General features: G+C 71.4%; 39 protein-coding genes. 24 read left to right on the top strand and 15 right to left on the bottom strand.

The features are described from left to right. Window positions 1-210: 210 nt before the first annotated feature. The 4 genes from hemG to ACWEGE_RS44960 form a co-directional block, all read right to left on the bottom strand. Window positions 211-1,641 (bottom strand): protoporphyrinogen oxidase, encoded by a 1,431-nt coding sequence (gene hemG, locus ACWEGE_RS44975; protein ID WP_449666645.1) that lies wholly within the window; start codon window positions 1,639-1,641, stop codon window positions 211-213. Further along, window positions 1,638-1,763, bottom strand: coding sequence for a hypothetical protein (locus ACWEGE_RS44970; protein WP_449666644.1), 126 nt, complete (start codon window positions 1,761-1,763; stop codon window positions 1,638-1,640). The genes hemG and ACWEGE_RS44970 overlap by 4 nt, the downstream gene beginning before the upstream one ends. A 15-nt stretch (window positions 1,764-1,778) precedes the next feature. Then, window positions 1,779-4,460, bottom strand: a complete 2,682-nt coding sequence (gene ppdK, locus ACWEGE_RS44965) for a pyruvate, phosphate dikinase (protein WP_449666643.1) — start codon at window positions 4,458-4,460, stop codon at window positions 1,779-1,781. A gap of 211 nt (window positions 4,461-4,671) precedes the next feature. Beyond that, window positions 4,672-5,064, bottom strand: coding sequence for an HPF/RaiA family ribosome-associated protein (locus tag ACWEGE_RS44960; protein ID WP_449666642.1), 393 nt, complete (start codon window positions 5,062-5,064; stop codon window positions 4,672-4,674). A gap of 204 nt (window positions 5,065-5,268) precedes the next feature. On the opposite strand from ACWEGE_RS44960, the gene ACWEGE_RS44955 reads away from it, so the two are divergent. The 5 genes from ACWEGE_RS44955 to ACWEGE_RS44935 all read left to right on the top strand — a co-directional run bounded on the left by ACWEGE_RS44955 (window position 5,269) and on the right by ACWEGE_RS44935 (window position 11,143). Next, window positions 5,269-6,267, top strand: coding sequence for an Acg family FMN-binding oxidoreductase (locus tag ACWEGE_RS44955; RefSeq protein ID WP_449666641.1), 999 nt, complete (start codon window positions 5,269-5,271; stop codon window positions 6,265-6,267). 48 nt (window positions 6,268-6,315) lie between these two features. Continuing rightward, complete coding sequence (locus ACWEGE_RS44950; protein WP_449666640.1) at window positions 6,316-6,651, top strand: universal stress protein; 336 nt, start codon at window positions 6,316-6,318, stop codon at window positions 6,649-6,651. Between the two features lie 32 nt (window positions 6,652-6,683). Continuing rightward, window positions 6,684-9,365 (top strand): cation-translocating P-type ATPase, encoded by a 2,682-nt coding sequence (locus ACWEGE_RS44945; RefSeq protein WP_449666646.1) that lies wholly within the window; start codon window positions 6,684-6,686, stop codon window positions 9,363-9,365. Window positions 9,366-9,477: 112 nt separating this feature from the next. After that, the gene (locus tag ACWEGE_RS44940) at window positions 9,478-10,272 is read left to right on the top strand and encodes a hypothetical protein (protein WP_449666639.1); all 795 of its coding nucleotides are present in this window, start codon (window positions 9,478-9,480) and stop codon (window positions 10,270-10,272) included. 25 nt (window positions 10,273-10,297) lie between these two features. Continuing rightward, window positions 10,298-11,143 (top strand): transporter substrate-binding domain-containing protein, encoded by an 846-nt coding sequence (locus ACWEGE_RS44935; protein ID WP_449666638.1) that lies wholly within the window; start codon window positions 10,298-10,300, stop codon window positions 11,141-11,143. Window positions 11,144-11,176: 33 nt separating this feature from the next. On the opposite strand, the gene ACWEGE_RS44930 is transcribed toward ACWEGE_RS44935, so the two are convergent. After that, a complete protein-coding gene (locus ACWEGE_RS44930; RefSeq protein WP_449666637.1) occupies window positions 11,177-11,851 on the bottom strand; it encodes a winged helix-turn-helix transcriptional regulator in 675 nt (224 codons plus the stop codon). Window positions 11,852-11,935: 84 nt separating this feature from the next. Here ACWEGE_RS44930 and ACWEGE_RS44925 point away from each other — a divergent pair, with 84 nt between their 5' ends. Together ACWEGE_RS44925 and ACWEGE_RS44920 are read left to right on the top strand one after the other, a co-directional pair. Next, window positions 11,936-12,415 (top strand): DUF3237 domain-containing protein, encoded by a 480-nt coding sequence (locus ACWEGE_RS44925; protein WP_449666636.1) that lies wholly within the window; start codon window positions 11,936-11,938, stop codon window positions 12,413-12,415. Window positions 12,416-12,423: 8 nt separating this feature from the next. After that, on the top strand, window positions 12,424-12,816 hold the full coding sequence (locus tag ACWEGE_RS44920; protein ID WP_449666635.1) for a nuclear transport factor 2 family protein: 393 nt from the start codon (window positions 12,424-12,426) through the stop codon (window positions 12,814-12,816). A 45-nt stretch (window positions 12,817-12,861) separates the two neighbouring features. Here the strand turns inward: ACWEGE_RS44920 and ACWEGE_RS44915 are convergent, their stop codons facing one another. The 5 genes from ACWEGE_RS44915 to ACWEGE_RS44895 form a co-directional block, all read right to left on the bottom strand. Then, window positions 12,862-13,557 (bottom strand): response regulator, encoded by a 696-nt coding sequence (locus ACWEGE_RS44915; RefSeq protein WP_449666634.1) that lies wholly within the window; start codon window positions 13,555-13,557, stop codon window positions 12,862-12,864. Further along, entirely contained in the window at window positions 13,446-14,633 is a 1,188-nt protein-coding gene (locus tag ACWEGE_RS44910) for a hypothetical protein (RefSeq protein WP_449666633.1), read from the bottom strand. The genes ACWEGE_RS44915 and ACWEGE_RS44910 overlap by 112 nt, the downstream gene beginning before the upstream one ends. After that, on the bottom strand, window positions 14,623-15,831 hold the full coding sequence (locus ACWEGE_RS44905) for a sensor histidine kinase (RefSeq protein ID WP_449666632.1): 1,209 nt from the start codon (window positions 15,829-15,831) through the stop codon (window positions 14,623-14,625). The genes ACWEGE_RS44910 and ACWEGE_RS44905 overlap by 11 nt, the downstream gene beginning before the upstream one ends. Window positions 15,832-16,039: 208 nt before the next feature. Beyond that, window positions 16,040-16,582, bottom strand: coding sequence for a type 1 glutamine amidotransferase domain-containing protein (locus ACWEGE_RS44900; protein WP_449666631.1), 543 nt, complete (start codon window positions 16,580-16,582; stop codon window positions 16,040-16,042). Window position 16,583: 1 nt separating this feature from the next. Continuing rightward, window positions 16,584-17,738, bottom strand: coding sequence for a glutathione-independent formaldehyde dehydrogenase (locus ACWEGE_RS44895; protein WP_449666630.1), 1,155 nt, complete (start codon window positions 17,736-17,738; stop codon window positions 16,584-16,586). Window positions 17,739-17,913: 175 nt separating this feature from the next. On the opposite strand from ACWEGE_RS44895, the gene ACWEGE_RS44890 reads away from it, so the two are divergent. The 4 genes from ACWEGE_RS44890 (at window position 17,914) to ACWEGE_RS44875 (ending at window position 22,136) form a co-directional block, all read left to right on the top strand. Further along, window positions 17,914-18,864: an SRPBCC family protein gene (locus ACWEGE_RS44890; protein WP_449666629.1), complete on the top strand. Its 951-nt coding sequence runs from the start codon at window positions 17,914-17,916 to the stop codon at window positions 18,862-18,864. Then, entirely contained in the window at window positions 18,861-20,036 is a 1,176-nt protein-coding gene (locus tag ACWEGE_RS44885; RefSeq protein WP_449666628.1) for a zinc-dependent alcohol dehydrogenase, read from the top strand. Before ACWEGE_RS44890 ends, ACWEGE_RS44885 begins: the two co-directional genes overlap by 4 nt. Window positions 20,037-20,202: 166 nt before the next feature. Next, complete coding sequence (locus ACWEGE_RS44880; RefSeq protein WP_449666627.1) at window positions 20,203-20,487, top strand: hypothetical protein; 285 nt, start codon at window positions 20,203-20,205, stop codon at window positions 20,485-20,487. 35 nt (window positions 20,488-20,522) lie between these two features. Then, window positions 20,523-22,136: an alpha-amylase family protein gene (locus tag ACWEGE_RS44875; RefSeq protein WP_449666626.1), complete on the top strand. Its 1,614-nt coding sequence runs from the start codon at window positions 20,523-20,525 to the stop codon at window positions 22,134-22,136. Here ACWEGE_RS44875 and ACWEGE_RS44870 read toward each other — a convergent pair. From ACWEGE_RS44870 to ACWEGE_RS44860, 3 genes are all read right to left on the bottom strand, one after another. Then, complete coding sequence (locus tag ACWEGE_RS44870) at window positions 22,126-23,751, bottom strand: glycoside hydrolase family 13 protein (RefSeq protein ID WP_449666625.1); 1,626 nt, start codon at window positions 23,749-23,751, stop codon at window positions 22,126-22,128. The genes ACWEGE_RS44875 and ACWEGE_RS44870 overlap by 11 nt on opposite strands. A 29-nt stretch (window positions 23,752-23,780) precedes the next feature. Then, the gene (locus ACWEGE_RS44865) at window positions 23,781-24,500 is read right to left on the bottom strand and encodes a DUF2267 domain-containing protein (protein ID WP_449666624.1); all 720 of its coding nucleotides are present in this window, start codon (window positions 24,498-24,500) and stop codon (window positions 23,781-23,783) included. A gap of 84 nt (window positions 24,501-24,584) precedes the next feature. After that, on the bottom strand, window positions 24,585-26,234 hold the full coding sequence (locus tag ACWEGE_RS44860) for a PucR family transcriptional regulator (protein WP_449666623.1): 1,650 nt from the start codon (window positions 26,232-26,234) through the stop codon (window positions 24,585-24,587). Window positions 26,235-26,456: 222 nt separating this feature from the next. Here ACWEGE_RS44860 and ACWEGE_RS44855 point away from each other — a divergent pair, with 222 nt between their 5' ends. From ACWEGE_RS44855 to ACWEGE_RS44795, 13 genes are read left to right on the top strand one after another with little or no spacing between them, the layout of a single operon-like run. Beyond that, window positions 26,457-26,966, top strand: coding sequence for a general stress protein (locus tag ACWEGE_RS44855; RefSeq protein WP_449666622.1), 510 nt, complete (start codon window positions 26,457-26,459; stop codon window positions 26,964-26,966). Further along, entirely contained in the window at window positions 26,966-28,831 is a 1,866-nt protein-coding gene (gene dnaK, locus ACWEGE_RS44850) for a molecular chaperone DnaK (protein WP_449666621.1), read from the top strand. The genes ACWEGE_RS44855 and dnaK overlap by 1 nt, the downstream gene beginning before the upstream one ends. Before the next feature lie 45 nt (window positions 28,832-28,876). Continuing rightward, on the top strand, window positions 28,877-29,392 hold the full coding sequence (locus ACWEGE_RS44845) for a nucleotide exchange factor GrpE (RefSeq protein ID WP_449666620.1): 516 nt from the start codon (window positions 28,877-28,879) through the stop codon (window positions 29,390-29,392). A gap of 4 nt (window positions 29,393-29,396) precedes the next feature. Beyond that, entirely contained in the window at window positions 29,397-30,302 is a 906-nt protein-coding gene (locus ACWEGE_RS44840; protein WP_449666619.1) for a DnaJ C-terminal domain-containing protein, read from the top strand. After that, entirely contained in the window at window positions 30,302-30,598 is a 297-nt protein-coding gene (locus ACWEGE_RS44835; RefSeq protein ID WP_449666618.1) for a chaperone modulator CbpM, read from the top strand. Before ACWEGE_RS44840 ends, ACWEGE_RS44835 begins: the two co-directional genes overlap by 1 nt. Then, the gene (clpB, locus tag ACWEGE_RS44830) at window positions 30,589-33,216 is read left to right on the top strand and encodes an ATP-dependent chaperone ClpB (RefSeq protein WP_449666617.1); all 2,628 of its coding nucleotides are present in this window, start codon (window positions 30,589-30,591) and stop codon (window positions 33,214-33,216) included. Before ACWEGE_RS44835 ends, clpB begins: the two co-directional genes overlap by 10 nt. Then, window positions 33,213-33,659 carry a thioredoxin gene (trxA, locus tag ACWEGE_RS44825; protein WP_449666616.1) on the top strand — a complete coding sequence of 149 codons (447 nt, stop codon included), beginning with the start codon at window positions 33,213-33,215 and terminating at the stop codon, window positions 33,657-33,659. The genes clpB and trxA overlap by 4 nt, the downstream gene beginning before the upstream one ends. After that, on the top strand, window positions 33,656-33,919 hold the full coding sequence (locus ACWEGE_RS44820) for a ubiquitin carboxyl-terminal hydrolase 14 (protein WP_449666615.1): 264 nt from the start codon (window positions 33,656-33,658) through the stop codon (window positions 33,917-33,919). Before trxA ends, ACWEGE_RS44820 begins: the two co-directional genes overlap by 4 nt. Next, a complete protein-coding gene (locus ACWEGE_RS44815; protein ID WP_449666614.1) occupies window positions 33,916-35,592 on the top strand; it encodes an FAD-dependent oxidoreductase in 1,677 nt (558 codons plus the stop codon). The genes ACWEGE_RS44820 and ACWEGE_RS44815 overlap by 4 nt, the downstream gene beginning before the upstream one ends. After that, a complete protein-coding gene (locus tag ACWEGE_RS44810) occupies window positions 35,589-36,125 on the top strand; it encodes an STAS domain-containing protein (RefSeq protein ID WP_449666613.1) in 537 nt (178 codons plus the stop codon). Before ACWEGE_RS44815 ends, ACWEGE_RS44810 begins: the two co-directional genes overlap by 4 nt. Beyond that, on the top strand, window positions 36,122-37,054 hold the full coding sequence (locus ACWEGE_RS44805; RefSeq protein ID WP_449666612.1) for a PrsW family intramembrane metalloprotease: 933 nt from the start codon (window positions 36,122-36,124) through the stop codon (window positions 37,052-37,054). The genes ACWEGE_RS44810 and ACWEGE_RS44805 overlap by 4 nt, the downstream gene beginning before the upstream one ends. Before the next feature lie 22 nt (window positions 37,055-37,076). Then, entirely contained in the window at window positions 37,077-37,496 is a 420-nt protein-coding gene (locus tag ACWEGE_RS44800; RefSeq protein WP_449666611.1) for a low affinity iron permease family protein, read from the top strand. 34 nt (window positions 37,497-37,530) lie between these two features. Continuing rightward, window positions 37,531-37,935, top strand: a complete 405-nt coding sequence (locus ACWEGE_RS44795; protein ID WP_449666610.1) for an STAS domain-containing protein — start codon at window positions 37,531-37,533, stop codon at window positions 37,933-37,935. Window positions 37,936-38,024: 89 nt separating this feature from the next. Here ACWEGE_RS44795 and ACWEGE_RS44790 read toward each other — a convergent pair whose 3' ends face one another. Together ACWEGE_RS44790 and ACWEGE_RS44785 are read right to left on the bottom strand one after the other, a co-directional pair. After that, window positions 38,025-38,273: a DUF2283 domain-containing protein gene (locus tag ACWEGE_RS44790; RefSeq protein WP_449666609.1), complete on the bottom strand. Its 249-nt coding sequence runs from the start codon at window positions 38,271-38,273 to the stop codon at window positions 38,025-38,027. After that, window positions 38,264-42,285, bottom strand: a 4,022-nt coding sequence (locus ACWEGE_RS44785) for a PA14 domain-containing protein (protein ID WP_449666608.1), incomplete at its 5' end; no start/stop codon positions are given. The genes ACWEGE_RS44785 and ACWEGE_RS44790, both read right to left, overlap by 10 nt.

The following is a 42,285-nucleotide window of genomic DNA, read 5'->3' as shown; positions in this document are numbered from 1 at the left end:
CCATCACACCACGACATACACCGAACTGGCACGCATAAAGCTCCTCGACCCCGCCCACTAACTTAGCGGCATTGCCCGTCCGGCGAGGACATTCTCTTCTTCCAAGCCGCGGCAGAGACATTCTTTCTTCCAAAGCCGCGGCAGCAGCGTCCCCCGCCCAGCCGCGGCAAAGCGAGGTCCGCAACGACGAAGCACCCTCGCCAACCGGACTTACACATCACTCGTCCAGCAGTCGTCGGCGCGAGCCGCCGGCACCGCGCCGTCCCGCTCGTGGATGTCCGCCAGCACCTTCGCCACCACCCGCTCGGCCTCGGTGACGCACGCGGCCAAGCCGACACCGCGGTACGCGGCCCCGGTCACCCGGATTCCCGGCAGGCCGCGCAATCCAGCGTCGATCCGATTGAGCCGGTCCTGGTGGCCGATGGTGTACTGGGGCAGCGCCGCCGGCCAGCGCTGGACGTGCCCGCGCTCGGGTCCCGCGGTCATGCCCATCGCTTCGGCCAGTTCCCGGTGGACCCGCGCGACGAGCGCGTCGTCGTCGAGGGCACGCCACCGGGCGTCGCCGTGCCGGCCGACCAGGCAACGGAGGAGCACGACCGACGGGTCGGCGAGGTGCGGCCATTTCGCCGGCAACCAGGTGCAGCCCACGACCAGCCGTCCTTCACCGGCGGGAGTGAGGAAACCGGTGCCGTCGAGAGGACGCCGCAGCGCGGCACGCGGGTAGGCCAGGGTCACGCTCGCGACGTCGGCGTAGGGGATCTCGCCGAGGGCGAGCGCCGCTTCCTGGCTCAAGGGCGCGAGCAGGTCCGCGGCCGCGAACGCCGGCACCGCGAGCACGACGGCGTCGGCCTCTTCGGGGCCGCGCCCGGCGAACCGCAGCCGGTAGCCGCCGGGGCCGCGGTCGATTCCGCGCACCCGGCTGCCGAGCCGGACATCGGCGTCGGAGAGGCCGGCCGCCAGCGCGTCCACCAGCCGGCCCAGGCCACCGTCGACGGTCATGAAGGCCGGCCCCGGGACCGGGCTGCCGGTGCGCCGCAGCCCCAGGTAGAGGCTGCGGGACCGGCGGGCCAGTGCGGCGACGTCGGGGGTCGCGCTGCGCGCGCTCAGCCGGTCGGGCCGTCCGGCGTACACCCCGCCGACCAGCGGACCGACCAGCCGGTCCAGCAACTGCGCGCCGAACCGGGCACCCACGACTTCGGCGACGGAAGGGTCGCCGGGCAGGCGCGTGGCCGGGAGCACGAGGTCCAGCCCCGCGCGGGCCAGCCCGGTCGGGGACAGCAGGCGGGAGCGCACCAGCGGCAGCATCCGGCGGGGGATGCCGAAGGCCGCGCCGGCGGGCAAGGCCCGCAGGGCGTTCCGGGTCCACAGGTAGGACCGCGCGGTGGCGGGGGCCGTGAGCGCGGCCGTCAGGCCGAGTTCGTCGACCAGCGCCCGCATCCGGGGCGCCCGGACCAGGAAGCCGTCCGGTCCGGTGTCCACCGGCAGGCCCTCGACGTCGTGGGTGCGGATCTTCCCACCGAGGCGGTCGTCGGCCTCGACGAGGAAGACCTCGGGCGGATCGGGACGCCGTCGCAGGAAGTAGGCCGTGGCGAGCCCGGAGATCCCGCCGCCGACGACCGCGATGCGCGGGGTGCCGGTCATGCCGCGGTGCGGATCGACATCGCCGTCGCGCCCCCGATGAGGACGAGCAGCCACGCGCCTTCGCCGTGTTCGCCTCCCGCCTGCGGCCGGATGGCCGTCGGGGCGGGTCTCGTTGCCGTCACGGGCACTCCTGTCTCCTATCGGTTGTCGACGGCGCTGTCGGCCTGGCCGACGGCCGCGCGCCCGGCTTCGAGCCGGGCGACGGGCACCCGGAACGGCGAGCAGGACACGTAGTCGAGGCCTGCCTCGTGGAAGAACGCGATCGACGCCGGGTCGCCGCCGTGTTCGCCGCACACACCCATGACCAGGCCCGGGCGGGTGGCCCGGCCCGCTTCCACGGCGTCGCAGACGAGCCGGCCGACGCCGTCCCGGTCGATCGTTTCGAACGGGGACACGCCGAAGATGCCGGCGGCGAGGTAGGCGGGGAAGAACGACGCCTCGACGTCGTCCCGCGAAAATCCCCACACCGTCTGGGTCAGGTCGTTGGTGCCGAAGGAGAAGAACTCCGCCGACCCGGCGATCCGGCCCGCGGTCACCGCGGCCCGGGGCAGCTCGATCATCGTGCCGATCTCGTACGGGAATCCCGTCCCGGCGGTGACTTCGTCGAGGATCCGCCGCGCGCGGCCGGCCATGATGTCCAGCTCACGCACGTCGGCGACCAGCGGGATCATGATCTCCACCCGCGGGGCACCGCCTGCGCGCACCCGGGTCGCGGCGGCTTCGGCGATGGCGCGCACCTGCATCTCGTAGAGACCGGGCACGACCAGCCCGAGCCGGACTCCGCGGGTGCCCAGCATCGGGTTCTGCTCGTGCAGCCGGTCCACCGCGCGCAGCAGGTCCTCCGGCGCACCCGGCCGGCCGAGCGCGTTGGCCACCGCCACTTCGGCGGTCAGCGCCGTGCGGTCGGGCAGGAACTCGTGCAGGGGCGGGTCCAGCAGCCGGATGGTGACCGGCAGCCCGTCCATCTCCTCGAGAATCCGCACGAAGTCCGCTCGCTGCAACGGGAGCAGCGCCGCGAGTGCGGACTCGCGTTCGGCTTCGGTCCCGGCGAGGATCAGCCGTTCGACCAGCACCCGCCGATCGCCGAGGAACATGTGCTCCGTGCGGCACAGCCCGACCCCGGTCGCCCCGAGGCGGCGGGCCCGGCGCGTGTCCTGCGGAGTGTCGGCGTTCGCCCGCACCTCCAGCCGCCGCCGGGCGTCGGCGTGCGTGATGATCCGGTCGACCGCCTGCAACAGCGCATCGGCTCCGGGCTCGCGGCGGCCTTCGAAGTAGTCGACGACCGGCGACGGCACCACGGCCAGCTCACCGAGGTACACCTCGCCCGCGGTCCCGTCGATGGAGATCACGTCGCCCTCGGCGACGACCGTGCCGTCCGCGGTCGTGAACCGGCGGTTCGCCACGTCGACGGCCAGGGATTCGGCCCCGCAGACGCAGGTCCGGCCCAGCCCGCGCGCAACGACGGCGGCGTGCGACGTCTTGCCGCCGCGGCTGGTGAGCACGCCGCGGGCGTGGATCAACCCGTCGAGGTCGTCGGGATTGGTTTCCCGCCGCACCAGGATGACGGCGGCGCCTTCCTCCGCCCGGCGGACCGCGGTGGCGGAGTCGAACACGGCCTCGCCGACCGCCGCGCCCGGGGACGCCGCAACGCCGGTGGCGACCGGCGCCGTGGCGGTGTCGGCGAAGCGGGGGAACATCAGCTGCGCCAGCTGCGCACCGGTGACCCGCCGCAGCGCCTCGTCGGCGTCGATCACGCCTTCCTCGCGCAAGGCCTCGGCGATGCGGAACGCGGCGGCCGCGGTCCGCTTGCCGACCCGCGTCTGCAGCATCCACAGCCGGCCGCGCTCGATGGTGAACTCGATGTCGCACAGGTCGCGGTAGTGCTCCTCCAGCGTCCGCATGATCCCCAGCAGCTGCTCGTACGCCCGGGGCTGCAGATCGGCGAGCCGGTGCAGCGGCAGGGTGTTGCGGATGCCGGCCACGACGTCCTCGCCTTGGGCGTCGGCCAGGTAGTCGCCGTAGACACCGGGTGCCCCGGTGGCCGGGTCGCGGGTGAACGCCACGCCCGTGCCGGAGTCCTCACCCAGGTTGCCGAACACCATCGCGCACACGTTCACCGCGGTACCCAGGTCCTCGGGGATGTGCTCGGCGCGGCGGTAGACGTGGGCCCGGTCGGTGTTCCACGACTCGAACACCGAGTTGATCGCGAGGTTCAGCTGCTCGCGCGGGTCCTGCGGGAACTCCCGGCCGGCCTGTTCGCGGACGATGTCCTTGAACGTGGCGGTCAGCGCCCGCAGATCGGCCGCGTCCAGGCCGAGGTCACCGGTGACGCCCTTGGTCTGCTTCGCCGCCCGCAACGCACCGGCGAAGTGGGCGGCGTCGACGCCCAGCACGGTCGTGCCGAACATCTGCACCAGCCGCCGGTAGGAGTCCCACGCCAGCCGCTCGTCCCCCGACCACGCGGCGAGCCCGGTCACCGATTCGTCGGTCAGCCCGATGTCGAGAACGGTGTCCATCATCCCCGGCATCGAGAACCGCGCTCCGGACCGGACCGAAACCAGCAGCGGCTCGTCCACCTGGCCGAGCTTCCGGCCCATCGCGCGCTCCAGCGCGTGCAGGTGCTCCGCCACCTCCTCGGCCAGCCCCTCGGGTGGTGCGCCGGCGGCCAGGTACGCCCGGCACGCCTCGGTGGTGATCGTGAACCCCGGCGGCACCGGCAGGCCCATCACCGTCATCTCGGCGAGGTTGGCGCCCTTGCCCCCGAGCAGATCCACCATGGCCCGGTTGCCCTCGGCGAAGTCGTACACGTACTTGCGCATCGTCATCTCCACGTCGGTGTCCGAAGTAGACTGTGCCTTTCGGCGGCCGCCGGGCCGTGAGGTCGGTCCTCGGCCTGCTCCATCCCACCGGTTCGCAAACCGTGCCGGACACTGCACAACGGTCCACCGCCGGGTGCCGTAGGTCCTCGTTCGGAGGGGCTGTTGGTCCTCGCCGGGAACGCCGCCTCGCCCGCGTTCCCGGCGAGGAGCGTCAGTGCGCGCCGGCAGCGGGCGCGCCGGTCCGGCCGGGGTCGGCCGGTACGTCCCGGTGCCGGATGGACTCCCCGCCCTTGTGCCGGTACAGCCGGCCGAACCTGCTCTCCAGCGCGCTTTCGAGCTTGCGGATGGCCCCGTGGCAGGCGTCGGTCACCGAGCCGGCGTGGTGGGTCACCGAGACAACCCCGTGCCCGGCCAGCCGGGCTTCGAGCACGCACCGCCGGTCCGGGCCGGCGGCGTGAGCGGCGGTTTCGTCGCCGAGGTGGGCTTCCAGCCGGGTGATCCGCTCGGAAGACCGGGAGAACGCGGTCTCGAGCTCCTGCTCGACGCGTCGCACCAGGGCGTCACTGCCGTGCACGTTCTTGTCGGTGCTGATGTGGATCTGCATGCGCTGATCATCTTCACCCCGCGCGGGTCCACCCAGAACCACAGGTCCCCGGCCCGAAGGACCAAAGGCTCCACCGCGCCGAGCGGCTCGACCCGGGCCTCACCGCTGGTGACCTTGTGCTCTTTCGGGGCCCGGTCCGCCCGGGAGATCCTCGAGCCGAGCTTTCCGATCCGCAACGTGCCGCGCCGCGGCATGGGGGGAGACATGACTTCAACCATCACGCCGGTCGGCCTGCTGGACTCCGACCAGGTCAAGTCCGTGATCGGTGCCGCGGTGCTGGCGCCGTCCACGCACAACACGCAGCCCTGGCGGTTCCGCTGCACGCCCGTGGGTCTCGAGCTGCACGCGGACACCGAGCGCGCGCTTCCGGTCGTCGACGCCGATCAGCGTGAGCTGCTGCTGTCCTGCGGGGCCGCGTTGTTCAACCTGCGCACCGCGATCCACGCCCTCGGCGCGCACCCGGCCACGACTCTGCTGCCCCGCCGGGACCAACCGGACCTGCTGGCCGTCGTGCGGCCCTTCGCCGCCCGACGGCCCGATCCGCGGTTGGTCGAGCTGGCCGACGCGATCCCCCGCCGGCACACCAACCGCACGCCGTTCGAGAAGGCCGCCGTCCCCGCGTCCGTGGTGGCCAGGCTGCGCCACGCCGCCGAGATCGAGCAGGCCTGGTTGCCGCGGCTGGACGCCGTCCAGCTGGACCGGCTGCGTGAACTGGTCAACAAGAGCCACCAGGACCAGCTCACCGACCCGGCGTTCGTCGCCGAATGGCGGTACTGGACCGGGCGTGGGCGGGGCAGCCGCGACGGCGTCCCCGACTACGCCGCCGGGGCGATGCCCGCCGACGACGGCGGCTGGATCCTGCGCGACTTCGGGACCGCGCCCTCGGCCCGGCGCGGCCGGATCGACGAATCCGACCCGCTGGTGGTGGTCATCGGGTCCTTCGACGACACCCGGCTCGACCAGCTCCGCGCCGGTCAAGCCATGCAGCGGGTGCTGCTGACCGCGACCGCCGCCGGGCTCGACGCGTCGTTCATCTCCCAGCCGGTCGAGGTCAGCTCCGTCCGTGACGAGCTGCGCGACCTGCTCGGGGGTGGGCTGTGGCCGCAGATCGTGCTGCGACTGGGCCGCGGCAAGCCGGTGGCGTGGACGCCGCGACGGTCCGTGGCCGACGTCCTGCTGGAGCCGGACCGGCTCAGCGCCTGATCACCGCGCACGAACATCCGCACACGACTTTCGCCGGGGGGACTCAAGATGGTGGCAGCAGGCGGGCGGCCGAGCGTGGTGGTCCGCGGGACCGGCGCCCGCACCGAGCCGCGGGGCGACGGGCCCGCGGTCGTCGGCGTGGACAGCTCGCCTCCCAGCACGGCGGCGATCCCGTTCGCCTTCCGCACCGCCGCCTCGCGCGGTGTGCCGCTGGTCGCGGTGCACCGCCGGCCGGACCGGCCGCTGGGCGGGTTCGGAGAGATCGGCGTGGCCGGCTCCCGCGGCCGGGCTGGCTTCCGCGGTCTGCGCCTGGGTTCGACCGGCCGCGCCCGCATCCACCAAGCCGCCTGCCCGGTGGCCGTCGTCCCGCCACCCCGGCCGTGACCGGCCGGGAACGCGGCGCCGTAGAAGGCCCTCTGCTGGTCGGTGACCCCCCTGCGCCACCGACGGTTCCGCAGCCGTGGCGGTGGGAACCAGCCGACGTCTCGGCGCGGCTCGGCGTGGACCCCGCACGCGGTCTGGACACGGCTGAGGCGGCACGCCGGCTCGCGGACGCGGGACCGAACCGGCTGGCCGAGCCCGCGCCCCGGCCGTGGTGGCAGGCGCTGGCCGCCCAGGTGGCCAATCCGCTGAACGTGGTGCTGGTGCTCGCCGCCGTGCTGGCCGGCGTCGTCGAGCGTTCGTTCCGGGAAGCGCTGGTGATCGGCGTGGTCCTGGGTCTCAACGGCGTGCTGGGCTTCTTCCAGGAACGCCGGGCCGACCAGGCCGTGGCCGCCCTGCGGGAGATGTTGAGCCCGTCGGCGCGGGTGCGCCGGGCCGGGGAGGTGGTCGACTTGCCGGCCGCGGACGTGGTGCCGGGTGACGTCGTGCTGGTCGAAGCGGGCGACCGGATCCCCGCCGACGGGCGGGTGCTCGCCCAGGTCACCCTGGAGACCGACGAGTCCGGCCTGACCGGCGAATCGGTCCCCGTGGCCAAGACCGGCGAAGCCCTTCCCGGCGACGTCGGCCTGCCCGACCGCGCCTGCATGGCCCACATGACCAGCGTCGTCACCCGCGGCCGCGGCGAGGTACTGGTCACGGCCACGGGCATGGCCACCGAAATCGGCAAGGTCGCCGGCCTGCTGCAGCGCACCGAAGCCGTCCGCACGCCGTTGCAGCGGCAGCTGGACAAGCTCGGGGTGCGGCTGGCCTACCTCGCCGGGATCGCGGTCGTCCTGGTCGCGGTGGTGCAGTTCGTCACCGGCAGCGGCCTGGGTGAGGTGATCACCCTCGCCGTCGCGCTGGGGGTGGCGGCCATCCCGGAGGGCCTGCCCGCCGTCGTCACGGTCACCCTCGCGCTGGGCATGCGCCGCATGGCCCGCCGCCGGGCCATCGTCAAACGCCTCACCGCCGTGGAAACCCTCGGCTCGACCACCGTGATCTGCACCGACAAGACCGGCACGCTCACCCTCAACCAGATGACCGCCCGCACGCTGTGGCACGCCGGCCGCCGCTACCGCGTCAGCGGCGAGGGCTACCGTCCCGCCGGGACGATCACCGCCGAAGACGGCGCCCCGCTGCCCGATCTGCGTGACGTGCTGGTGCCCGCCGCCTTGTGCAACGACTCCGTCGTGCACGACGGCACGCTCGTCGGCGACCCCACCGAGGGTGCCCTGGTCACCCTCGCCGGCAAAGCCGGCGTGGACGTCACCGCGCTGCGCCGGGCCACCCCGCGCGTCGCCGAGATCCCGTTCGACTCCGGCCGCAAGTACATGGCCACCTTCCACCGCCACGGACCGGGCGTGCGGGTGTGCGTCAAGGGCGCCCCGGACGTCCTGCTCCGCCGCGCCACCCACGTCCGCTGCACCGGCGGCGACCGCCCGCTGGACGCGCGGCGGTTGCGCGAGATCTCCGCGGTGCTGGAGGAGCTCGCCGGCCGCGGCGAACGCGTGCTGGCCATCGCCGTCGCCCACCGGCCCGGCATCGACACCGACGGCACCGGGACCCCGCGGCTGCCGGACGAGCTCGTCCTCGTCGGCCTGGTCGGCATCCTCGACCCGCCCCGCCCGGAAGCCGCCGACGCGGTCGCCGAGTGCCACACCGCCGGCATCGACGTCAAGATGATCACCGGCGACCACCTCGCCACCGCGACCTCGATCGCCCGCGCCCTCGGCATCGCCGGCCGCGGTATCACCGGTGAGGACATCGACCGGCTCGACGACGGCGCCCTCGAACAGGAGGCTCCCGGCGTCGGCGTGTTCGCCCGCGTCGCCCCCGAACACAAGATCCGCATCGTGCAGACGCTGCAACGCCGCCACGAGACCGTCGCCATGACCGGCGACGGCGTCAACGACGCGCCCGCCCTCAAAGGCGCCGACATCGGCGTGGCCATGGGCATCACCGGCTCCGACGTGTCCAAAGAGGCCGCTTCGATGGTCCTCACCGACGACAACTTCGCCACCATCGTCGGCGCCGTCCGCCAGGGCCGCACCATCTACGACAACATCGTCAAGTTCGTCCGCTTCCAGATCAGCACCAACCTCGCCGCGATCCTCACCATGGTCGCCGGATCGGTGGTCTTCCTGTCCGAACCCGCGGTGCTCACCCCGCTGATGCTGTTGTGGGTCAACGTCATCGCCGACGGACCACCGGCACTGGCCCTCGGTCTCGAACCCGCCCGCCGCGCCGTCATGCACGAACCACCCCGGCCCCCGGGCGCGCACATCCTCACCGGACGCCGCCTCGCCCGCATCGCCGGCACCGGCCTGCTCATGACCGCCGGAACGCTGTACGCCTACCGCCTCGGCCTCGACCGCGGCACCGCCACCGCGCAAACGCTGGCCTTCACGACCTTCGTGCTCTACCAGGTGTTCAACCTCCTCAACGTCCGCGACGAGAACGCCACGGTGTTCGGCCCGCTGCTGCTGCGGAACTGGCGCCTCTGGGCCGCCGTCGCCGCCGTGCTGGTCCTGCAGATCTGCGCGGTCCACGTTCCCGCCGCCCAGGCCCTGGTCGGCACGACCGCGCTCACCGCCACCGACTGGGGCATCGCCACCGCACTGGCCGCCACCGTGCTCGCGTTCGAAGAGCTCCGCAAAGCGTTACGCCGCCGGGTCTGATCAGCCACGGCAACGCCCGCGGACTGCCCGGCGAAATCCGGCCCGCTCGAACCGCACCCCGCGGCCGGAACGAGGAACGGGCCTTTTGGCCGATTGCGGCGGGTCCTGGCGGGTGGTTGCCTGGCAGAACAGCAAACTGTTGATGCGCGGGGGTCCTTCAGCCGTGACTGACGCCGTGACGGAGGAACCGGGCGAACACCCTCCGCAGGAGTCGTCTGATCAAGTCTCGGCTTCGGACGCTCGTTCCCCGGGGTCTGGAACGCCAGGACCGCTCAGTCCGCGTTTCGTCGTCGCGGCCACGGTCGCGTTGGTCTGGACGGTCGTGCTCCTCGGGTTGATCGCCGCCAAGATCGACGTCGCGGCGGCCATCGCCGGATCCATCGTCAGTCTCGTCACCGCCCTCACCGGGATCGTCGGAGTCTTCCAGCCTCCGCGGTTCCCGCGGATCGGACCAGGAGTCACCCGGGGCGTCGTCATCGCCATCCTCGCCGTGGATTCCGCGGGCAGCGCGGGATGGGGTGCCTGGTCCTACTACCAGGCCAATCGAGTCGTCGACGTGCTTTCCCGCATCCACCTCGCCAACAGCACCGGCGTGCTACCCGATGGGCAGGCGGCGCTTGACGTCGACATCGCAGTCAGGAGAACCGAGATCGACCTGGTGCTCCAGGCCGCCGACACCAACAGCGGTGCCGGAAGCTGCGTCCCGAACACCAGGTTCTCGCTGACCCCGAGGTCGGCGGGGAATCGCGGCCAGGCGATCACCGCGGCTCCCGGCGCGCCCGTCCACCTCGACCTGCCGGACGGGACCGAGCACCTGCACCTCGACATCACCGTCATGAACACTCGAGACGACAGGAATTGCGCGGTGGACCTGTTCGTCACCAGCGCGACGCTGCGGAACGGGTGACGGCAGCCTTGGAGGACTCATGAGGGTGGCGCGGATCGTGCGGCGGCTTGCCGTCGGTGGCTCGCTCCTGGTGCTGGCCGGCTGCACTTCCCCGCCACCGCCCCCGTCCATCCTCACGGCGCCGCTCGCCGTCGGCGTCGGCGACCGCGCGCCGGGTTTCTCGCTGGGCGACACCAATCCCGCAGGCTTCGACATCGACCTGATGAACGCGATCGGGGCGAGACTGCACACCCCGGTCGCGAACACCCCGCTCACCTCCACGGACCGAGCGGGCAAGCTCAAGAGCGGCACGGCGACGATCGTCATCGCGACGTACTCGATCACAACGCAACGCAACCAGGACGGCATCGACTTCGCCGGCCCGTACATGATCACCCCCCAGGCGCTGCTCGTCCGCGGGAACGACACACGCATCACCGGCAAGGACAGCCTGGCCGGGAAAAGCGTCTGCACCGTCAGCACGACCACCAATGCCGCGGTGCCGATCCCCGGCGCGAACATGGCGACCCGCGACCCCAGCACCCAAGAGTGCGTCGACCTGCTTGAGCGGGGCGGAACCGACGCGGTGTTCAGCGACACCCTGATCCTTTATGGCTTCACCCACGCGGCGCCCGGCAAGTTCAAGGTCGTCCTGTCGGGTGTGTTCGGCGAGCTTCAGTACTACGGTGTCGGATTGCTCGGGCAGCACCACGAGGACTGCCTCAAGCTGAACTCCGTGATCAGCGACTACCTGCGTACACAGTGGCGGCACGATTTCGTGGACACGCTGCCGGACGCGGCGGATGCCTACCGCGGCGGCACCGGCGGAGATTTCGAGGGGCTGTTCAAACCCAAGGACAGTGACATGGCGACGCTGTCGTGCAAGCTGTGAGCGCCCCGATCCCGGCACAGTTCCCCGAGGAGCTCAAGGCGCTGCTTCGAGCTCCTGACGGGTGGCGCCGAAGAGGCGGGCGGTGGTCCGGACGGCGTCGGCTTCGCCTTGGACGCGAAGACGTCCTGCCGAGACGGCGGCCGCTGCCTCGGCCGGGCTGCGGCCGAGCCGGGCCAGTGTGGCGGCGTCGTCGAAGGTGAGGACGACGTCGGGGTTCTCGGCGTGGCCGGGATGGGTGTCGAGGGCCATGTCATGGATGCCGGCGTGCAGAACGCCGGTCCCGATCCGGAACTCGACGGTGAGGGTGACGTCCCGGGCCGCTTCCGGGTGGAACATCGCCCGCAGCGACGGGGTGATCCAGTGGATCTGGAAGTCGTCGTCCTCGCGTTGTTCGTCGAGCAGCCGCAGGCCCCAGCGGGCGAGTTCGGTCACCGCCGGGCGTAGCTCCCGCCCGAGCGGGGTCAGCTCGTAGACCTTCGACGCGGCCGGCGGGGGAAGCGTCCGCCGGGTGATCACCCCGGCCTGCTCGAGGGTCCTCAGCCGGGCGGCGAGCATGTCGGTCGAGACGCCGGTCAGGCCGGCCTGCAGGTCGACGTAGCGCTTGGGACCGTCGAGCAACTCGCGGACGACGAGCAGGGACCAGCGCTCGCCCACCACGTCCAGGGTCCTGGCCACGGCGCAGTACTGGTTGTACGAACGTGCCGCCACGCGGCGACTATACCTCCAAGAGGACACTTGGTAAATCAAAGTTAATACTTGTGTTTTCCACGTCTCGCCGTCAAGCTGGGCAGCATGACACTCGTTGACGCCGAGCCGGTCACCTCGCTGCCGGTGGAGCACCTGTGCGACTTCCGGATCGAGTTCCAGGCCGTGCACACGTTCCCGACGCCGGTCGGCACGCGGATGACCGCCGTGGTGGAACGCGGCACCGTCGAAGGCCAGCGGCTGCGCGGGGAGTTCCTCCCCGGCGGCGGCGACTGGATCCTGGTCGACGCCGACCGCGTCGCCCGGCTCGACGTCCGGGCGACGATGCGCACCCACGACGGCGCCTTGGTGCACGTCACGGTCACCGGCCGCGCGTCGCTGCCGGCCGAAGCAGCCGGCCGGCTGCTCGCCGGCGAGACCATCGGCCACCAGGACGGGTACGTGCGCACCGCGCCCCTGTTCGAGACCGGCGCCGACGCCTATTCCTGGTTGAACTCGACCGTGACCATCGCGGTCAACGAACTGTCGATGCGACACGTCGGCTACCGCGTCTACGAGGTGAAATGAGCCGCGCCATGGATGTTCGCCGGCTGTTCGAGAACTACGCGGCGACGTTCGCGACCCGCGACCCGGACGCGATCGTCACCCTGCACTCACCCGGCACGCGGTTCTGGCTCCGCGACGGCGGCCGGCCCGTCGTGGGCAGGACCGCCGTTCGCGACGCCTTCGCCGCCCTGTTCGAACAGTGGCCCGGCCTCGGGTTCGAGACCCACCGGGTGATCACCGCCGACCGCCACTGGATCCTCGACTGGGCACTCACCGCCGAGCTCCCCGGTCCGGACGCCACCGCTCGGCCCATCCGGTTCGACTGCCTCGACGTCGTCACCCTCGACGAGGACGGGCTCGTCGCCCGCAAGGACACCTTCGTCGACCACGTCCAGGCCCAAGCCGCGCTGACGGTCCCCTGACCAGGCAGAGGAAAGGCACACCACGTCGCGACCGAGTACCCGTCTTCACTCCTGGTCCTTGGCGAACGACGTATACTCGCCGACCTGGTCCGCGCGGACGATGCCGTCCTCGATCGCGCGGGCCAGCATCGCGTCCTTGCCCGCGACCTTCCGCCCGACCTTCGCGTACTTCACCCGCGCGCGGTCGATGTACTGCTTGACCGTGCTTTCCTTGATCCCCATCCGAGCGGCGACCGACGCCTTCGACATGGACTGGAACCACAGCCGCAGGGCCTCCAGCTCGCGCTCGGACAGCACCGGCCGTTGCGGCCGGCGGTCGGCGAGCATCGCGCCGGCCGCGGCCGGGGTGACGTGCGGCCGGTCGCCGGCCGCCGCCACGATCGTGTCGACGCAGTGGTCTTCGCCCTCGTGCTTGGCGAGGAATCCGGCACCTGCCTCGTACACCGCTTGGACGATTTCGGCGTCGGTGTGCTGCGAATACACGACGACCCGGCGCCCCGCGGCGGTGAGTTCGGCGACCTGATCGAGCACCAGGTTGCCGTGGAGGTTCAAGTCGAGAAGCACGACATCCGCGGCCGCGCCCGGCCCACCGGTCACCTCGGCGACCGTGTCACCCGCGCTGACGACCTTCACCCGCCGCCGGCTGTCGGTGTCGATCCAGTGCCGGACCCCGGCGATGACCACCGGGTGGTCTTCGACGATGGCGACGGTGACGGTCTCCGCCAGATTGCCTCGGTCCACAGCCGATCTCCTTCGCGGTGGCTCCCGGTCACGACCCTGTCGTCCGATCTCGTCGTCGCGAGGTCGGCGGCATCCGCGATGACACTCACCCTCACTTCGTCCGGGAGCCCGATCACGGTGACGCGTGCCGCCGTCCGAGTGGTGCTCAGCACCTCGATGAGCGGTTCGGCGAGCAGGTGCCGCACGCCGACGTCGAGGCTCGGCACGACGCCGGAGACCGCGAAGTCGACGACGACCCGACGGCGCTCGGCGACATCGGCGCACGCACGCAGCTCGTGCAACAGCGCGTTGGGTACGTCGTCGCTTTCGGCCAGCAGCCGCCTCAACCGCGCCGACTCCACGGCACACGTCCTGCGCACGGCTTCGTCGGCGGGGTCGCTGGTGCCGTCCGCGAGTTTCGCGATGACGGGGGCCGTGCTGCGCTGCAACGCCTGGTACCGCTGCTGCCGGACCCGGTCCGCCGCCTCCGCCACGAGTCCTTCGGTGATCGTCGCGTTCCGCGCCACGGCCGCCCGGGCGGCCTTTCCCGCCGTCGCCGCCAGTGCCCGCGCTCCCACCGCGAAGGCCAGCTGCAGAGCGATGCTGCCGTAGACGATCATCGTGAACCGGGCGACGGCGGTGCGGTCGGGCGGGTGGAGCAGCACCATGATCGCACCGTTCACCGCGACGTTGGCCAGCAGGAAGCCGGCGAGCACGACGAGCGGGCGATCCCAGAAGAGCAGCACGGCCAGCCAGCCGACCGAGCCCCACCCCCAGTTCTGGAACGTCACCACATCTCCGCCGCACAGCACAGCCACCAAGGCGGAGAGCCCCAGCGCAGCGCCTGCCCAGAGCCATCTCTTCCGCACGGTCGAGCGGCCGCGAAGCAGGTCCGCCGCCGCAAAGACGCCGATTGCCGAATAGAGGAACCACGCTCCTGCGGCAGCTTCCGGCCACTGGTAACCCGCCCAGCTCAGGATCGTCGCCGGTGTGTCGTTGACCGTGTGCCAAACCACGACGATGACCACCGCGCCGACGATCGTGCCCCGCGCGTACCGTCGGGCCGTGGCCGAAACCACCTGCTCGTCACCGGTCATCGCACGGCCACCTCAGCTCCACGCGGGTTCCGGCGCCCGGTACCGAAACCACGCAGCCCTCGCCCCCGACGGCTCGCATCCGCCCCTCGACGGATTCGCGGATGCCGTAGTGGTGGGCCGGCACCGCGGCGCTGTCGAACCCGCGACCGCTGTCGACGACAGTCACCGAAAAGCCGGTGCTCGACGCGCTGGTCTCCAGCAGTACGTCGCGCGTGCCCGCGTGGTGGACGACGTTCAGGAGCGCTTCGCCGACGGCACCGGCGACCGCGTCGGCGACCGGCTCGGGGACCACACAGGCGTCAAGTCGGGGGGACACCACGACCAAGGGTTCGTACCGGGCGACGACCCCGTCGAGGACGTGGTCGAGACGCACCGAGCCGGCGGCTCGAACCGTCTCTTCGGCCAACCGTTCGATCACCGTGAGGTCGGCCACCGCCCGCTCGCGCAGGGCCGGGGTGGAGCGCTGGATGGCTCCGGCCCCGACCATGGTCAGGGTGGCCAGCACGGTGTCGTGCAACCGGCGGTTCTGCTCCCGGGCGCTGGCGCGACGGGCGCGTTCCACCGACGACACCCGTTCCGCTTCGTGGTACGCGCCCAGCGCGGTGTCCGCGAATCGGGTCGCCTGCCGCAGCAACACCATCATGACGGCCATCGAGGCGTTCTGGATCAGGAAGACGATCGCCGCGATCACCCCACCGTCGACGGCCTCGGCCCAGCCGGCCCCGACGAGATAAGCCGCCGTCACCAACAAGCCCGCGAGGACCGCCGTTCGTGCTCGCCAGGCCAGATGCGCCGAGACGATCGTCATGCTCGCCAGCACCGAGACCCAGCTGGCGCCTGCGGGCAGCACAGCCGGCGGGACCAGCCGGCCGAGCCCGAGGCACAGCCCGCTCGTGAGCACGATGTCGGTCGTCATCACCCAGGTGACCAGGCCACGGGTGGCCGTGATCCACGCGAGGGTGCTCGCCCACCCGACGTTGATCGCCGCCGACGGCAGCACCCACGCCGGCGTGGCCGGCGGCGCCATGCTGATGACGGCGGCTGCTCCCCCGACGACCGCGACACCACCGCGAAGGGCAGCGGCGAGGTACCCGAGCAGCCGGCCCAGCTGATAAGTGGCGTCGCCCACCACGGCGCCGGCCTGCGCTGCCCGGCTCACGTCGGTCCGCAGCCAGTCCGGAATCGGCTGAACTCTCATAGCTGAACCTCAAGGCATCCTGAGCCCGCCTGCGCCGAGGTGAAATCGTGTCTCCCGAGTCGGTTCAGCCACCGACGGTGTTGCATCAATCGTCTCAGTGTCATCCGAACGGACGAGGCAGCGGATTCTGCGCGGCCGCCGCAGAACGGCCCGGACGGAGAGCGGACGCACCTCGTCATCGACGAAGTGCGTCCGGCCCGGCAGCGGTCTACGAAGCGAACTCCTTCACGATGCGCTCGCAGAAGGCCGGCAGGTCGTCCGGGGATCGGCTCGTGGTGATGTTGCCGTCGGTGACGACCGGCTCGTCCACCACCTCGGCCCCGGCGTTGCGCAGATCCGTGCGCACACTCGGCCACGAAGTCAGCCGGCGGCCCCGCGCGACGTCGGCCTCGACGAAGTTCCACGGGCCGTGGCAGATCGAAGCGACCGGCTTGCCCGACCGGACGAAGTCCCGGACGAACTGCACCGCCGCGGAATCCATCCGCAGCTTGTCCGGGTTCACCGTCCCCCCGGGGAGGAGCAGCGCTTCGTAGTCGTCGACCGACACCTCGCCGACCAGCTGGTCCACCTCGAAGGTGCCCGCGTCCGCCAGGTCGTGGTCGCGCGCCTGGATTTCGCCGCCGGCGATGGAGACCACGGTGGTGCGGGCGCCGGCGTCGTCCAGCGCTTGCCGTGGCTGTTCCAGTTCGACCCGCTCCACCCCGTCGGCCGCGAGAATGGCGACCCGGCGTCCGTTCAGCTCTCCGGACATGTCAGGCACCCGCCATCGCCGGGTGCAGCACGACCTTCGTCCAGCCGTTTTCCCGCTTGTCGAAGTGCTCGTAGGCCTCCGGCGCCTGGTCGAGGGGCAGCTCGTGGCTGACGATGAACGACGGCTCCGCCTTGCCCGCGGCGATCAGGTCGCGCAGCTGCCGGTTGTACTTCTTGACCGGGGCCTGGCCGGTGCCGATGTGCTGGCCCTTGAACCAGAACATGCCGTAGTCGAAGGCGAGTTTGCCCTGCTTGGCCAGCTCGTCCTCGGCCCCGGGGTCCTGGGGCACGAAGACACCGACGTTGCCGATCGTCCCGGTGAACCGGACCGAGGCGACCAGCCGGTTCATCGTCAGGTTGGCCCGCTCCTGGCCGTCGGGCTCGTGCGCCTGGTAGCCGACGCACTCGCAGCCGTTGTCCGCGCCCAGCCCCATCGTTTCGTCCAGCACGGCCTGCACCGGGTCGACCTTCGAGTCGTCGATGGCGATCGCACCGATCGATTCCGCCAGCCGCAGCCGGTCGGCGTGCCGGTCGACGACCATCACCTTGCCCGCCCCGCGAATGGTCGCCGAGAGCGCGGCCATCAGCCCGACCGGTCCCGCGCCGTAGACGACCGTCTGGTCGCCGGGCCGCACGCCGGCCATCTCGGTGGCGTGGTAGCCCGTCGGGAAGATGTCGGCGAGCATCACGTAGTCGGTCTGGCGCTGCTCGGCGTCCTCGCCCAGCCGCAGGCAGTTGAAGTCACCCCAGGGCACGCGCAACAGCTCGGCCTGTCCCCCGGCATACGGGCCCATGTCGGCGAAACCGTAGGCGGCACCGGCCATCTTCGGCTCGGGCTGGGCGGTCAGGCAGTAGTTCGTCAGCTGGCGTTCGCAGTTCTTGCAGTGCCCGCAGGAGATGTTGAACGGCATGACGACCCAGTCGCCCACCTGGACCTTGTCGACCCCGGAGCCGACCTCGACGACTTGTCCCAGGTTCTCGTGCCCGAACCAGCGGCCGGTCTCGAAATCGGTCCGGCCCTCGTACATGTGCAGGTCCGAGCCGCAGATGTTCGCCGAGGTGATCCGCACCAGGACGTCGGTCGGCCGCTCGATCTTCGCGTCCGGCACGTCCTTGACGCTGACTTGCCGTGGCCCGTCGTACACCACTGCCTTCACCGCTGCCTCCTCGTTGTGGATGTTCCCCTCGGGCGCCGGATTGCCTCGGGGGCAACCGATAAACCGCGAACGACCGCGGCCGTTCGAACGAGTCGGCCGGTTAGCCGGATCGCCGAGGGGTAGCCGCCGCAGGATGAGGCCGACAACGGAACGAAGAGAGCAAGAGCAAGAGAAAGTGCAGCGGCGGGGCCGGCGGCTGGGCTGGTTGAGCCTGGGCCTGGGCGTGGCGCAGCTGGCCGCCCCGCACACCGTGCGCCGGATCAGCGGCGTCGACGATTCGGCGAAGTCGCGGGCCGTGGTGCCGGCCGTCGGCCTGCGGGAACTGGTCCACGCGGCCGGGCTGCTGGCGAGCAGGCGGAAGGGCATCTGGGCCTGGACCCGGGTCGCGGGCGACGCGATGGACCTGACCGCGCTCGGCCTGGCCCTCGCCCGCCGTGGCGGGGACCGCCGGCGGCGGCTCGCCGGGGTCACCGGCGCCATCGCCGGGATCACCGCGCTGGACCTGCTGACCGCCGTGCAGGCCACCCGCGCGGAACACATCAGCTCCGCGCGGGCCGCGCGGGGCGCACGCAAAGGAGATTCCGTGGAACTGACCGCAGCGACCACCATCCGCAAACCACCGCCGGACGTCTTCGCCTTCTGGCGCGACCTGGAGAACCTCCCCTCGTTCATGGCGCACCTCGAACAGGTCCGCACCACCGGTGACCGGACGAGCCACTGGGCCGCCAGTGCGCCGTTCGGCAAGGACGTCGAGTGGGATGCGGAGATCACCGAGGAGACGCCGGGCGAGCGGATCGCGTGGCAGTCGTCCGGGAAGGCCGACGTGCCGAACTCCGGCACCGTGCGGTTCGCACCCGCCCCCGACGGGGAGAGCACCGAGGTGCACGTGGTCCTGACCTACCAGATCCCCGGTGGCGCAGTCGGCAAGGCGGTCGCCAAGTACTTCGGCGAGGAACCGCACCAGCAGCTCGACGACGACCTGCGCCGGCTCAAGCAGGTCCTGGAAACCGGCGAAGTCGTCCGGTCCGACGGTGCCCCGTGGGGCAAGCGGGCCCGCAAGGAATTCCCGCAGCGTCCGGCACAACCGCTGTCGGACGCCGAACTCGAGAAGGGAGCGGACGCATGAGGGCCAACACCTGGTCGGGCCGCAACAAGGTCGAGGTCCGCGACGTCCCGGACCCGAAGATCCTCAACCACCGCGACGCGATCGTGCGGATCACCTCCACCGCCATCTGCGGCTCGGACCTGCACCTGGTCGACGGGTACATCCCGACCATGCAGGACGGCGACGTCCTCGGCCACGAGTTCATGGGCGAGGTGGTCGAGGTCGGCCGGGGCGTCGACCCGGGCAAGCTGCGCGTCGGGGACCGGGTCGTCGTGCCGTTCCCGATCGCCTGCGGCGCGTGCGCCGCCTGCGCCGCGGAACTGTATTCCTGCTGCGAGAACACCAACCCCAACGCCGGGATCGCGGAGAAGATGTTCGGCCACCCGGTCGCCGGGATCTTCGGCTACTCGCACCTGACCGGCGGTTTCGCGGGCGGCCAGGCGCAGTACGCACGCGTGCCGTTCGCCGACGTCGGCCCGATCAAGATCGAGTCGGACCTGACCGACGAGCAGGTGCTGTTCCTGTCCGACATCCTGCCCACCGGCTACATGGGCGCCGAGATGTGCGACATCAGCTCCAGCGACGTCGTCGCGGTGTGGGGTGCCGGTCCGGTCGGCCAGTTCGCCATGGACAGCGCCCGGGTCCTGGGTGCCGCCAAAGTGATCGCCATCGACAAGGAGCCGTACCGGCTGCAGCTGGCCGAACGGGCGGGCCACATCCCGGTGAACTTCGAGGAGGTCGACGTCCGGTCCCGGCTGCTGGAGCTGACCGGCGGCCGCGGTCCCGACAAGTGCATCGACGCGGTCGGGATGGAAGCCACCCACGGCAGCGCGCACGTCGCCGCCTACGACCGGGTCAAGCAGGCGGTGCGGTCGGAGACCGAACGCCCGCACGCGCTGCGCCAGGCGATCCTCTCCTGCCGCAGCGGCGGCGTGGTTTCGGTGATCGGCGTCTACGGCGGCCTGCTCGACAAGTTCCCGGCCGGTGCGTGGATGAACCGGTCGCTGACCCTGCGGACCGGTCAGTGCCACGTGCAGCGCTACATGGAACCGTTGCTGCGGCGGATCGAACAGGGCGAGCTGGACCCGACCCGGATCATCACCCACACCCTGCCGCTGGAGGAGGCCGAGCGCGGTTTCGAGCTGTTCAAGAACAAGCAGGACAACTGCGAGAAGGTCGTCCTCAAGCCCTGATGGGTGAACGCGTCCGGCCACCGGAGAGCCCGGTGGCCGGACGCGCCCGTCACTCAGTCGTGGTTGTTTTCGGCTTCCTGGGCGCACTCGCGGTGGCCACGACCGGCCCGGCCCCCGGCAGACGGCCGGGAGTTTGCCCTCCGGATCACCGGGTACCGCACGGGGTATGGCCGAAAAGGACGATACGACGACCGAAGACCTGCGTGCCGAAGAGTTCGACCGCGCCGCGGTGCAAACAGTTCTGGCAGCCGGCGTTTGGACCACTTGGGACGACCTGCTTGACTGGCTGCGCGCCGAGGGCCCGGGCGTCCGGGACCTCTCCCCCGGGGCGCTGCGCGGTATCCGGCAGGACGCGGAACGGGCCTGCGCCATGGGATTCCCCTTTCCGCACGACCCGGACCACCTCTACGCCATCCTCCGCGGCCAGCACCTGGCGCGGGCCCACGACTGAGTTTGTCCGAAGGGTCCGCGGGTAGCCACCGCACCGTGGATCGTTGGTACCGCAACGGGGTGATCTATTCCCTCGACATCGAAACCTTCCAGGACTCCGACGACGACGGGGTCGGCGATCTGCGCGGCCTCACCGAGCGGCTGGACTACCTCGGCCGGCTCGGCGTGGACACCGTCTGGCTCAACCCCTGTCACCCCTCGCCGCGCCGCGACGGCGGCTACGACATCACCGACTACTACGGCATCGATCCCCGCTTCGGCTCACTCGGGGACTTCGCCGAACTCGTGAGCCAGGCCGACGAGGCCGGCATCCGGATCGTGCTCGACCTGGTCGTCAACCACACCAGCGACGAGCACCCGTGGTTCCGGTCGGCCCTCTCCGGCCGGGAAGCCCCGCACCACGACTGGTACCTGTGGGCCGACCACGAACCGGCCGACCGGTGGGACGGCGCCGTGTTCCCCGGGTCCGAAGAGGAGACCTGGAGCTACGCCGAGTCCGTCGGCCGCTGGTACCGGCACCGGTTCTACCGCTTTCAACCCGAGCTCGACGTCGAACACCCGGCAGTGCGCGCCGAGCTGGCCAAGATCGTCACCTTCTGGCTGCGGCTCGGGGTGGCGGGGTTCCGGATCGACGCGGCCCCGTTCCTCATCGAGTCGCACGGGCGGCAGGACTTCGGCCTCCTGCGGCGGCTGCGGGAAACCGCTTCCTGGCAACGCGGCGACGCCGTGCTGCTCGCCGAGGCGAACGTGCCCGAGGACGAGCTGCTGGAGTACTTCGGCACCGCGGACGACCAGGCCAGCCGCGCGACGATGCTCTTCGACTTCCGGCTCAACCAGGCCCTGATGCTCGCGCTGGCCCGCGACGACGCCGAGCCGGTCCGGGAGCGGTTGCGGTGTTCACCCCGGCTGCCCGACCAGGCCCAGTGGGCCACCTTCCTGCGCAACCACGACGAGGTCGACCTCGGCGGCCTGTCCCCGGAGGAACGCGCCGACGTGCTCGGCCGGTTCGGGCCCGAACCCGACATGCAGCTCTACGACCGGGGCATCCGGCGCCGGCTGGCCTGCATGCTGGACGGTGACCGGCGGCGCCTGGAACTGGCCTACAGCCTGCTGCTGACCATGCCGGGCAGTCCCGTGCTGCGGTACGGCGACGAAATCGGCATGGGCGAGGACCTGGCGTTGCCCGAGCGCACCGCGATCCGCACGCCGATGCAGTGGTCCGACGGGCCCAACGGCGGGTTCTCCCGCGCTCCGGCGGAGCAGCTGGTCGCCCCGCTGGTCGAAGGCGGCGTGTTCGGGTTCGAACAGGTCAACGTCCTCGGCCAGCGCCGTGACCCGAACAGCCTGCTCACCTGGTTCGAGCGGGTGCTGCACACCCGCAAGGAGTGCCCGGAAATCGCCGTCGGGAGGCACGAGCCCGTCGACGGCGGGCCACCGGAGATCCTGGTGCACCGGGCCGAAACGGCGAAGGGCCGCATGGTGTTCGTGCACAACCTGGGCCCCGCGGATTGCCACGTCCGCATCCCGGCCGGGCCGGACGACCGCGCGCTGGCGGTGTTCGAGGACAGCGGCTACGACGACCGGATCGACCCCGCCGCCGTGGCCGTCGCCGGCCACGGCTACCGCTGGATCCGGCTCGTCACCGCCTGACCAGCCACGCCGCGGCGTCCACCGGCAGCCGGCCGCCTTCCGGCGGCACGCTGGCCAGCAGCACCCGCGCGCCGTCCGGCAGCTCGACGGGCTCGGCGGAGAGGTTGACCACGCACTCGAACCCCGGCTCACGGGCGAAGGACAGCACTCCCTCCGGCGCGGGCAGCCACGTCATGGTGCCGTCCCCCAGCGCGGGGTGCTCTCGCCGTGCGGCGAGAGCGGTGCGGTACAGGCAGAGCATCGACTGCGGGTCGTCGCGCTGCGCCTGCACGGTCAGCTCCCGCCACCGGGCCGGCTGCGGCAGCCACGTCGGCACGCCGTCGCCGGTGAAGCCGAACGGCGGCACCGTTCCCGACCACGGCAGCGGCACCCGGCAGCCGTCCCGGCCCCGCTGGGTGTGGCCGGAGCGTTCCCACGTCGGGTCGGTGAGCACGTCCTCCGGCAGGTCCTCGACCTCTTCCAGCCCCAGTTCCTCACCTTGGTAGAGGTACGCGCCGCCGGGCAAGGCCAGCATCAGCAGCAGCGCCGCTCGGGCCCGCCGCCTGCCCAGCGGGAGATCGGCGGGCTCGGACGGGCAGGGGTGGTCCTCGATCCGGGTGTTCGCGCGGCCGAACCGCGTCACGTGCCGGACGACGTCGTGGTTGGACAGCACCCAGGTGGCGGGCGCCCCCACCGCGTGCACGGCGTGCACCGTGCAGTCGATCACCGAGCGCAGCGCTCCGGCGTCCCAAGAACAGCGCAGGAAGTCGAAGTTGAACGCGGTGTGCAGCTCGTCCGGGCGGACGTAGCACGCCAGCCGCTCCGGCTTCGCGACCCAGGCTTCGGCGACGAACACCCGGTCCGGGCCGAACTCCTCCGCGACCTTGCGCCACGACCGGTAGATCTCGTGCACGTCCTCGAGGTCCCAGTGCGGGTGCCGGGTGCGGTCCGGCGGCCGCATCAGATCTTCGTGGCCCGACCCCAGGTCGGGGAACGCCGGATCCTTCACCAGGCCGTGCGCGACGTCGATGCGGACGCCGTCGACCCCGCGGGAGAACCAGAACCGCAGCAGGTCCTCGTACTCGGCGCGCACGTCCGGGTGGGCCCAGTTCAGGTCCGGCTGCTCGGGCGCGAACAGGTGCAGGTACCACTCGCCGTCCGGCACCCGCCGCCACGCGGGACCGCCGAAGACGCTGCGCCAGTCGGTCGGCGGCAGCTCGCCGCCGTCGCCGCGCCCCGGCCGGAAGTGGTAGCGCGCCCGTTCGGGCGAGCCGGGCCCGGCGGCCAGCGCCGCCCGGAACCACCGGTGGTGGTCGGAGGTGTGGTTGGGCACGACGTCGATCAGCAGCCGCAGCCCGGCCCGGTGCACCTCGGCGATCAGCTCGAGGGCGTCCCCGTCGGTCCCGAACAGCGGGTCGACGGCCCGGTGGTCCTCGATGTCGTAGCCCCCGTCGACCATCGGCGAGCGGTAGAACGGCGTCGTCCACACGGCGTCCACGCCCAGGTCGGCCAGGTAGCCGAGCTGCGCGCGCAGGCCCGCGAGGTCGCCGGTGCCGTCCCCGTTCGCGTCGGCGAAGCTGCGGGGGTAGACCTCGTAGACGACGGCGTCGCGCCACCAGTTCTCGGAATTGTCCATGAGAACCGGGTAGCCAGCTCCGGCCGCGCTCAACCAGGTCGTCCCCCGGACCCCACGGCGGCGACGGCCTCGTCGATCCGCTCGGCCAGCCACAGATCCGGTTCGGTGACGACTCCTTCACGAGTGGTCAGCAACCGGAAGGTCACACCTCCGTCCACGCGCTCGACGTGGGCGTGGTCGTTCATCGCCCGCGCCTCGCGCTGGACGCGCTCGACCAGCGGCGTGATCCGGTCGGCGGGCAGCTCCACCGTGCGCTCGATCCCGTGCCGGTCCCCCGACCACCCGGTCAGGTGGCGCAGGCCGCGGGCCACCTCTTCGTCCGTCAGCCGGGTCGGGACCTCCGGCCGGTGGCTCGCCGCGTCGCGGGGCGATTCGCCCGCGGGCTTCAGCGTCTCGACGACGGCGCGCGGGAGCCGTCCGCGAAGCTCCTCGGCGAGTCCGGGATCGGTCCGGGTGAGCGCGGTCAGGACCGCCTGGGTCAGGTAGCGGCCCCGCTCGGGCGTGGTCCGCAGCCGCCGGGCCACCGCGGCTTCGACATCGGTGCCCGACTCCAGGTTCGCCGGCCCGGGATCGCGCACCGGCCCGGCCTCGGGACTCGGCAACCGGCCGGCCAGCCACTCGCGCCCGGTGTCCGGCAGGCACCGGGCGAGAGCGGCGACGACCGCACCGAGCGCGGCCTTCGCTTCGTCCGGATCAGCCAGCTCGGCGACGTCTTCGACGGCGGTCAACCACTTCTCGTGCTGGACCACGGCAACTCCCTTCGCGCGGGTGCTTTCCGAGGTCGCGTACCCGCCGGCGGGGCGATCACACGAGGCGATCCCGGTCGCGTCCGGTCACGACGTGCCGCGCAGCACCTGCCACACCCGGGTGGCGAGGTGCAGGTTCAGCCTGCTGTCCACGTCGTTGAGGTCGAGCTCCGTGATTTCCCGGATCCGGCCGAGCCGGTAGCGCAGCGTGCTCCGGTGGATCATCAGCGCGGCGGCGGTGTCGCCGTAGCTCCCGCCGCAGTCGAGGTACTGCGCGAGCGTCGCGACCAGCTCGGCGTTGCGCCGGGTGTCGTAGTCGAGCAGCTTCCCGAGCCACTCGCGGACGAACTCGACGACGTCACCGTGGTTCTGCCCGGTGTCGAGGATGCGGTAGATCCCCAGTTGCTCGAACGTCGTGACACCGTTCGGGGTTTGCGAGGCGCGCCGGATCTGGACCGCCCGCACCGCGTCCGCGTACGACTTGGGCAGCTGCCCCGGGGTGTCGCAGCGGCTGCCGATGCCGATTGCCCCTTCGGGACCGAGGCTTTCCGACAGCGAGGCGTACAGCGCCGCACCGTCCGGCCGCCCACCGACCAGCAGCACGACCGAACCCGAGTGGCGCGACACGAGTGACGCGAGCCCGAGCGCCGTCACGGCACGTCCCGTGGCCTCGGTGACCACGTCCTCGGCGAGGTCACCGGACCAGCGCAGCACGACCACGTGGTGCGGGCGGCGCAGGTCGTGGCCGATCGCGTCGGCGCGCGCGTAAGCGCTTCCGTCACCGGTTCCGGCGATGAGGTCGTCGACGAGGTCGCGGCGCAGGCGCAGCTCGGCCTCGGCCAAGCTGCGCTGGTGCGACAGTTCCAGCGCCAGCACGGTCGTGCCGTACTCGAGGGCGAACACCTCGTCGGCGCCGGCGGTCCGCCCCGGGTCGATCAGGGCGAGCACGCCGAGCACCTCGTGCCGCGGCCGCACCAGGGAGATGAGCCGGTCCTTCACGCGGACCGGTTCGGGCCGGGTCGCGGCGTGCCGGAGCAGCTCCTCGCGCCGGTGCACGCCGACCTTCGGGTACGGGTCCGGCCGGCCGGGGCCGCCCCACGCGCGCAGGTTGCCGAACCGATCCTCAATCGCTACAGGCAGTGCGGTCAGCTGGTGCAGTGCGTGCGCGATGCCCGGCTCGCCGGCCCCGGAAGCCGAGATGTCGGACAGCACGTCGTGCACCAGCTTCTGCTGCTTGAGCCGCTCCACCGACGCGGACAGCCGGTCGTTGAGCTCTCGCAACGCCACCGACTGCCGCCGCTCCCGCTTGAGCAGGGCGGAGTTGGCCAGCGCCGCGGCTGTCTGCTGGCACAGCGACCTGATCAGGAAAACTTCGTCACGCGAGGGGGCCTTCTCGGCCCGGACCACGAGGTTGCCCGTCAGGCCGCCGAGCCCGCGCAGTGCGTGGCACCAGCGCCAGTGGCCGTCGCCCAGTTCGATCGCCCCGCTGTGCCCGTCGAGCTTGCCGACTTCCGCGCCGAGGCCGGGATGCGCCTCCGCACCCTCCTGCGGGGTCACCGTGCCGTCGTCATCGACGAGGTACGCTGCATCGGTAGTGCAACCACTCAGCGACGAAACCGAGGTCGCGGCGAGCCGCAGGATGTCCGCCGCTTCACGGCCGTCGAACATCATCATCGAAATCGCGAAAAGACCGTAGAGGCTCGACAGCTCGGCGCGCCACCGGCTGTCCGTTTTCACTTCCTGGCCCCATGGGACCGCATCGCCCTCGGGCGTCATTCCGCCTCCCCGACGCCGACCTGGTGTTCCGCACCCTACGCCGTCGCGATCTGTGCTGCCGGGCCGACAAAGAACCCGGAAATTCGACCTGCCGGGCGCACGCGGGCGGCGGATGCCTTTTGCCACGGTGGAACCACATCGGACCGGCGCCGGACGAACCGACGCGAACACCGGAGGCGAGCCATGACCGCACAGCCCGGCGCCACCGCGCCTTCCCCACGCCACGCGCCCGAACGCGTCCCCATCGCGTCCTACGACGACTATCGCGACGCGGAGCGCGCCGTCGACTTCCTCTCCGACCAAGGGTTTCCGGTACAGCGGACCGCGATCATCGGCCGCGACGTGCAGCTGGTCGAGCAGGTCATCGGCCGGCTCGGTCTCGGCGGCGCCGCCCTGCGCGGCGCCGGCTCCGGAGCGCTGAGCGGGCTCCTGATCGGGTGGCTGTTCGGCCTGTTCAACTGGTTCACCCCGGTCCTCGCCACGCTGACGCTCGCCCTCTACGGGCTGGTCTTCGGCGCGGTCGTCGGGGCGATCTTCGGGCTGGTCGCACACGCGCTGCAGGGCGGCCGCCGGGACTTCGCGTCGGTCCGCGCGATGACGCCCACCCGCTACGAGGTCGTCGCCGACGCCGACGTCGCCGGTGAGGCCCGGGCGCTGCTGGCGCAGCTGCCCGCCGAGTCCGGGGGTGCGTGATGGCCAAGGCGGTCGGGATCGACCTCGGCACCACCAACTCGGTGATCGCCGTCTGGGAAGCGGGTGAGCCGCGGGTCATCCCCAACTCGGAGGGGGCCAGGACCACCCCGTCGGTCGTCGGGTTCACCGAAAGCGGTGAACGGCTGGTCGGGCAACTCGCCCGCCGCCAGGCGATCCTCAACCCGAAGGGCACCATCTACTCGGCGAAGCGGTTCATCGGCCGCAAGTTCGACGAAGTGTCCGACGAGGCCAAGGCGGTCGGGTTCGACGTCGTCGAGGGCGAGGGCGGCGTCGTCCGGTTCGACATCCGCGGCAAGCTCTACTCGCCGGAGGAGATCAGCGCGCAGGTGCTGCGCAAGCTGGCCGACGACGCGGGCAAGCACCTCGGCGAGCGGGTGACCGAGGCCGTGATCACCGTGCCCGCGTACTTCAACGACGCCCAGCGGCAGGCGACCAAGGACGCCGGCAAGATCGCCGGGCTGACCGTCCTGCGGATCATCAACGAGCCGACCGCCGCCGCGCTGGCCTACGGGCTGGACTCGCAGCAGCACGAGACCGTGCTGGTCTTCGACCTCGGCGGCGGCACGTTCGACGTGAGCCTGCTCGACGTCGGCGACGGCGTGGTCGAGGTGCGGGCCACCGCGGGCGACAGCCACCTCGGCGGCGACGACTTCGACCGGCGGCTCGTGGACTTCCTCGCCGACAAGTTCGCCGCGGACAACGGCATCGACCTGCGGCAGGACGCGCAGGCGCTGCAGCGGCTGTTCGAAGCGGCGGAGAAGGCCAAGGTCGAACTGTCGTCGGTCGCCCAGACGAGTGTCAACCTGCCGTTCATCACCGCCGACGCGAGCGGGCCGAAGCACCTGACCGCCACCGTCCGGCGCTCGGAGTTCGAGCAGATCACCGCCGACCTGGTCGAGCGCTGCCTCGGCCCGGTGCGGCAGGCGATGGCCGACGCCAAGATCAGCGCGAACGACATCGACGAGGTCATCCTCGTCGGCGGCTCGACCCGGATCCCCGCCGTGCAGAGCCTGGTCCGCCGGCTCACGAACGGCAAGGACCCGAACATGAGCGTCAACCCGGACGAGGTCGTCGCGCTCGGCGCCGCCGTGCAGGCCGGGGTGCTCAAGGGCGAGGTCAAGGACGTCCTGCTGCTCGACGTCACCCCGCTGTCCCTGGGCGTGGAAACCCGCGGCGGAGTGATGACGAAGATCATCGAGCGGAACACGACGATCCCGGCGCGGCGCACGGAGGTGTTCTCCACCGCCGAGGACAACCAGCCCGCGGTGGACATCGTGGTGCTGCAGGGGGAACGCGAGCGCGCGGCCGACAACCGGGTGCTCGGGCGGTTCCAGCTCAAGGACATCCGGCCGGCCCCGCGCGGCGAGCCGCAGGTCGAGGTGACCTTCGACGTCGACGCGAACGGCATCGTCAACGTCACCGCGCGCGACAAGGACACCGGCGCCGAGCAGGGCATCACGATCACCGAAAGCTCGAACCTCGACAAGTCCGAGATCGAGCGGATGGTCAGCGAGGCCGAGCGCAACCGCGCCGACGACGAACGCCTGCGCGAGGAGGTCGAGGCGCGCAACCTGCTGGACAGCGTCGCCTACCAGGCCGAGAAGGCGATCACCGACCAGACGCCGGCGCACGAGAAGGCGCGCGCGGAGATGCTGATCACCGATGCCCGCGAAGCCGTCCAGTCGAACGCGCCGCTGGACCGGGTGCGCGAGCTGACCTCGGAACTGCAGCAGGTGCTGGCCGGGCTCACCGCGGCGCGGCCGAGCGGGGACGGCGGTCCGCCGCCGCAGCGAGAACCGGCCGAGGACGACGACGTGATCGACGCCGACTTCGATCGGGCGTGAGGAACCATGGCCACCACAGGGAAATCCACGGAGCCTGGGACCTCCGTGGACGCCGCCGGGACGGGCGCCGAGTCCGCGCCCCAGGACGCGCCCGTCCCGGCGGTGGGGCCGGACCGGATGCAGGAGCTCGAGGCGAAGGCGGCCGAATGCGAGGACCGCTGGCGCCGGGCGGCGGCCGACGCCGACAACCTCCGCAAGCGGCACGCGGCGGAGCTGCGCGCCGAGCGCGCGGCCGAACGGGCCCGGGTCGCCGCGGCGTTCCTCCCCGTCCTCGACAACCTGGAACTGGCGCTCGCGCACGCCGAAGGCGACCCCACCGCCGTCGTGCAGGGAGTGCTGGCGATCCGCGACCAGGCCGTGCAGCTGCTGGCCGGCCTGGGGTACGAGCGTGACGCCGAGAGCGGCGTCCCGTTCGACCCGGCCCGGCACGAGGTGGTCGCGGTCGTCGACGAGCCGGGCACCGAGCCGAACACAGTGACCCGGGTGCTCCGGCCGGGCTACGGGACCGGTGGCGGGCAGCTGCGGCCGGCCGCGGTCGCCGTGGCCAAACCACGGGGGTGAGCGCGTGCCACGGGACTTCTACGCCGCACTCGGGGTCGGCCGGGACGCCGGCACCGAGGAGACCCAGCGGGCGTACCGCAAGCTCGCCCGCGAGAACCACCCGGACGTCAACAAGGACCCGAAGGCCGAAGAACGGTTCAAGGAGGTCAGCGAGGCGTACCAGGTGCTGTCCGACCCGGAGCAGCGGCGCAAGTACGACCGGTTCGGCGAAGACTTCCGGCAGGTACCCGACGACTGGGAGCAGCGCGCCGGCGCCGGTGCCGGACCACGCGGCGGCCGGGTCCGCTACAGCACCTCCGGCAGCGGGTTCGAGGGGTTCGAGGGCGTCGACATCGAGGACCTCCTCGGCGGTATCTTCGGCGGCCGCGGCCGCGGCGGCCCGGTCCCGGGCGCGGACCAGGAGGCCGAGCTCGAGCTCACCGTCGAGGAGGCCTATCGCGGCGGGCGGCGGCACCTGAACCTCGGCGGCGACCGCGAATACGACGTGAAGATCCCGCCGGGCGTGCTCGACGGGCAGCGCATCCGGCTGGCCGGACAGGGCGGGCGCGGCTCCGGCAACGCCGCCCCCGGTGACCTCTACCTCGTCGTCCGCATCCGGCCGGACCGCCGGTACCGGCTGGAAGGGCGCGACATCCACGTCGAGCTCCCGGTGACGCCGCCGGAGGCCGCGCTGGGCGCCACGGTCCCGGTCACCACTCCCGGCGGCGAGGTGAAGGTGCGCGTCACGGCCGGGTCGTCCAGCGGGCGGCGGCTGCGGCTGCGCGGGGAAGGCATGCCGAACCCGAAGGGCAAGCCGGGCGACCTCTACGCCGAGGTCCGGATCATGGTGCCGAAGCGCCCGAGCAAGCGTGAACGCGAGCTGTACGAAGAGCTCGCCGCGGTGTCCGACTTCGATCCCAGGAGGACCTGATGGCGCGGTACGTGCTCGTCCGCCCCGCCCGGCTCGACCTCGAGACCGTGGCCGCGCGCACCGGGCTGCACCCCGAGCTGCTCCGCCGGTTCGCGGCCCTCGGCCTGGTGGAGTCGACCCCGGACGCGAACGGCCGCCCGTGCTTCCCACCGTCCACTGTGGCCAGAGTGGCCCGGATCCAGCGGTTGCGCGCCACGCTGTCGCTGAACTACGCCGCGCTCGGGCTGGTGCTCGACCTGCTCGACCGCATCGACGTCCTCGAAGGACAAGTCAGGAGCCGTCGGCGATGGACATGAGCAAGCTGACCCAGAAGTCGCAGGAAGCACTGCAGGAGGCCCAGAGCGTCGCCGGGCGCCTCGGCCACACCGAAACCGACGGCGAGCACCTGCTGCTCGCGCTGCTCGACCAGCCCGAGGGTCTCGTCCCGCGGTTGCTGGCGCAGACCGGCGCGGACGTCGACGCGCTCCGCGTCGCAACCGAAGCGGAGCTCGCCCGCCGGCCGAAGGTGACCGGGCCCGGCGCCACGCCGGGGCAGGTCTACGTCACCCGGCGGCTGGCCGGGCTGCTCGACGCGGCGGAGCGGGAAGCCCGGCGGCTGAAAGACGAGTACGTCTCCGTAGAGCACCTGGTCCTGGCGCTGGCCGAGGAGGGAACGGCGTCCGCGGCCGGGCGGATCCTGCGCGACCACGGCGTCACCCGCGACTCGTTCCTGACCGCGCTGACCAAGGTCCGCGGCAACCAGCGCGTCACGTCGGCGACGCCCGAGGGTGCCTACGAGGCGCTGGAGAAGTACGGCCGCGACCTGGTCGCCGACGGACGCGCCGGCAAGCTCGACCCGGTGATCGGACGGGACACCGAGATCCGCCGCGTCGTCCAGATCCTCTCGCGCAAGACGAAGAACAACCCCGTGCTCGTCGGCGATCCCGGCGTCGGCAAGACCGCGATCGTGGAAGGGCTGGCCCAGCGGATCGTGCGCGGCGACGTGCCGGAAGGCCTGCGGGACCGGACGATCTTCTCGCTCGACATGAGCGCGCTGGTGGCCGGCGCCAAGTACCGCGGTGAGTTCGAAGAACGGCTGAAGGCGGTGCTCGGCGAGGTCAAGGCCGCCGAAGGCCGGATCATCCTGTTCGTCGACGAGCTGCACACGATCGTCGGCGCGGGTGCCACCGAGGGTGCGATGGACGCGGGCAACATGCTCAAGCCGATGCTGGCGCGCGGTGAGCTGCACATGATCGGCGCGACCACCCTCGACGAGTACCGCAAGCACATCGAGAAGGACGCCGCGCTGGAACGGCGGTTCCAGCCGGTCGTCGTGCCCGAACCGGCCGTCGAGGACACCATCTCCATCCTGCGGGGGTTGCGCGAGCGGCTCGAAGTGTTCCACGGCGTCAAGATCCAGGACGGTGCGCTCGTCGCCGCGGCCGTGCTGTCGCACCGCTACATCAGCGACCGGTTCCTGCCGGACAAGGCGATCGACCTCGTCGACGAGGCGTGTGCCCGGCTGCGCACGGAAATCGACTCGATGCCCGCCGAGCTCGACGAGCTGACCCGCCGGCTGACGCGGCTGGAGATCGAGGAAGCCGCGCTGTCCAAGGAAACCGACAAGGCGAGCAAGGCGCGGCTGGAAGAGCTGCGCCGGGAGCTGGCGGACCTGCGGGCCGAAACCGACGCCAAGAAGGCGCAGTGGGACGCCGAACGCCAGGCGATCCGGCGCGTGCAGGAGCTGCGGTCCGAACTGGAACGGGTCCGCCACGAAGCCGAAGAGGCGGAACGGAACTACGACCTCAACCGCGCCGCCGAGCTGCGCTACGGCGAGATCCGCGAGCTGGAACGCCAGCTCGAAGCCGAAGAGGAACGGCTGGCGAGCAAGCAGGGCGAGAAGCGGCTGCTGCGCGAGGTCGTCACCGAGGACGAGATCGCCGAGATCGTCTCGCAGTGGACCGGCATCCCGGTGTCGCGGCTGCAGGAGGGCGAACGCGAGAAGCTGCTGCGCCTCGACGAGATCCTGCACGAACGGGTCGTCGGCCAGGACGAGGCCGTCCGGCTGGTCGCCGACGCGATCATCCGCGCCCGGTCCGGGATCCGCGACCCGCGCAAGCCGATCGGGTCGTTCCTCTTCCTCGGCCCGACCGGGGTCGGGAAGACGGAGCTGGCGAAAACCCTCGCCGCGGCGCTGTTCGACAGTGAGGACAACATGGTCCGGCTCGACATGAGCGAGTACCAGGAACGGCACACGGTCTCCCGGCTGCTCGGCGCGCCGCCGGGGTACGTCGGCTACGACGAGGGCGGGCAGCTCACCGAAGCCGTGCGGCGCAGGCCGTACTCGGTGGTGCTGTTCGACGAGATCGAAAAGGCGCACCCGGACGTGTTCAACACGCTGCTGCAGGTGCTCGACGACGGCCGGATCACCGACGCGCAGGGCAGGCTGGTCGACTTCCGCAACACCGTGATCATCATGACGTCCAACATCGGCTCGCAGCACCTGCTCGACGGCGTCACCTCGTCCGGCGAGATCAAGGCGGAAGCCCGGGAGGCGGTGCTGGCGGAGCTGCGCCACCACTTCCGGCCCGAGTTCCTCAACCGCCTCGACGACATCGTCCTGTTCACCCCGCTGGGGCTCCCGGAGATCGAGCGGATCGTGGAACTGCAGTTCGACCAGCTGCGCCGCCGGCTGGCCGAGCAGGGCACCACGATAGAGCTGACCGAAAACGCACGGCGGTTCATCGCCGAGCGCGGGTTCGATCCCGTGTACGGCGCCCGCCCGTTGCGCCGCTACATCTCCCACGAGGTCGAGACCCGGATCGGGCGCGCGCTGCTGCGCGGCGAGCTCACCGAGGGGCTGGTGATCGTGGTCGACGCGGTCGGCGGTGACCTGACCGTCGAGTTCCAGGGCCCCCGAGAGGAGGCGGCATGAAGACCGTCACGGTCACCTGCGAACACTGCGGGAAGACCAACCGGATTCCCGCCGCCGCGGACGGATCGCCGAAGTGCGGCCACTGCCACCGGCCGCTGCCGTGGGTGGTCGACGCGGGCGACGACGACTTCGCGGAGATCGCCGAGCAGCCGGGCCTCCCGGTGCTCGTCGACCTCTGGGCCACCTGGTGCGGCCCCTGCCGGTCGGTGAGCCCCACGCTGGACCGGCTCGCCCGCGCGCGGGCCGGGAAGGTGAAGCTCGTCAAGGTCGACGTCGACCGCGCGCCGGGCGTGGCGCGCCGGTTCGACGTCATGGCGGTGCCGACCCTGCTGGTGCTTCGCGGCGGCGAGGTCGTCCGGCGGCAGGCGGGCGCGGCGCCGGAAAACGTGCTGCGCGACTGGCTCGACCAAGCGTTGAACTCTCCGGAGGAGGCGAAGAAATGACCACCGTCATCGACCCGCACCTTTCTCTCGTCCGGGACGTGGTGCCCCGGACCCCCCAAGGCTGCCAGGAGTGTCTGTCCACCGGGACCTCGTGGGTGCACTTGCGGCTGTGCCTGACCTGCGGGCACGTCGGCTGCTGCGACTCCTCGCCGATGAAGCACGCGAGCATGCACGCCCACGCCATCGGCCACCCCATCGTGCGCTCGTTCGAGCCCGGGGAGAACTGGCGCTGGTGCTACGTGCACGAGGCGTTCGTATGACGCTCGCGGCACAGGACCTCGTCGAGACCCCGGATCCGCACGGCGCGTTCCCCCGGCTGACCCGCGAGCAGATCGAGAAGCTCTCGGCCGCGGGCGAGCGGCGGCCGGTGCAGCCGGGGGACGTGCTCTACGCGCAAGGGGACCGGGACACGGACTTCTACGTCGTCCTGAGCGGCAAGGTCGCCATCCAGCACCGCGAAGGGGACGACACCAGAACCGTGCGGGTGCACGGGCCGGGGCGGTTCCTCGGCGAGCTGGGCCTGCTCGAAGGGCAGCCGTCGTTCTTCACCGCCGTCGCCGCGGAACCCGGCGAGGTGCTCGCCATCGGAGTCGGCAAGCTGAGGCAGCTGGTCCTGTCCGACCCGGTCCTGGGCGACCTGATCCTGCACGCCTACTTCGCCCGCCGCGCGGTCATCATCGGCTCCGGCGACGGGCTGCGGATCGTCGGCTCGTGCTACTCGCCGGACACCCGGCGGCTGCTGGAGTTCGTGGCCCGCAACCGCCTCCCGTACCGGCTGGACGACCTCGACAAGGACCGCGGGGCCGAGGAGCTGTTGCGCCGGCTCGGCGTCACCGTCGACGAGACCCCGGTGGTGGTGCTGCCCGGCGCCGGGGTGCTGCGCAACCCCGGCAACACCGAACTGGCGTCCGCGATGGGGCTGCGGCACGAGGAGCTCCCGGTCGGTGTGCGCGACCTGCTCGTGGTCGGCGCCGGACCCGGCGGGCTCGCGGCCGTCGTCTACGCGGCCTCCGAAGGACTGGCGACGTCGGCGTTCGACGCCGTCGCCGCGGGCGGGCAGGCGGGCACGACGTCCCGGATCGAGAACTACCTCGGCTTCCCGTCCGGGATTTCGGGCGCGGAACTGGCCGAGCGGTCGGTGATCCAGGCGGACAAGTTCGGCGTCCGGGTCGTGGTGCCGGGTGAGGCCCGCTCGCTCACCCCGCAGGGCGGGCTGTACGCGGTGGGCTTCGACGACGGCACCGAGATCGTCACCCGGACGGTGATCATCGCGACCGGCGCCCGGTACCGGCGGCTGCCCCTCCCCCGGCTGGAACACCTGGAGGGCACGTGCCTCTACTACGCCGCGACCCCGCAGGAGGCCCGGCAGTGCCAGGCCGACCCGGTCGCGGTGGTGGGCGGCGGGAACTCCGCGGGGCAGGCCGCGGTGTTCCTGGCGCAGACCTCGCCCGTGGTGCACCTGCTGGTGCGCGGCGGCGATCTCGGCGCGGACATGTCGCGTTACCTGGTCGACCAGGTCGAGCGCCACCCGCGGATCCAGGTCCACCTGCACACGGAAGTCCGCGACGTCGTCGAGGACGGCAAGACGATGTCGGCGGTCGAGGCCGAGGACAACCGCACCGGCGAGCGGCACCGGCTCGCCGCCCGCGCGTTGTTCGTCTTCATCGGGGCCGCACCCCACACGCGCTGGCTGTCCGGCCACATCGCCCTCGACGAGGACGGGTTCGTGCTCACCGGCGCGGACGCCGGCGCCGGGACCTCGGGCACGCCGTTGCCGCTCGAGACGAGCAGCCCCGGCGTGTTCGCCGTCGGCGACGTCCGGCACGGCTCGGTCAAGCGCGTGGCTTCGGCGGCGGGCGAAGGTGCCATGGCCGTCCGGCTGGTGCACGAGCGCCTCGCACAAGAACTCGCACAACCGGGAGGACTCCCATGACCACCAGGCTTTCCCGACCACCCCTGGCCCTCGCCGAACTGGACCGGCTGATCAGCCGCGCGGCACCCCCGCACGAATTCACCATCAGCTCCACCCTGCACCCCGGGCGCTACTCCGTCGTCACGGTGGCCGGACGGGCGGACGCGGCGGCGTCGCGGACCCTCGCGGGGTACCTGGCCGGGCTGATCCACGCGGGCTCCCGGAGCGTCGTCGTCGACCTGTCCCAGGTGGAGCGGCCCGGCGACGACCTGCTCGGCCTGCTGCGCCGCTTCGGCGACCGGCTGGCGGCGGCCGGCGGCGAGCTGGAGCTGATCGGGCTGACCCCACCGGTGCTGTACGAGCTGGACGACGAGCCGCTCGCCGAGGTTTTCGCGCTGTACCGCGTCGATTCCGAAGTCGGCCCGCGGTGGGCGGCGCTGCGCTGCCCGCAGGGGTTCGACGGCGTCGCCGAACCCGGCTCCCCCGCGCGGTTCCGCGCGTTCGTGGACACCGCGGCCACCGGGCGCGGCGAGCGGTTCGGGAGGCGCCGATGACCACCGTGAGCCGCCGTCCCCACCGGCGGGCGTGGCTGCAGATCTTCGCGCTCGGCCTGCTGCTGTGGGTGCTGTCGGTCGTCGTGACGTACGCGACCGGCAACCCCAACCTGCTGCCGACGCTCGTGCTGCTCGGCAGCTTCCTGGTGCCGGTGACGTTCGTGGCGTGGGCGTTCGAGCGCCGCGACTCCGGGGAGATCACCGCCGAACTGGTGTTCCGGACCTTCTTCGTCGGCGGGGTGCTCGGCGTTCTCGGCGCGTCGGTGCTGGAGACCTACCTGCTGTACCCGTCGACGTGGCTCTATGTCGGGGTCGGGCTCATCGAGGAGGCGGTCAAGCTGGTCGCGCTCGCCCTGCTGACCCGCGGGCTGGCCGTGAAGTCCATGCGGGACGGGATCATCCTCGGTGCGACGGTCGGCTTCGGCTTCTCCGCCTTCGAATCCGCGGGCTACGCGCTCACGTCGTTGTTCACCACCCGGGGCCTGTCGCTGGACGACCTGGTCACGACCGAGCTGCTGCGCGGGCTGCTCGCGCCGGTCGGGCACGGGCTGTGGACCGCCATCCTCGGCGGGCTGCTGTTCGCGTGGAGCACGCGCGAACACTTCGTGCTGAGCCTGCGCCTGGCGCTGGCGTTCCTCGGCGTCGCGTTGCTGCACGCACTGTGGGACTCGATGTCGGCCATCGCGCTGGTGATCACCTTGGTGCTGACCGGGCAGGTGGCGCAGTTCGACCCGCGCGGCCTCGTCGTCCCGCCCGCGGACGCGACGACGGTGTACACCGTGACGACCTGGGCGGGCATGGGCGTGATCGCGCTGATCGGGGTGCTGTGGCTGCTGGTCCTGCTCCGGCGGTCGCGGCGGGAACACCGGGAGCCGCACTGGACGTACCGGATCCCGGCCGCGCGCACGCCGGCGACCGGACGTTACTGACCTGCCGAGGGAGTTCCCCGACATGACCACCACTTCCCGCTCGTCCCGGTCGGCCACCATGCCCTCGGACGTGGATGCGCATCTCGGACCGTTCGACCGGTTCGCCAGCACCATCAGCAAGTTCACCTCGCGGGCGTGGTTCTTCGTCCTTTGTGTCCTGCTGGTCGTCCTGTGGGCACCCTCGTTCCTGATCCTGCCCAGCATCGACTCCTGGCAGCTGGTCATCAACACCGCGACCACGGTCGTGACGTTCCTGCTCGTCGCGTTGCTGCAGAACACCCAGAAACGCTCCGACGACGCCACCCAGCACAAGCTCAACGCCATCGCCTCGGGCCTGTGCGACCTGATGGCCCACCTCTCCGACGACCACCCGCAGCTGCACCGCGACTGCGCCCAGCTGCGCAAAGCCGTGGGGCTCGAAAACCACGAAAGCGCAGCCTGAACCGCACCCTCCGACGACCGCAAGGAGCTTGGTCATGCAGGATTGCTTCCACGAATTCGTGAGCCGGCTCAGCAGGGACGACGAGCCAGGCGAACTTGCGCTGTCCATCACCCGCGACGCCGGCGTGGTCCTGGCAACGGTGTCCGGCGAAATCGACCTGGCCACGGCACGCGCCTTCACCCAGCACCTCGAATCAACCCTCGCGGGGCCGCCGGACGCGGTGATCGTCGATCTCGACAGCGTCACCTTCCTCGCCTCCTCCGGGCTCGCGGCACTCCAGATCTTCACCCAGGCAGCGAACTCCGCGGGGGTGGCGTTTTGCCTCGTCAGCACCCAGCGCGCGATGCTCCGGCACCTGCAGCTGACCGCCTTGGACCGCGTAATGACGATCAGGCCCACCGTCACCGACGCCCGCGCCTGGCTCAGGCCGCTCGGCTGACGTCGAAGTGTGGCCCCATTCCCGGCCGCGGCGCCCACCACCCACCCCAAGGGCGCCGCGACCGTTCCTCACCAGCAACAGTTCGAATGCTATTCCTCGTTTTTCCCGAGAAGAGACAAGGGAACACCGTGCGAGGCACCCAGTATCTCGATGCCGACCAGAATCCCCCCTGCGTCGTAGTCGAGAATCACTTCACTATCCCCAGGAACCCCCTCGACCGTCACCTGCCTGACCGATTCGCCGGCGGCGATATGCTCCTTGAGGCGAATGTAGAGCGCATCCACTTCCGCATCGTAAGTACTTTGAATGGGCAACGCGACTCTATTCTCTAGTTCCATCCCACGGACACAACCCGGCCCGTCCTGCGATCGGTGACGGCCCAGATGCGTCGACCACGGTGCTTGTAGGTGTTGTCCCTTGCCTTCGTGCGCCTTCCGCTCTTGATGGCATTTTCCACCATGTCTTCGGAGATTCCTCGTTCTCGCATCCTCTGACGCGCGTGGCCACTGTACTCGCGGTGCCACACCCGGATCGGAATGTGCGGAGTGACGCGCGGTATACGAGCGGCCAGTCGCCTGAGCTCGGCTGCCTCGTCCTCGAACGTGCCCCCGCGCGCGGCCGGGCTGTTTCCGGCACCGCCACCGAAGTGGGGGGTGGGGATGCTGATGCGCGGGGGGTGCATCGCGATCCACAGGGCCCCGGCACCCGCGACGATCGCGGCGCCCAACTCGAAGACGCCGATTCCTTCCGCGATGCAGGCGTCCCAGAAGCATGCGCCGTTGAGGTCGGACTGGTTGATGGGGTCCTGAGGATAGATGTAGTCGTTGGCGTTGCCGCCTTCGACCGGGTCGACGGCCAGGAACCGGCCGAGGGAGGGACTGTAGGGGCGGGCGCCCATTTCGACCAGGGACAGGGCTCCGGCGTGCTCGTACGGGCGTTGGTGCTGGCCGAGCCAGCCGTAGTCGAGTTTGCCGGGCTGGTTGGCCGGGACGGCGTTGGTGTCCGGGGCCCCGTCGGTGCGCAGGGGCTGGCCGAACGGGTCGTAGGCGAACACCTGGCCGACCTGGTTACCGGTGCTGTCGGTGGTCAGCACGATGTCGCCGCGGACCGTGGGATGGTCGTACTCGGCAGTGGCAGTGCCGCCGGCGTAGGTCAACGTCAGCAGCACGCCTCCGGGCAAGGACAGGCTGCGGGTGAGCAGCCGCTTGTCCGCGCCGTAGGTGACCGCCGCGGAGTCGCCGCCTCCGGTGTAGCCGTAGAGCACGGCGGTTTGCTGATCGCCTGCGGTGGCGTCCCGGCGCACCAGCCGGTTGGTGGCGTCGCGGGTGTAGCCGATCGTCGCCACCTGAGCCGGGTCCGAGCTGGTGCCGGCGGCGGTCAGGTGCCGGTCGGCGGAGTCGAAGCCGAGGTAGGTGGTGGTGGCGCCCTGGCTCGACTGGGTCATGTTGCCGTGGCTGTCGTAGTTGACGCCGGTGATCGGCGCCGCTCCGGTGGTGGCCAGCAGCCGGTCGGCGCTGTCGTAGCAGTAGCCGGTGGTCGTGGTGGTGGTGCCGACGGTGTCGGTCATCTTCACCCGGTTGCTGTTCGCGCCGGCGGCAGCGACCGCCCCGGCCGGACAGGACGCGGCACCGCTTGAGGTGAAGTCGTAGGTGAAGTGGTGTCCGCGGACCCAGGCGTCGGTGAGCCGGCCGACGGCGTCGTAGGAGTAGTCCGGGCCCGATGGGTTGCCGACATCGCCGGGCAGGGTTTCGTCGAAGATCGTACCGGCGCGGGTGCGGCTCACCGAGACCGTGGTCGTGGCCGCACCGGATGTCTTCCAGGTCAGGCCGGTCAGCCGGCCGGCGGTGTCGCGGTCGACGTTCGCCAGGGAAGACCCGTTGCCGTAGGTCACGCCGGCGAGTTCGCCGCTGGTGTTGTAGTTCGCGGTCGCGAACGTCGTGCCGCCGAGCTTGGTGGAAAGGAGCCGGCCGGCGTCGTCGTAGGCGTCGATCGTGGTCTGCGCCGGGTCGGCGCTGTTGGCCGGGGTCAGCACCTGCTGGGTGGGTCGCCCGGCTTGATCGTAGGTGGTGGCGGTGGTGGTGCCGTGGACGTCCGTGTAGGACACGACCCGGCCGAGCAGGTCGGTCTTCGAGGTCACGGTCCCGACGTAGTCGGTGATCGAGGTGGTCAGCGGATCGCCGCCGACGGCGTAGTTGTAGGTCACCGTACGAGCACCGGCGGTGGGGTTGGCGGGGTAGGTGATCTGGGCCGGCCGGTCGCGGACGTCGTAGCCGGTGCAGATCCAGTCGCCCGAAGTCGCCTTCGCGACCACGCGTCCGGAGGCGTCGTAAACCAGCTCGTCGGTGCGCGCACCACCGGTGGCCGGAGTGGGAGAGGTGGTCAGTTTCGCCATGCCGCCCTGGTTGACCAGCGGACTGCCGGACACGCAGGGATTGGCGCGGGCTTCGGTGTCGCCGTAGTAGACGTAGCTGTACTGGGCACCGGTGGGCATGGTCTTGCTGGTGCGGCGCAGATAACCGGTTCCGGGGGCCTCGTACCCGGCCCGGCCGGTCAGGTTCAGGCCTTGCGCGTTGGCCGAGGTACTGGTCGTCCGCCCGTAGATGGGATCGAGGCCGCTCTCCCCGTACTTGACCGCGGAGGTCTTGTCGGGAACCCCGTTCGACTCCGACGTCGTGGTGGAGGTGGTCATCCCGTACCGCGGGCGCAGCTGGGTGCCGGGGACGAGCTCCTGGACGCCGGAGGGCGTGGTCCAGTTGAGGTCCAGTTTGGCGTACCCGCCGTTGTCGTAGTAGTCGATGCGGATCTTCTTGACCTGGCCCGGGGTGTCGCTGTGGACGGTGGCCTGGCGCTCGGTGGCGTTGCTGACCTGCCAGTAGTCCATGACGAGCTGGTCGTCGATCCACATGCGGATGCCGTCGTCGACGTTGGCCCGCAAGGTGTAGTCCCCGGCGGCCGGGAAGACGATCTCACCGGCCAGGCGTAGGGAAAAGCCGTCGCTGGAGAGGCCGGGAGTGACGTCGTTGCTGTACTCCCACGCGCTCTTGAGCGTGCCGTCCGCGGTACCGATGCCGGTCGTGTACACCTTCGGCGTGCCGGTCAGGGTCAAGTTGTCGTAGTAGGCGGCGCCGAGGCCGTTGATGCCTTCGTCGTAGCCGGTGTGGGTGTGCGCGACCGTCCCCGCGCAGACGGCGGTCGGTGTCTGGCCGGTGAAACACGCGGCGGGCGCCGGCCCGTAGGTGTCGGTCGGGCGGTCGGCGTAGTCGTAGACCGTGGTCGACACCCGTCCTGCGGCGTCGGTCGAGGTCAGTTGCTGGTCCTTGGCGTTCCAGGTGGTGCCGGTGATCCGCCCGGTCGCATCCGTGGTGGAGAGGGCGCGGTCGGCGTCGTCGTAGGTGACCTTGGAGAAGAACCCGGTGGCCGGGGCGAGGCCGGCGACGTCGACGAACGTCTGGCGGTTGGCCGGGTCGTAGCGGTAGGTGCGGCCCGGGCGTGGCTGGCCGACGGCGGGGGCGGGGAGGCCGACGTTGGTCACCTTCGGCTTGGCGCCGGTGTCATAGGTGAGGACGGTGGTGGCCTGGTAGCCCTGGTCGGTGGAGCGGGTGGCCGGGTCCGCGGCGATCCAGTCGTTGGCCAGGCTGCCTCGCTGGCCGTTGAGCAGACCGGCGCTGGTGTAGCCGTAGTCGGTGATCTCCGAACCGGGGTCCTCGATCCGGCCGAGCAGACTGCCCCCGACGTACCACAGGCGGGTTTCGGTCCCGTCCCAGTAGGTGATGCGGCACAGCATCTGCGACGGCGGCAGCGCCACCGACCCCGCCGGCGGGGTGACACCGCCGTAGCAGTCGTCACCGGGACGGTTGTAGTGCAGCACGTGCGAGCGGCCGGAGACCGGGTCCTTGATCTCCCGCAGCCGCGACGGCGTGCCGTCGTAGAGGTACTGCAACGTCGCCGGCTTGCGGCCGTCCAGCACGCTGGTCTGGGTCTCGAGCTTGCCGTCGGCGCGGAAGACGTAGATCGCGCCGCCCTCGTTGAGGGTGACCTTGCCGGCGGTGTCGAGGGCGATCGTGCCGTCCTCGTTGTCCGGGGCGGTGTAGCCGCCGGCGCTCTTCTTGGTCCAGGTGTGCTTGGCACCGGTCGCGTCGGTGAGCACGATGTTCTGGTCGGTGACCTTGGCTTCGGTGTAGCTCGAGCCGTCACCGTCCAGGTCCGCCGAGAGCGTCCAGCCCTGCGGCAGCACCGGCAGGTCCGAGGTGAACAGCCAGTCGGCGGGGACGATCTGCGGGGCGACGGTGGTGTTGTCGGCGGTGCGGACGAACAACCGCATCTTCGCCGCGCCCATCGCCTCGGCGTTCT

It is taken from the genome of Amycolatopsis sp. NPDC004747 (assembly GCF_053601335.1).
Note: the sequence above shows the minus strand (reverse complement) of the source record. Positions and strands in the feature narration are given on the sequence as shown.

Excerpts from the sequence above, each read along its gene's own strand:
- hemG (WP_449666645.1), bottom strand. The coding sequence starts at position 1,641 with ATGACCGGCACCCCGCGCATCGCGGTCGTCGGCGGCGGGATCTCCGGG.
- ppdK (WP_449666643.1), bottom strand. The coding sequence starts at position 4,460 with ATGCGCAAGTACGTGTACGACTTCGCCGAGGGCAACCGGGCCATGGTG.
- ACWEGE_RS44960 (WP_449666642.1), bottom strand. The coding sequence starts at position 5,064 with ATGCAGATCCACATCAGCACCGACAAGAACGTGCACGGCAGTGACGCC.
- ACWEGE_RS44955 (WP_449666641.1), top strand. The coding sequence starts at position 5,269 with ATGACTTCAACCATCACGCCGGTCGGCCTGCTGGACTCCGACCAGGTC.
- ACWEGE_RS44950 (WP_449666640.1), top strand. The coding sequence starts at position 6,316 with ATGGTGGCAGCAGGCGGGCGGCCGAGCGTGGTGGTCCGCGGGACCGGC.
- ACWEGE_RS44925 (WP_449666636.1), top strand. The coding sequence starts at position 11,936 with ATGACACTCGTTGACGCCGAGCCGGTCACCTCGCTGCCGGTGGAGCAC.
- ACWEGE_RS44920 (WP_449666635.1), top strand. The coding sequence starts at position 12,424 with ATGGATGTTCGCCGGCTGTTCGAGAACTACGCGGCGACGTTCGCGACC.
- ACWEGE_RS44910 (WP_449666633.1), bottom strand. The coding sequence starts at position 14,633 with ATGACCGGTGACGAGCAGGTGGTTTCGGCCACGGCCCGACGGTACGCG.
- ACWEGE_RS44905 (WP_449666632.1), bottom strand. The coding sequence starts at position 15,831 with ATGAGAGTTCAGCCGATTCCGGACTGGCTGCGGACCGACGTGAGCCGG.
- ACWEGE_RS44900 (WP_449666631.1), bottom strand. The coding sequence starts at position 16,582 with ATGTCCGGAGAGCTGAACGGACGCCGGGTCGCCATTCTCGCGGCCGAC.
- ACWEGE_RS44885 (WP_449666628.1), top strand. The coding sequence starts at position 18,861 with ATGAGGGCCAACACCTGGTCGGGCCGCAACAAGGTCGAGGTCCGCGAC.
- ACWEGE_RS44880 (WP_449666627.1), top strand. The coding sequence starts at position 20,203 with ATGGCCGAAAAGGACGATACGACGACCGAAGACCTGCGTGCCGAAGAG.
- ACWEGE_RS44870 (WP_449666625.1), bottom strand. The coding sequence starts at position 23,751 with ATGGACAATTCCGAGAACTGGTGGCGCGACGCCGTCGTCTACGAGGTC.
- ACWEGE_RS44855 (WP_449666622.1), top strand. The coding sequence starts at position 26,457 with ATGACCGCACAGCCCGGCGCCACCGCGCCTTCCCCACGCCACGCGCCC.
- dnaK (WP_449666621.1), top strand. The coding sequence starts at position 26,966 with ATGGCCAAGGCGGTCGGGATCGACCTCGGCACCACCAACTCGGTGATC.
- ACWEGE_RS44835 (WP_449666618.1), top strand. The coding sequence starts at position 30,302 with ATGGCGCGGTACGTGCTCGTCCGCCCCGCCCGGCTCGACCTCGAGACC.
- clpB (WP_449666617.1), top strand. The coding sequence starts at position 30,589 with ATGGACATGAGCAAGCTGACCCAGAAGTCGCAGGAAGCACTGCAGGAG.
- trxA (WP_449666616.1), top strand. The coding sequence starts at position 33,213 with ATGAAGACCGTCACGGTCACCTGCGAACACTGCGGGAAGACCAACCGG.
- ACWEGE_RS44820 (WP_449666615.1), top strand. The coding sequence starts at position 33,656 with ATGACCACCGTCATCGACCCGCACCTTTCTCTCGTCCGGGACGTGGTG.
- ACWEGE_RS44815 (WP_449666614.1), top strand. The coding sequence starts at position 33,916 with ATGACGCTCGCGGCACAGGACCTCGTCGAGACCCCGGATCCGCACGGC.
- ACWEGE_RS44810 (WP_449666613.1), top strand. The coding sequence starts at position 35,589 with ATGACCACCAGGCTTTCCCGACCACCCCTGGCCCTCGCCGAACTGGAC.
- ACWEGE_RS44805 (WP_449666612.1), top strand. The coding sequence starts at position 36,122 with ATGACCACCGTGAGCCGCCGTCCCCACCGGCGGGCGTGGCTGCAGATC.
- ACWEGE_RS44800 (WP_449666611.1), top strand. The coding sequence starts at position 37,077 with ATGACCACCACTTCCCGCTCGTCCCGGTCGGCCACCATGCCCTCGGAC.
- ACWEGE_RS44795 (WP_449666610.1), top strand. The coding sequence starts at position 37,531 with ATGCAGGATTGCTTCCACGAATTCGTGAGCCGGCTCAGCAGGGACGAC.
- ACWEGE_RS44790 (WP_449666609.1), bottom strand. The coding sequence starts at position 38,273 with ATGGAACTAGAGAATAGAGTCGCGTTGCCCATTCAAAGTACTTACGAT.